Source organism: Enterococcus sp. XAF26B05_ASV22, assembly GCF_056727285.1.
In genome coordinates this window covers 1556658-1614328 of record NZ_CM161538.1, presented here as the reverse complement: position 1 = coordinate 1614328, position 57671 = coordinate 1556658, and the positions used below count along the sequence as shown (strand labels likewise).

Genomic DNA, 57671 nt, shown 5'->3' with positions numbered 1-57671 from the left:
TCTTTCGGGTAAGAAGAAATGCTGGACACAAAAAATCGGTTGTTGCGACCGTTCATTTATTAATACGTATCATTTATCGGATGTTTTCCGATCAGTCAAGCTATAATGAACTTGGAGGAAGTTATTTACAAAATAGAAAGAACACTCTAACAAATAACTGTTAAAGCGTTCTAGACCAATTTTAGCTAACTACGGTTTCAGTAGGAGGTAGCTTTTTTTTGTTTTTTTACAGTATTAGTTTTCGTATAAAAAGTAAACATCACTTTTGTTTCACACCCTAAATTCTATTATACGCTTCTGTCACAGCCTGCTTTTATTTTTCTATCTCAATAAAAAAGACTTTTAAATAGTTGCCTTCTTCAAAATGTTTATTTGTTTTAAAATCACTCGGTAGTTGGTAGGTTTCTTTGAATTGATAGCGAACTCGTTTTTCTTCTAAAGATTGAACTATCATTTTTTTGTATTTTTCTAAAGAAATATTAGCCGCGTTTGTCGAAGCCACTAACAATCCTTCTTTTTTTAGAATATCAACAGAATCCTTTACTAAATCGCCATAGTGTTTTGCAACTGAAAAAACTTTTTTCTTGTTTCTAGCAAAACTTGGTGGATCAAGAATAATGACGTCATAGTATAATTGTTTTCGTGCCGCGTATTTGAAATAGTCAAAGACATCCATCACCACGATTTTTTGATTTTCTACAGCCAAGTGATTCACTTCAAATTGCTCTTTTGTCTTCGGTAAGCTGCGTTTGGCTAAATCAACACTCGTTGTCGTGGTTGAGCCGCCCATCGCACTGGCAACCGAAAATGCGCCAGTATAACTGAACATGTTCAGTACTGTTTTTCCTGCAACTATCCCTTCAATCAAGCGACCACGAACTTCTTTTTGATCCAAAAATATCCCAGTCATAAGTCCATCATTCAAATAAGTAGCATATGTGACGCCATTTTCGTAAACTAAAAGCGGTTCAGGAGCATCTGAGCCGAATAATTTTTGTGATTCTGGTAACGAATGAGATGAAAAGCGAATTTTTTCATACGCCCCTTTGATTTCTGGCCAACTTTTTCTAAATGCTTGAATGATTTCTTCCTTCTTTTGATACAACGTTTCATTATACCAAGAAAATACAGCGAAATCATCGTTACGATCAATAATCAAGCCACCAAGGCCATCCCCTTCTCCGTTAAATAAGCGGTAAGCAGTAGTTGATTCATTATTTTCATAGGCTACTCTGTGATTTTTAGCTTTTACAAATAAACTTTCTAGAAAAGATGAATCCATACATCCCTGCCAGTTTACTAGCCAGCCGATGCCTTTATTTTGCTCGCCGAGATAGCCAGTTGCAATGAATTGCCCTTTGCTATCAACGAAATCTATCCACTCGGCTGAAAACGACTTAGGAACATCAAGTAAATCCTCTTTTTGAATCAGCGGATATCTGCCTTTAAACTTTTTTTCTGATTTTTTTGTTACCATTATATTCATTTATTGTTACATCCTTTATCCTAATTTAATTTTTATGCGCAACAATTCAGTTGTTTACATCTTCATCCTTGGCTAGTATATCAAAAAATGATTCCTCTGTCGTTAGGTATACATGAATTGTTAAACTTTTTGATTCTGTTAAGAAAAGTAAAATTTTATTAACTTTCCTTCGTTCTATCCTGATTTAAATTGACATAGAATAACAGAGAGAGTAGAATTGTAGGAGTATATGAAAAGCTTTTGAAAAGATTTCAGTAGCTTTCTTTTAGATTTGACTTTGGAAAGGATACGTTTACTTTGAATATTATAAAAAAAATACATATGCCTAAATTTTTAAACACTCGATTAGGTCTTTTCGGATTTGTTGCAGTGTTGATTTGGCTAAAAAACATTTTTGCTTATACAGTTGATTTTCATTTGAGAATCGAAAATGCGTTTGAATATTTCATTCTCTTCATTAATCCAATTGCTTCTACATTTTTCTTATTGTCAATTGCATTATTTGTTCGAAGAAAGAAAGCTTCTTATAGTACGATGATGATCATTTATTTCTTAATATCTTTACTGTTATTTTCTAATGTTGTCTATTACAGAGAATTTACTGATTTTATCACTGTCAATACTATGCTTGGTGCTGGAAAAGTTGCGAGCGGTCTTGGCGAAAGTGCTCTGCGTTTATTTAGACCTTATGATGTGCTTTATTGGCTTGATTTTATTATCGTCGGTATTTTGTTGCTTACTAAAAAAATCAAGATGGACGAACGTCCAGTTAGAGCTCGCGTTGCCGTTTCAATTAGTATGTTGTCTGCTTTATTCTTTGTAGCAAACTTAACTTTAGCTGAAACTGCTCGCCCTCAACTATTAGGACGTCAATTTTCCCGTGACTATATTGTTAAATTTTTAGGATTAAATGCCTTTACTGTTTATGATGGTGTAACAACTTACCAAACAAACCAAGTACGCGCAGAAGCTAGTGAAAATGATATGGATGCTGTTTCCGATTACGTTAAAGATCATTACGCAGCGCCGAATCCAGATACTTTTGGTATAGCCAAAGGTAAAAATGTCATTTATATTCATTTAGAAAGTTTCCAACAATTTTTGATTGATTACAAGTTAAAAGATGAAAAAGGTGTTGAACATGTTGTTACTCCTTTTATCAACAGCTTATATCATAGTAATAGCACCTATAGTTTTGATAACTTCTTCCATCAAGTTGGACAAGGAAAAACAAGTGATGCTGAGACAATGTTCGAAAATTCATTATTTGGCTTAGATCAAGGTTCTTTATTCACACAAGTTGGTGGTAAAAATACCTTTGAAGCAGCTCCTGCTATTTTAGGTCAGGAAGCGGGTTATACAAGTGCTGTTTTCCATGGGAATGCTGGTAACTTCTGGAATCGTAATGAAACATACAAACACTTAGGTTACAATTATTTCTTTGATGCTAATTACTATGATGTTAATGAAGATAACTCGTTTCAATATGGCTTGCATGACAAACCGTTTTTCCAACAATCTGCACAATACTTGGAACATTTACAACAACCATTTTATTCTAAATTTATTGCTGTTTCTAACCACTATCCTTATTCTCAATTTACAAATGACGAAGCTGGATTCCCGATTGCTACAACTTCTGATGAAACAATCAACGGTTATTTCGCTACAGCAAACTATCTTGATAAAGCAGTTGAAGAATTCTTTAACTATTTAAAAGCTTCTGGTTTGTACGAAAACTCTGTGATCGTTCTTTATGGTGATCATTATGGCGTTTCAACTTCTAGAAATCAAAACTTAGCAGAATTGCTTGGAAAGACAAAATCAACATGGAACGATTTTGATAATTCAACTATGCAACGCGTTCCTTATATGATTCACATACCAGGTCAATCAAATGGTGGAATCAATCATACGTATGGTGGTCAAATCGATGCGCTACCTACCCTATTACACTTAATGGGTATTGATACTAAAAACTATATTCAAATGGGACAAGACTTGTTCTCTAAAGAAAATGCCCAACTAGTGGCTTTTAGAAATGGGAATTATGTGTCTCCAAAATATACGATGCTTGGCTCTAGTATCTATGAAACAGCCACTGGTCGTTTAATCGAAGAACCAACGGAACATGAAAAACAAGAAGCACATGCCTTAAAAGACAAAGCGAATTTACAACTTGAAATGTCTGATCAAACAACAAATGGGGACTTGCTTCGCTTCTATACAAATAGTGGATTAACACCAGTAAATCCAGATGATTATAATTACAAAGATCAATTAAAACAATTAGAAAAAATCGAAGAGGATAAAGGGGAAAAATCAACAAGTATTTATAGTAAAAATAATAATACTTCTACCATTGATAAATACCACACTGAATCTTACCAAGATTATCTAAAATCTGGAAAATAATCACAAAAGCTTGAGTAAATTACTCAAGCTTTTTTATATCTTATTCATAATTTATTCATATTCTTCTTTTATACTTAGTTTAGTGAGGTGAAACTATTTGAAAAATATTCGTTACGCTTTCGCTAGCGTTTCTTACCATAAAAAACTTTCTTTTGGTATTGGTGCTTGCTCTGTTTTATTTCTATTTGTATTAACGAGTATTTTAAACCTTCGGGATATCGAAAAAAACTTTTATAATCAAGTGAGTCAACTAATCAACAATAACGACTATCATTTGAATTATCAAAAAATTATGCAGCAATACTCTTCTTTGTATATAATTCTCTTGTTTCTTTGGATCATACTGATCACAACATTACTAATCGTTTCGTTAAAATTAAAAAAACAGGATATGATAAAATGGCGTATTATGGGCTTCTCAAATCGTTTTGTCATCAAACAATCGATACTTGAAAGTCTTATTCCGATATCAGCAGGCATATTGACCACAGCGGTGTTCCTTATTGTCTGTCAGCATACATATGAATATATTTTGGTTTACGTTAGACCCCTACTTGCAAATGTTATGGGAATCAAAAGAGTGCCCTTTTTCTCTTCGCAAGTTCTAGTTGAAAGTACCCCTAATTCAGTGATGAATACTTCAGGAGATACTCATTTTTTATCAATGAGTATAGGTAGTTTGCCAATTGCAACAATTTTCAATGCTTTTTTTAAAAATTGTTTCCTCCTTTTATCCATTACAACTGGTATTACAGTAATTTCAACTTCTTTTCTTTTCAGGAAATCGCAAAAAGCATATAGGATGTGAGTGAATGAATTTTACTTTAGCACAAAATTGGACCGAAGACAGCTTTAAAGAATTGTTCCAACAACAACATATGACGGTTGTATTAGAAGATCAGAGTAGCATTCAGGCTGATTTTTACTTTCTTATCGATAAGACATTTAGTATGAAGCAGTCGATGGCTGTTGGATTTATTCTATCTGAAAATACCTTTTTGCCTTATCTCTCAATCATGGACAACCTTTTTGTTGGTTCTTCAATAAAAGAAAGAAATAAGAAGAAAACGCTGAATGAATGGTTTGATTATGTTGGTCTGACTGAAAGTATTTTAAATAAATCAGAAGAACAGTTGACCACATTTGAACAAATCAAGCTTCAGTTAGTTCAGTTACTACTAATAGAAAAAGACATCATTATTATTGATGATATCTTCCAAGATTTATCTATAGGTCAAAGACAAGAACTATTACCATTACTACAAAAAATCGCAAAAGAAAAACAAAAAGCGATTCTTGTTTTGACGAATGATATTCAAATAGCTGAAAGTCCTTATATGGATAAAGTTATTAAGACAGCTTAAAAAAACCAGTTAAACATTTTCTGTTTAACTGGTTTTTCTTTATGTTACATCTTCTATTTCAACGTCAGGAAATGAAATAGTAAAACTAGTCCCCTTCCCTTCTTGGCTTTCAACGTGGATTTTACCTTTGTGTAAACGAACTAATTGCTCAACAATCGATAAACCTAGTCCAGATTCACCATATTTTGTGTTTTTTCTAGAAGGATCTACTTTGTAGTAGCGGTCCCAAATATTTTGAACTTGCTCTTCTGTCATACCGATCCCTGTATCTGAAATTGTTATGATTGTCTCTAAATATCCTTTTTGCAGGTGAACACGAATCTCACCATCCTGAGTAAATTGAATCGCATTTTGAATAATATTCACCATTATCTGAACAAAACGATCATAATCCGCATAAACATCAATTGCGTCATCAGCCTCTAAAATAAGCTTATCATTAGCCGTTTCAGCTTTTCCCTCTAATTGAGTGAGAATATCTTTTAATGTTTCAGTTGCATTGAATTTTTTAACGACAATACTAATTTGATTGGTTCTAATTTTTTCATAGTCTAAGTTTTCATTTACAAGCCGAATTAAGCGAGAGGTTTCATTTTGCATCAATTTAATGGCTTTTTCTCTTTGACCTTCTGGAATCGCGTTGTATTGCAACCCTTCTAACAAGCCATTGATTGTAGTTAAAGGGGTTCTCATCTCGTGAGAAGCATCTGCCATGAATTGGCGACGACGATCTTCTTGACGATCGATTTCTTCCCTAGACTCTTTCAGTGACTCAGCCATTTTATTGAAGTCTTCCGCTAAATCATCAAATTCATCTTTATCGTGTGTAACCAGTTTAACATCAAAATTACCACTTGTGATTTCCTTCGTGGCCTTTCTCATACGATTGATTCGCTTCACTTGAAAACTAGCAAAGAAATAACTTAAAATCAAACCGACAATGCTGGAGATGATAAAACCTTTGAAGAGATTCGCTGTGATCGCATCCATACTATCAGAAACGTTCTTGGCTGGTTGCGTAATAACTAATGCCCCTATGATGACATTTTCATTTGACTGGACGTTGGTCTGACTGACCGGCATCATCACATAAGAAGAGATATGATTATTTCCATAAATATCTTTGTTGATGGTTGCATATTCTTGCTGTCCTTCCATGAGTGCTGCCCAATTTTCTTTAATGACGGAATCGTCTATTTTTTTTTCAGTGTTCAAAGGGTACTGCACTTTCATATCCCTGTCATAAAAAACAAACTGAACATCTTGATTACTTAAAAAACCTTCAAATAAACTAAACGATGTATTCCAAATATCTTGATCTGTCATTCCAGGAAGTCTGTTGATTGAATCTTTTGCTTTCCAAGCGGATATTGCATAGCCTCTAAGTTGTTCATAATTATTATCTTGCAACGTTTTTTTTGTTAATTGCGTAAAAGAGGTCCCTACAATTAGGATAATTAAAATAATCACACCCCAGAACGCTAATAGCTGTTGGTATAAATATTTCATTTAAGCGACTCCAGAATCGTCAAATTTATACCCAACACCCCAAACAGTTTGAATCACTTGCGGCCCAACTTTTTCAATTTTTTGACGCAATTTTTTGATGTGTGCGTCTACCGTTCGTTCATCGCCAAAATATTGATAATCCCAAACCATTTCAAGTAACTGTTCCCGTGAAAATACTTGTCTTGGTTTTTTCGCTAAGGTATACAGTAAATCGAATTCCTTTGGCGTTAAACCATCAATCAATTTTTCATCCAGGTATGCTTCTCTGGTCTTTGTGTTCATTTTAAAGTGATCTGTCTCAACATCAAACTGGTCATTTGAACGAACAGTCCCATCTGTTGCATGTTCGCCAATCTCGGAGCGCCGGTGCAGCGCTTTGATACGTGCAATCAATGTCAATGGACTGAATGGTTTTGTCACATAGTCGTCAGCGCCCATTTCTAGCCCGATTACTTGATCGCTTTCTGAATCTCTAGCAGTCAGCATTATAATTGGAACGGTATTTGAAATTTTCCGTACTTCACGGCAAACTGCCATGCCATCCATCGTTGGCAAATTCAAATCTAGTGTGATCATGTCCCATTTTTCAGGATTTTCTAAAAAAGTATCCAATCCATCCTTGCCATCATATTTAAAGGTCGCTTCCCACCCTTCATTTAGGAAAAACATTTGCATCATTTCTGAAACTGATTCATTATCTTCTATCATTAAAACATTCATTATTTAATCGCCTCTTCCCTTTAAGATTAACGTCATTTATATTATACTCTAAAAATCATCAAGCTCCAATAACTTCTATCTTTCTTCAAAAAAGCTTTGTCTTTTGTTCAATCTTTGATACTATTAAGTGTGAAAGGACGTTGAAAATTCATGAAAAATATCCAAGCAGTTGCATTTTTCGATTTAGATGGAACATTATTAAACGACAAATCACAAATTACGCCAGAAATACGATCAGCTATCAGTTCGTTAAAAGCTAATAATGTCTTGCCTCTTATCGCAACCGGAAGAACGATTGTAGAGATTGAACACATTATGCATGACAGCGGTATTGATTCCGCAATCGTTATGAATGGTCAATTTATTCAAGTTGAAGGAAAAAAAGTCTATTCAGATGAGTTTACCTACGAAGAATGCCTAAAAATGTATGAACATGTCAAAAGTTTAGGTCATGAAATCTCCTTTTATAATGATCAGCACATTTGGTGTTCAGGTCACAGCGAGATTTTAACTAATGCATATGCTTTTATCCATTCAGAAGCGCCCATCATTGACCGATCGAGCTTAAAAGATAAAACCGTTAATATGATGCTTGTTTTATCTGAAGATGGTGATGAACACTATTTGAAGCATTTTCCAGAAATGACTTTTTATCGTAACGGCCCTTATTCAATCGACACTGTCAGAAAAGGTGTTTCTAAAGGATCTGGGGTTAACAATCTCTTTAAAACATTAAATTTACCCACCGTTCCCACGTTTGCTTTTGGTGATGGTATCAACGACTTAGCTTTGTTTGAAGCTTGCGACAATAAAATTGCGATGGGGAATGCTCGTAAAGAGTTAAAAGAACGTTCTAGTTTTATCACTAAGAAAAATACTGACGGCGGAATAGTTCATGCCTTGAAACACTTTGATTTGATTTAGTATTTTAATTTTTATAGTAAAAATAAAAAATCCCGCTTCCTATTTGGAAGTTGGGATTTCTTTTTTATGTCTTTTTTGATGAACACAGATAACGGTTCCTGTCACTTGAATCAGTAAGAGAAAAAGTAATAATGCACTTAATCCTATATGTCCCTGATCGAATGTCCTTTTTAGCAATACAAGTAAAATCAGACTGCTTACTGAATAAAGTGACCATTGTTTATCCATAATATCTAGACCCCTTTGGTTTGTTATCTATAAGGATAGGACTTTTGATTCGAAAAAGCAAGGAACTTTTAGGTATCTGTGAATTTTCATACAATTTTTTAGTGTTTCTTTATAATTCTAAGGAAACTCTAAACATTATGACTTCGTTTTTCCGTTGATAACGTATTCTATCCATTTCACACAACACAAAAAAATGATACACTTACCTTACTGTAAATTTACTGCAAGGAGGTTTTGTTCATGTGTGAAAAAAATCAAACCAATATACAACTTATTTTAGATACCTGTTTAATGGCAGGTAAAATCATGACTGAAAGTGGTTCTGAAGTCTATCGTGTTGAAGATACGATGAATCGCATCGCAGAAAATGCTGGTCAAAAAGAAAGTGTAAGTTATGTTACGGCAACCGGACTTTTTATGGGGTTTCGATCTAGCAATTATACTCAATTAGAAAATGTTACTGAACGAAGTATCAACCTAGAAAATGTCGCAATTGTTAACAACCTATCACGAAAATTCGCGGATAAAGAAATATCTTTAGAAGAATTAAATCGAAAGCTTAGAAACATTAATCATGAAGCACCAACTTATTCTGTGCTGTTACAAATTTTTGCAGCAGGACTTGTCAGTTGTACCTTGATGTACATTTTTGGTGGAAATTGGCATGATTTTTTAGCTACTTTCTTCATAGGAATGATTGGATTTAGTGTTGCATATTTCACTAAGAATTGGCTAAATATCAAATTTTTAGATGATTTTTTAGCAGCCTTTATTATTGGTTTATTCGCTTATTTAGCAGTAAAATTCCACTTGGCAGAAAATATCGATAATATTATTATCGGCGCCGTGATGCCGCTTGTTCCAGGTGTTGCCATCACCAATTCCTTTAGAGACATCTTGGCTGGTCACTTATTAAGTGGAACAGCACGTGCAACCGAAGCAATATTTGTCGCTGGTTCCATCGGGATTGGTATCGCCATTGTATTTAAATTATTCATGTAAGGAGATCTGAAAATGGAAGTCGTTATTCATTGTTTGTTTAGCTATTTAAGTACAGTTACGTTTGGGATCGTTACAAATGTTCCTAGAAAAGTTTTAAATACCTGTGGTATTACGGGCGCTGTCGGTTGGATGATTTACTGGTCTACTAAAAATCTAGATGCGGGTGTGATTTTTGCGAATTTTCTTGGTGCGATCGGAATTGGTCTGTTGAGTATTTATTTTTCACGTAGAAAAAAAATGCCTATGACGATTTTTAACATCCCTAGCCTCGTACCTTTAGTTCCAGGCGGACCTGCTTATCAAGCCGTAAGAAGTATTGTTTTAGGTGATTATGTCAGCGGTGTTCATTTTATCATCAAGGTAATCATGACGGCAGGAGCAATTGCCGCTGGATTTATGGTAACGGGTATTATCGAACGTCTGTTAAAAAATAGTTTAGATAAAAAAAGATCATTTAAGTAATAAAAAATTACTTAGATGATCTTTTTTGTTTAATCAATTGTTATTTCTTCCGCTTCTTCTTCGAAAAATAATAGTAAATCTTGCAATGTTAGTTTTTCTTTTTCTTCTTTATTTAAGTCTTTGATGATTTGTCCTTTTTGCAGAACAATTAATCTATCACCGTAATGTAGCGCATCTTCCATACGGTGCGTGATCATCAAGCAAGTTAATTCACCTTCTTTGATTCGCTGATCTGTAAGTTGCATCAATTGCTTAGATGTCTTAGGATCAAGCGCTGCAGTATGCTCATCTAAAAGAAGCAACTCAGGCTTTGTCAATGTAGCCATCAACAGACTTAATGCTTGCCTTTGTCCACCTGAGAGATTACCCGTTGGCGTATCCAAATGATTTTCTAACCCATTTCCGACTTCACGACAGATTTTTGTGAAAAACGTTCGTTCATCATTCAACTTGCGTAATCTTAAGCCGCGTTTCTTTCCTCGATGAAGTGCTAAAAGTAAATTTTCAGCAACAGTCATTCTTGGTGCTGTGCCCATTTTGGGATCTTGGAAAACACGTGATAAGTATTTTGCTCGTTTTTCTTCGGAATACGCTGTAATATTTTGATCATGGACAAACAACTCCCCTTCACTCAGTGTCACTGTACCGGCAATACTATTAAATAAGGTACTTTTACCGGCTCCGTTACCACCTAAAACCGTGACGAATTCGCCTTGAGAAATTTTCAAATTCACATGATTTAAAATCATTTTGGTTTCATTTAATCCGTTATCAATCCGCTTAGTGGCATTTTTAAGTTCTAAAACTGTACTCATTTTTCACCCTCCTTTTGTGGTAAAAAGTGTAAATTTAATGCTTTTTTCAATTGCGGAATCATTAAGCATGCAGCTAAGATCACAGCTGAGAAGATTTTTAAGTATGTTGTATCAAAACCGAGTTTAATGACTAATAATATAAGTAATTGATAAATAATACTTCCAACAACAATCGCTACTAAGCGTTCTGCAAAAGTCAATTCTCCAAACAACACTTCACCGATGATGATCGATGCCAAACCAATAACGATTACACCTGTTCCTTTGTTGACATCGGCATATCCGTCATTTTGAGCGATTAGTGCGCCTGATAGAGCGATCACACCATTCGATAATGTCAATCCTAATATTTTCATAGAATCTGTTTTAATTCCGATCGAGCGTGCCATATGCTCATTATCACCGGTTGCAATATACGCTTGTCCTAAATTTGTATTAAAGAAAAAGAGTAATAAACTAATGATGATTGCTAGAAATATAACGCCTAAAAATATGATATCATAATAGTTTGGTAAATTTAATTGTAAAAAGAAATCTTGAATTTTTGGTTTATTCAACAACGATAAATTTGGAGTTTGCATCACATAAAGAATAACCGAATTCAAACCGGACATCACCAAAATTCCTGCTAATATTACTGGAATTTTTCCTTTCGTAAAGAGTAATCCAGTCACAAGACCTGCACACATACCTGCCAAAACACCTAATAACGTTGCAAAAATAGGATGGATTCCTGATGTGATAGCTGTAACACAAATTGCCCCTCCCAGTGGAAACGAACCTTCTGTTGTCATATCTGGAAAATTTAAAATACGATAGGTCATAAAAATTCCTAACCCTAATATTGCCCATAACATTCCTTGTCCAATTGCTGAAACTATCATTTGATCCTCTCCCTGTGTTTAATCTATGATTTTTGCTTTTGATGTGACATTTTCAGGGATTGATATTCCCAGTTTGTCTGCTTGTTTTTGATTGATGATAATATCTCCTGTTTTAAAGGTATAAATCGGTGTTGTTGCAGGCTTAGCTTTTCCTGATAAAATATCTGCTGTCATCTTACCTGTTTGGACACCAAGATCAAATTGATTGATTCCAACTGTAGCAAGTCCGCCTTGTTCAACCATTGTATCAACAGAAGGAATAATCGGTGTCTTTGTTTTATCAGCTTCACTGACGACAGTTTGCATGGCATTGGCTATTGTATTATCTGTAGGAATATAGATGAAATCAACTTCGCTCGTCATCACTTGAACGGTTTGCGCGATTTCGTTACTGGATGGAACCGCGAACGTTTTTACCGTCATTCCAATTTTTTCAGCGATTCTTTTTGCCTCTTCCACTTGGTATTTGGAATTTTCTTCAGATGAAGCATATAAGATGCCGACTTTTTTCCTTTTTGGTAAGATTTGCGTTACTAACTCAAACTGAGCGGTGACAGGTGATTTATCACTTACACCCGTAATGTTCCCACCTGGTTTTTGATTATCTTTGACTAGTCCAGCACTAACAGGATCCGTAATGGCTCCAAGTATGATTGGTATTTCTGAAGATGTATTAGCAAGTGCTTGGGCTGCTGGTGTTGCGATTCCGATCAAGACATCGGATTTTTTTTCTTGTACTAATTGCTGACTCATTGTTGCTAGCTTACTTTGGTCTGCTTGACCATTTTGAAAAGCAAGCGTCATGTTTTTACCATCTTCATATCCTTTTTCTTTTAAACCAGCCTGAATCCCTTTATAAATCTGATCCAACGCAGGGTGGCTAACAAACTGCAAAACTCCGACTGTCGGTATATTTTGCTTTACCGTTTCTTGCTTCTCGATAAAAAATGACCCTATCAAAAATACAACAATAATTGCTACAACGACTGATAAACGATTTATTCTCATCTTTTTCCTCTCTCTCTAAACACATAAATAAGTCAAAACAAAAAACAACGACAAATCCTAAAAAGGAGCGGTCGTTGTTATATAAACAAAAACCACATAGAAAACTCATCTATGCGGTCAAAAAATCATCTTGAATAAGCCGACATAGATACAAAATTTAGAACTTGTCATCTAAAGTTGTATCTACGAGAGTATCATACATACAACTATCTACGCCAGTTTTGCCATGAATTATTCGATTGCTTCATTGGTTTTGATAGTCTTTTCATGTAATCACTCCTATAGTTTCTGTTGCAATCAGTGTACACTAAAAAGAATTTATTCGTCAAGTCTAAAACCGTTTTTAACAGTAATTATTTCAAATTGTGTTTATCCTTTTTGAGATTTTTTAATCGTTTTCGGTAGCTCCAACTGTCTTTATTTTCTTTAAAAGGAAAAAAATCTAAACGTGTAAACATCTTTTGCGATGCCTTATTCCAATTGAATATCTCACTGACAGTCATAAAATCTCGACCCATTTTTTTTGATTTATAGATAAAGTACTTTGTGACCATCCGTCCAATATGTTGATCACGAAATGCTTTGTCGATCACGATGGCATAGTCATCTTCAGCGAGCCAGACATCCCCTATTATTTGAGTTTTTTTATCTTTTTTATATTCAATGTAATAAAGTAACCCATGATCATTTTGCCACTCATACATTTGTTGGATTTGTTCTTTTGTGTACGTAATTCTTACTCCTACGATGTTCCGCATACTTTCTGGATCCTGATACCATTTTAAAGACTCCTCACGAAGCGTATCAAAAGGAATCAACCGAATAGTTTCAGACAATCGAACTTTTTTTGGTGTCGTACGATTGAAAGAGGACTCAGGCTTAGACCGAGTCCTCTTTTTAGCTAAATCTGTCGCCAAAGTCCGCCATTTAAAACTTGTCACGTCGTTCACTTCTTACATACACACGCTGTAATCTAGGTTTTATCACAAAAAGTCCCAATAAACTGAATAGAATAAATTCTCTCATATCAAGCCCTTCTTTCTGAAATTGATTTTATTGTGCTACTGAATCAGCTTCCACAGATTGATCTAACATTTGCTCAGATTCACTAGTCGCTGGTTCACTTGTAGTGCTTGTTGTTGAATTTGATGTAGCAGATGGCTCTACTATACTAGACAATGACAACTGATTCAAAGATGGGATAAGCATCTTTTTTGTGTCAAAATTTTCATCAATAGAAATTCTATTTTTTTCTTTTCCGTTTTCAAAGAAAACAATCGCTACTTCATTTTTTTTGATTTTGTATTTTTGCTCGATTTTCTCTACATCATAAACCATCGGATAAAGGTAAATACTACGGTTAAAATCTTTCATTAGTTCTGAGTCTTTTAATACATTCATCACGTTACCATAAGTACGGCCACTTGGCACTGAAAATAAAACGGTCATTGCTGTTTTTTTACTAATTTCTTTATCTGCTGTTTTGGGATCTAAATAATTTGCCTTTTTTGATAAATTCTCTTGGTTTACTAAAGATTTAATTTCAGAAGCACGAATATTCGCCTGTACTTTAGGTACTACCATGAACAAGCTTATTATAACTAGAACTATTACAACTAAAATAATTGCCGTCAGTTTCTTCTGTCTATTAATGAATTCTATAATATTATCTTTAACATTGATAAAATCTTTCTTCATTTTGTCTCTCCTCTACTACGTATAATCCCATTATACTAGTACTTCTTTCCTTTGCCTAGTATAACAAATAATGCTCCAGCTATTTTTAATAAAAAATAGATTTTTTTCATTTCAATCTATATAAATGTTAAAAAAGAACAATAATAGCAAATGGTTTCACTCATTGACAAACTAGTATTCCTAACCTATACTTTCACTAAAGATCGATAAATTAAAATACGATGAAAAAAATATCGTGCTATTTTAGTAAAATGATGAGAGAATCTCAGCTGATGAAAAGATAGAAGGTGAAAAAAAGACGGATAACCTATAAAACACGAACAAGCTCGTTCAATTATCCGTTATTTTTACTGAGTGTACTTGATTTATTATGTATATTTTTACAAATCTAACTAAAAAATGGAGGACTATTTATGCCAAACAACAAGCAAAGAATCCCTTTCCGTTATGATATTGTCGGTAGTTTTTTACGCCCTGACTATTTGAAAAAAGCACGTGCGGCTTTCCTTGACGGGACTATTACAAAAAATGAATTAACAACCATCGAAGATCAAGCAATCATTGATTTAATTGAGAAACAAAAAAATGCTGGACTTTATGCTGTAACGGATGGTGAATTTCGCCGACGTTGGTGGCATTTAGATTTTATTGCAAGCTTAAATGGTATTACTGTCTATGATTTCCAAACAACTGCTTTTGGCATTACGACAGACGCTCAAGGAACATATGTAAGTGGCCCACTATCTTTTTCAAAAGATCATCCGTTTCTTGATCATTTTCGTTTCACTCAAAAATATGCGTCGCCTCTTTTGGCTAAACAGACCATTCCTGGACCCAATATGATATTTTTAGACTCACTGATTTTATCCAAACAATACAAAGAGAATCCTATTTATAGTTCTTTAGAAACGTTCAAAGAAGATTTAATTAAAACCTATCAAGACGCAATCCAAGCTTTTTATGATGCTGGTTGTCGTTACTTACAAATAGATGATACAAGCTGGGGTGGATTATTTGATGATCGCTTTCGTGAATTGATTTCGAATAACGGTCTGGATGCTGATCAACTATTGAATGCTTTTCAAGACGTAACTGAAAAATGTTTAGTAAACAAGCCAGCTGATCTTGCTGTTACCTTTCATTTTTGTAAAGGTAATTTCCAATCCCATTGGCTTTATAACGGCTCTTATGAAACAATCGCCAAAAATTTATTTTCTATTGAAGCATTTGACGGCTTCTTTTTAGAATATGACGATGAACGTTCAGGTGGTTTTGAACCATTGAAGGAATTAAAAGATCAAAAAATCGTTCTAGGACTAATCACCACTAAAAAGGGCGAACTTGAAGACGTCTCAAGCGTTGAAAAGCGTATCAAAGAAGCGAGCAAATTTGTGCCGTTAAATCAAATTTGTCTCTCTCCTCAATGCGGTTTCGCATCGACACACGAAGGAAATCACCTAACTGAAGAAGAGCAATGGGCTAAAGTTCGACTAGTCGTTGATATAGCTAAAGGTGTTTGGCAAGACGCTTAACTAAAGGAGGATAGAACAGAAGCTTATTTTTCAAAGGGGTTGCTCCTGCTCCCACTGTTTATTCGCATTTAGGGTGTGAAATAAAAGTGATTTTTACTTTTGTCTCGCACCCTTTTAAACAGTAAAAATCTGTTTAGTTTTCTTTACAAATTTCATTATTTTTTTTACTTTATCGATTTACTGAATGTGCCATATAGGTAATCCTATGATGCAAGCCACGAATCGCAACGGATATTTCATAAATCAACCTTAGGCAAGCCCTTAAACTATTCCGACTGCTTATGATAATAAAATAACTGTGCTTACTTGGCATAGACTTCCTCAACTTCGTTTAAACCAACTGGCTCATCTACACTAACTATATTAAAAAAGAAAGCGTATTTATTTACTAAAGCGATTCATTCATTTCATATTATCAGGATTTTATTCCTCACTTCCTTTATAAATAAAAAGAACTCCGTTATAATGGTATTATTATGTATATAGAATTGAGGGATGTTTATGTCATTTGATGGCGTATTTACTCATGCAATGGTCTCCGAATTATCAGAGACTTTAGCCACCGGCCGAATTTCAAAAATTCATCAGCCATACGAAAATGAAATTATTTTAGTGATCCGGACTAAGGGAAAAAATCATAAATTACTATTATCAGCTCATCCAAGTTATGCTCGAGTCCAGCTAACCGAAATCGCTTATGCCAATCCAGATACACCGCCAAACTTTGTTATGATGTTGCGGAAGTTTCTTGAGGGTGCTATTTTAGAACAGATTCACCAAGTCGAAAATGATCGTGTGATCCACTTTACCTTCACTAAAAGAGATGAACTCGGAGATCTCCAAAATATTGTTCTGATTGTTGAATTAATGGGCAGACACAGCACGATTGTTTTGGTCAACAAAGAAAACGGCAAAATTTTAGATGCTATCAAACATATTGGTAGTTCACAAAATAGCTATCGCTCGTTGTTACCAGGGGTTGAATACATCGATCCACCGAAACAAACCCAACAAAACCCATTCGAATCAAGTAAAGAAAAAGTCTTTGAAATTCTTTCAAAAGCAAGTGAACTTAATGGAAGCTATTTACAAAGTCAATTTCAAGGGTTGGGCAAAGATACTGCTGACGAGATTGCCTTTCGTTTAAATGAACGTCCTAATGAAAAAATGCTTGTGTGGCAGTCATTTTGGTCTTCTCTTGAACATGAACTCGCACCCACGTTAACAATCACAGAGAAAAAAGAATTTTTTACCCCTCTTCCATTTTCATCACTTGAAGGTAAGCAAGAAAATTTTGTGAACCTCAGTGAATTACTCGATACTTTTTATGGTGGAAAAGCAGAAAAAGACCGCGTTAAGCAACAAGGTGGCGAACTGATCCATAAAATTGAAAATGAACTGAAGCGAAATCAAAGTAAACTGGTAAAACTCCAACAAACCTTAGCCGATACTGAACATGCAGAAAATTATCGTCGAGATGGTGAACTTTTAACAACTTTTATGGCTCAAGTTCCAAAAGGTGCTCCATTCGTTGAATTACCAAACTATTACGAAGAAGATAAGTTGTTGAAAATAAACCTGAACCCAGCACTTACACCAAATCAAAATGCTCAAAAGTACTTTCAAAAATATCAAAAACTGAAAAATGCTGTTAAAGTGGTGCATGGCCAAATTGAACAGACTAATCAAGAAATCCGCTATTTAGAATCCGTCCTATCACAATTGGAAATAGCAGGCCCAATGGATATTCAAATGATTCGTGAAGAATTAATCGAACAAGGCTATGTTAAAAACCGCGGTGCAAAAAAACAGAAACAACCAAAGAAAAGCAAACCAGAAGAGTTCTACTCATCTGACGGTAGCCTGATTCTTGTAGGGCGTAACAACCTGCAAAATGATCAATTGACGCTTAGAACAGCTAAAAAGACAGATATTTGGTTGCATGCAAAAGATATTCCTGGCTCTCATGTGATCATCAAAGAGAGCGATCCATCTAATGAAACATTAGTAGAAGCAGCAAATCTTGCCGCTTATTATTCTAAATATCGTTTATCTGCACAAGTTCCCGTAGACTATGTACAAGTAAAACATGTCCATAAACCTAATGGAGCTAAACCTGGATATGTCATTTATGAAAATCAAAAAACGATATATGTTACTCCAGATGAACAATTACTTGAAACATTAAAAACGAACACACCTCATTAAGAGGGATGTTCGTTTTTTTTAATCGCGAGCAACCATCGCTCGTTTTACTAAATTATTAGAAACCTCAGAAATAATATCGTTCGCTGTTACACCTTGCAATAACGGTTTTTTTAGCGTCATATAAAAAATATACTTTGGATCTTCCGTTGGAGTAATCGTCACAACCGAATGTAGATATTCTTGTTTTTGATAAATACCATTTTCAAAGAATTCTGCTGTTCCCGTTTTAGCGGAGACATTGATTCCGTCCATAGCATATTCTTTCCCCATACCATATTTAGGATCTATCGTAACATCTTTCATATACTCCAAGACTTTTCCAGCTGTTTCGCTTGAAATCGGTGTTCCAACTACTTCTGGTTGAATGATGGTTTCTTTTCCATTCGAAGAAACAACTTTACTGATCATATTAGGTTTTAGCATTTCCCCTCCGTTAGCAATGGCTGTGTAAGCCTGAAGCATCTGTAAATGAGTCACTGAAATTCCTTGTCCATATGATGTCATTGCTCTGTCGACTGTTGTTTTATTCTGGATTTCTCCAGTGGCCTCACCCGTCAACCCGAAATTTGTACTTTGACCAAAACCAAATTTTTTTAGATATTCTTGCCATAAATCAGGCATCCGCTCTTGAAGTGTCACCATTCCGACATTACTTGACCAAGCTAGACCTTGTCTAAATGTCATATTGCCCTCTCCAACGCCATTATTCCAATCATTGATTTGTGTATCGTCGATTTTGATATTTCCTGAAAGGAACTGCTCATTTTCACTGAATTTATTTTCTTCGATTGCACTTGCTACCATCATACTTTTCATCGTTGAGCCTGGTTCATAGACATCCTCTACAAGAATATTGCTCCAACGGGCTGTATTCGGATCTTCTAACCCTTTTCTTGTGTCTAATTCAAAAGAGGGTCTTTGTGAGGTCGCTAATATATTACCAGTTTTTGCTTCCATCAAAGTAGCTGTGATATGCTCAGGTTGGTATTTTTGTACTGCATCATTTAATAGTTCCTCTAGGTAAAATTGTAAGTTGCTATCCAATGTCGTATAAATATCACTTCCGTCAACGCGTTTTTTCTCTTTCGCACTTCCCGGTTTTACATCACCGAATGCAGAATTTTTTTCATAACTACGAGAACCATTTTGACCAGATAATTTGTCATTATAAGCCTCTTCGATTCCCATCACACCTTGTTCGTTGCCTTTATCATCTTGATTGGTATAGCCAATAAAATAAGAAGCGAAGTTCCCAACTTGATAGGCACGTTTTTTCTCTTCACGGAAATAAATACCTGAAATCTTTTTCTTCTTTAATTCTTCTTCAATCGTTCTTTTTGTTTCAAAATTCAAATTTTTGCCATTTGTCCCAAATTCGACCGTTGTAACCTGTTTTCCCTCTTTATTTACACTTGGTTTTAATTGTTTTAATGTTAGTTCTTTCTCGATTTTTACATATTTTTCAAAAATTTCAGCAATTGTTGGCCAATCTTTTTCTTGGACATACAATTTGTTTCCTTCTAAATCAGTATAGTTTTCATCTAAAATAGCATATAACGAAAATGCACTCGAATCTTCGACTAAGACATTGCCATCTTTATCCAAAATCGATCCTCGTCTTGCTTCTAATGTCTCATGAACTTCATACAACTCTTTCGTTTTTTCAGAAAGAGAAATTCCTGCAACTTTCCCTGTAATCAGAATATAGGAAAGTCTAATTGTAAAGAGTAAAAAGATCAACATCGTCAAAAATAAAATTATCACACCAACACGTTTTCTATTTTTAATTGTTGAAAGATTATGATTCTTTATTATACCTTTTATTTTTTTCATTCTAGCTTATCTCCAAATTGAGTTTTTGTGTTCATCTCTACATAAAATTCCCTATTTATAGGGAATCTTACAGAGGAGAGTATACATTCATTTTACCTCTTTTATTTACCGATTTTCTGCTTCTATTTTGCTTCTTAAACAAAAATTAGAGTATTGAAAAAATACGGCCCTTTTCCTTAGTTGGGCTTTTTTTATCTGTTCTATTCTTCTCTCTTGAAATTCTAAAAAGCTACTAAGTTGATAAATGAGTCGAAGTCACATCTAACACGTCTGTTAAGAAAGAATCGATCAACATACCGTTAAAAAAGAACATAGCCCAAATCTCTTTGAGTTATGTTCCTGCTTCACTTATTTTTTTCTTGCTACGTGTACTTTCAATTGCTTACCTTTAATCGTTCTTTCTTTCATTGCTTGAATAACCAGTGGGCCTTTTCCATTTAAAATATCAACGTATGTCACATTTTCTTGGATAGTGATGATTCCGATATCTCCAGATGTGATTCCTTCGATTTTTGAAATAGTACCTACAAAATCAAGTGCTCGTAATTTCTTTTTCTTACCGCCATTAAAATAAACTTTTGTAATTTCTTCATTCACACGTTTGGCTTTTTGGTGCTTTGGCTTTTGCTTAGTTGTTATTTTCTTCTCAAATGCTGCTTTATTTCTTGCTACTTGTTTAGCATTCGGTAGCGTGATTCGTGTCATTGTTAATTCACCAAAAGACTCGATTTCTTTTTTTAAGGAATCTTCTTTTGATGTGACAAATGTCAATGCATACCCTTCTCTACCTGCACGACCAGTTCTTCCTACACGGTGAACATAACTTTCTTTTTCAAATGGAACATCTAGATTAATAACATGCGTAATATTCTCAATATCGATACCACGGGCCGCTACATCTGTTGCTACAAGGTAACGAAACTTGCCTTTTCTAAAAGCATCCATTACGTCAAAGCGATCTTCTTGCATCATACCACCATGTAATTTTCCAACAGGATATCCTGTTTTGACTAAGAAATCGTATGTGTCATTGACTTTTTCTTGAGTATTAGCAAAAATGATACATGTATCTGGATTTTCAACGATCGTTACTGCCTCTAAAGCAGCAAATTTATGTTCTTCTGTTACATCTAAAAAGGCATGTTGAATCTTTGGTGTTGTTTTTTCTGATGCTTCGATTTTTACAACAACTGGTTCACGTAAATACGTGCTACTCAGTTTTTCAATTGTTTTTGGCATCGTCGCAGAGAAAAGCAGCGTATTTTTAGCTTCTGGTAATGCCGCTATAATCTCTTTTACTTGTTCAATAAATCCCATGTTCAACATTTCATCTGCTTCGTCGATTACTAAACAATTGATTTTTTCAAGAGGAAGCGTTCCTTTTAGAATATGATCTAACACTCGTCCAGGCGTTCCAACGACGATATGGCTTTTTTGTTTTAATTCTGATTTTTGTTTTACGTAAGACGCTTTCCCGTAAACAGCTGTTGCTTTTATTCTTTTATAACGACCGATATTGATTATATCTTCTTGCACTTGTTGGGCTAACTCTCTTGTTGGTTCTAAAACAAGGACCTGTGGTTTATTTTCTATCCAGTCGACTGTTTCACAAAGCGGTATAGCAAAACTAGCTGTTTTTCCACTACCGGTCTGTGATTGAACTAGCAAATCTTTCCCTTCCAAAACAGCTGGAATTACTGCCTGTTGGACGAGTGTTGGTGTTTCGTACCCTAAATCTGAAATGGCTTCTAGGATTATGTCACTTATTGGATAGGTACTAAAGTTTATTTTGTTCATTGTTACCCCATTCTTCTATTTTATCGATCAAAACATTTTACACACTGTAAAGACTTATTCTGCGTGAGCTGATTTGTAATCATAGTTGTCTAAACTCTTTTTAGACTCAGTTCCCTATTATCCATGAAAAGTCATTGAACTGCAAGAGGCTACATCATTCTCGTTTTTTTACCTCACGTTAGTCTTTATTTATTAAAACATTATTTTTCTTAAAAAAACAAATTTTATAGTATACTAATGAAGAACAATGATTGAAAGAGAAGAAGGTATTTTCATGAAAATTATTAAGAAATATGGTTTTTTTATTATGATTACGGTTATTATCAGCGAATTGACATTTCCTTTTGTTTTTGCAAATTTTTATCCAGATTATGATCCAATTACAATGTTAATCAGTGATTTTGGTGAAGACGGTAGCCCAATAAAAACTGTTTTTAAAATTTGGCAACTGATTGATGGCGGATTATTTCTTTTGACCATCCCTAGTTTTTATGAACGATTCAAACATACATCAAAACCACTTGCTAAATGGCTTAGTATTATGATGGCTGGTTTTGCAATTGGTGATTGTGTTATTACTGGAATTTTTGATCGCTCAACAAATACAACTAAAATAAATGTCGAATCAATCATTCACGACTACTTATCAGGATTAGGTTTTGTAGCACTTCTTATTGCTGTATATATTTTGACCAAGCTTTATAATTTAGAAAAAGAACAACTAGTTGTTCAATTATTTCTCATTATTTTTCTCTTATCTATTTGCTTTATGCTTTTATTCGCTGCACCTAAAATTCCTATAATTAATCAAGTCCGTATCCCTTATCGAGGTCTTTGGCAACGATTAAATTTATTATTTCTCTATTTGCCCTTCTTTCTTGTATCTTTAAAAAGTATACATTGGAAAAATAAAAAAGATCAATCACGATGATAGCTTAAGGCTACAACGTGATTGATTTCAATTTTGATTCCTTGTTATATTACTTAATCTATATTTCACGTGCAATCTACAAATAGGGTTTGGTAATTACATCGCTAGAAATCGATAATTCTTTAGGTGTTCCACTAAAAATTAATTGGCCTCCCTTGGCACCGCCCTCTGGACCAATTTCAATGAGCCAATCCGCTTGTTTGATGATACTCAAATGATGTTCTAAAAGAATCAAGCTCCTGCCTTCATCAACCATTTGATTAAATAGCCTCAGTAAGTAATTGATATCGTGTAAATGTAACCCATCCGTTGGCTCATCTAATAAATAAATCGTTCCCTTTTTATGCAGTTGGTTCGCTAACTTCAAACGTTGCAACTCTCCACCAGAAAGTGTGGTCAAAGACTGATTCAGCCTTAAATAACCTAATCCGACTTCTATTAATGTTAACAATTCTTTTTTAAAAGACAGACTTGAAAAAAAGTCGCAACTCTCAGTGACTGTCATTTCTAAAACATCGACAATTGTTTTACCTTCGTATCTGTATTTCAGAACTTCTGGATCATAACGTGTTCCCTGACAAACTTCACAAGTGGTTACGATATCTTCCATAAAAGCCATATCAGAAATGATCACCCCTTTGCCGCGACATCTTGGACAAGCGCCTTTTGAATTATAGCTGAATAATGCAGCACTCACCCCATTTTCTTTGGCAAACAGTTCACGAATTTTCCCAAAGATATCTAAATATGTTAACGGAGTAGAGCGTAAGTTGATTCCGATACTTTTTTGCGAAATCGCCACAATTTCTTGATTTTTTTCAATAGCAGTCTGACGGATGAGCTCACCTAATGAAGATTTGCCTGAACCTGCGACACCGCAAATAACCGTCAAGACACCTAGTGGTACTCCTGCTGAAAAGTCTTTTAAATTATGGAGAGTGCTATTTTTTATCTCTAAAACGTTTTTGGGTTTGCGAGTCTTTTCTTTAATTTGTATTGTTGTCTGTAATGCTTCACTTGTGATTGTTCCTGCTTGAATAAATTTAGAATACTCTCCTGCAAATTGAAGTTCTCCTCCGCCTTCTCCGGCCCTTGGTCCCATATCAAGAATATAATCTGCTGATCGGATTAATTGAGGGTTATGTTCTACTAAAATAACTGTATTGCCCTTATTCTTTAAAGAAAGCAATGCTTTATTCATTCGATCAATATCTTTCGGGTGAAGCCCTGCGCTCGGTTCATCTAAAATATACATCATATCATTCAATGCGCTATTAATGTATTTAGAAATTCTTATACGTTGCGCTTCTCCACCTGAAAGACTGCCTGTCGATCTGCTTAAAGTTAAATAACTCAACCCAATTTCATTTAATGCCTTTAACCGTTTTTGAATTTCAGGTTTGACATCTACTGCTAAGGGTTCATCGATTTTCTCAATAAAAGAAGTCAATTCATCCAGTGAAAACATCACCACATCAGCTATATTTTTCCCAAAATTTTACAACTTCTCACCCGTTCATTTACTCGAGTACCATGACAAGACGGACACGGTTCAATTGTAACGAAGCGATCTAATTGTTTTTGGTGTCTTTTTCCTTCATCTGACTGGAGAATACTTCGTTTCATTCTTGGAATCAATCCTTCAAAAAGTGCCGAATGAGGCCATTTTTCTGGCGGATTTCCCAATTTTTGTTGTGGTGCATACAAAAATAATTCTAGTTCTTCTTTCGAATAGTCTTTTATTTTTTTATCTAAATCAAATAGACCACTGTCCGCATATCGTTTCCAACGCCAAAAGCCAGCATGGAAAGTTGGAAAATCAATCGGTCCTTCGTTTAGTGATTTAGTAAAGTCGACTAATTTATGGATATCAATAGTCGTTACAGTCCCAATACCATCACATTCTGGACACTTTCCGTCAGGATGATTGAAAGAAAACGTATCAGAATAGCCGATAAATGGTTTTCCTACTCTTGAAAAAAGCAAACGTAAAAAAGTATAAATATCGGTATAAGTTCCGACCGTTGATCTGGAATTTGAAGATAACTTCTTTTGCTCAATTACAATCGCAACGGGTAAATTTTCAATATTACCGACAACTGGTCTAACATATTTTGGTAAATATTTTTGTAGAAAACTTGGAAAAGTATCATTCAATTCTCTGCGAGATTCTGCAGCTAAAGTGTCAAAAATCAAAGAAGACTTTCCAGAACCAGAGATGCCTGTTACGACTGTCAGTTGATGTTTTGGGATTTTCGTCGTGACATGTTTTAAATTGTTTTGTGTTGCGTTTTTTATTTTGATCCATTCTCTTTCCATTTGATTCCTCCTATCAGCGTGATGCTATGAAGATACATACTTACACTATTCCATTTGCTACTTAAAAATTCTTGTATCTAACTATTTATTATAGAACGATGGAAAGTGTATTACGAGTAAACGTGATCCATCTTTTTTATTCGTTTTGAAATCAAGAGAAAACTTGTAAAAATTCAGTTTTAACTCAAGAAGAGTGTTGAAGTAATCGGGCTAATGTAAATAGTTTTTACGTTTTTCAATTCTAAAAGCACATCATCGAAAAGATTTATTCGAGAAGGGGGAGCAAAAGTGATTCAGCCAAAAAGACTTTTACAACATCGTTTTTTTGTCGACTTATACGTTTGCTACATAGAATTGATTTTCAATTATGAATTACAAAAAAAGTGCTGGAAATAATTCCAACACTTCACAGATAAGCTCTAGCCCCCAATCCCATTTTGCTTATATAAATCTGAATTCATTGAAATTTGATCAGAATTGGCAATGTAACTGAGACTACTCACTTGTAAGCTATTTAATTTAATCTTGATACTACGTAATTTGACTTCAAAATACTCAATATATAGATTTTTCTGCCAAACTATCTCAATCGGAAATCCTTCCCCTCATCTTTTCTTTTGACTAAGAAGTTGTTCAACAAAAATCCCTATTCATTCCTTTTTAAATTTAGAAAATAGAAATTCAAGATAATGAAAAATAAAATTGAGTTCAATGTTAGTCCTGAAGAATGAATTTCCTTATATCTTTCACCGCAACATTTTTATTCTCTCCTAAAAACAACTGGTGCCTTCCCTTTTCATATATTCTCACTGAGACTTTCATTTTTATTGCTTTAGCAATGTAATAGGCACTTTTGTAGTAAGTTGTTTCATCCTGTCGATTTTGTAGAATGAGCATTTTTTTATTTGCTGTTGATTGACTCTCGTTTTTTAATTTTTTCTTTGTCTTTTGAAGCAACAATAAAAATTGATAACAGGAACGAATGGACGTTGTTTTGGCAGAACGAAAATAATAAGTCAGTTTCTCTTGTTTTTTTAAAAGTATCCCTTCCGCGATGTCTTGCATGATGACATTAACATTATAAAGATAGATAGGTGTACTACATAAAATGAGTTGATCCACTGATTCTCTCTCTGATGCTTGGATTGTCAATAAGCCTCCCATTGAAAAGCCTATGCATGTAATATGAGTATATAGTTGCTCTAGTTCATCTAGTTTACGTTTCACATCCATTATCCATTGGTCAGATGTCGCTTTTGAAAAATGTTGTTTATCTCCATCATGTCCAGTTAATTGAATCCAAAATGATGGAAGATTATTTTGCTTTAAGTATTCATGTAGATAGAGAATTTCATGTTCATTGCCTCCAAATCCATGAATGATCAATATCGCTCGTTTTTTCATCATAGCCAACCTTCTTGTATTTTTACTTGAAATCGTTATATACTGTTTATTCTACCTTGAATAGGCACACGCATTGTTTATATGTTCTCTAAATTTAATGAAAATTTAGCATTCAATTCTTTCTATCGACAAAAAAATAAAGTAAAACGATGGTTGATTCATCTATCTTACTTTATTTATTATTTTTATGCTTGCTTTGTTGGTAATATCGTCATTTCAGTAATTCCGACTGAATCGGGTTGAGAGATTGCAAATAAAATTGTTTGTGCGACAGCATCTGGTGTAATAGCAATTTGATAAAATTGTTCCATTCCACTTTTTACTTCTGGTGTTGAAATAGTATCTAGTAATTCAGTTGCAATCGCCCCTGTATAAAGAGTAGTTGTGCGAATGTTGGTACCTTCCATGGCAGATTCCATACGAAAACCATCCATAATCGCACGGACTGCATGTTTCGTTCCAGTATAAACACTATTACCAGGGAACACTTTCAATCCGTCAATTGAGCTTGTTGTAATCACATGCCCTGATTTTTGTGCAGCGAATTCTGGTAAAACTGCTGCGAGTGAATTAAGCACTCCTTTAATGTTGATATCGACCATGTCATTCCACTCTTCTATCTTTAATTCACTCATATTGGACGCCGGCATAATTCCTGCGTTTGCAAAAAGGACATCAACTTTACCAAAATGATCTTTTGCAACTTGTATTAGTTTTTCTACATCTTTCACATTACGCACATCCGTAACAGCATATGCACTATTTCCACCGAATTTTTTGACAAGCTCTTTCAGGCGATCTTCTCTTCTAGCACCTAAAACGACTTTTGCGCCGTTCTTAATCAATAGTTTTGCTGTGGCTTCTCCTATTCCAGATGAAGCACCTGTAATAATGACCACTTTATCTTTTACATTGTTCTTCATAATTTTGGCTCCCTTTACTTTTATTATTTGTCTACCCAATATCTTAACCATAATGTATCCTCTTCAATGATCTCAACTGACTTCAATTTAAACCCAACTGGTGCTAGTTCTGGTAAAGTCTCTACTCGCCCAAAAATAGTATTAGTATCCGTTCGCTCATCAGCTACTGGTGTCATCACAATGCTTACTTCATCAATCAATCCTTCTTGTAAAAATGACCAATTGATATAACCGCCACCTGAAACCATTAATGTTTTGATACCAAATAAAGCCAATAGTTTTTCTGAAGCAAGTGTACAATCAATTTGTTTGCTTCCAGCAAAAACATACGAAATTTGATGCTCTCTAAGGTACGCAATATACTCATCACTAGCCTTATCTGTTACTATTTCGATAATGTGGGCTTCCGTACGATTTTCATATTAAATTGTATTAGTTGTCCAACCAACTTTACCTGAAGGCTCTGCTGAAACAATATACATTTCTGCATTTTCTTGTGCAACATAATCGGTTCTAGGGTAAGGTGTTGTAATTTTTTTAACACAGGTTTGTGAAAATCAGTAAAATTCTTCTCCATTGTAACTCTATCGCATAACCATGCCTGACTTTGATAAGCATTATTGGTTATTTCATAAGCCATGCTACCAGAAGTAGCATACTTTGAACTCATATAACCACCGCTGATTTTTCCATTTATTGACGTCAGCATATGGCAAATGATCTTTGGTCTTTGCATTCTATTATTTCTCCCATTTATTGTGACATTTCACTTTTTTTCCATTGGTAATCAGAGTACAAAACGTTACTAACATCATGATTATACCTTCTGCAATAAAAATGCTCGTATTTTCTTTGGAAGGAAGCATGTTTTTTAATAAAGAAATCGTTACAGGTGCAAAAGCCGCTCCAATATTGAAACCTATCAACAATAAAGATGTGCTCTTTTGCGAATTTCCTTGTCTATTTTGAGTTACTTCGTTAAATAAATATGGAATGAACGTACGGAAGGAAAAACCGCATAAAATGACAGCAATTGAAATTGAGGTTAAATCATGAGATAAGGCTATCATAAACATCGAGATCCCTAAAATAAAAAATGCAATCGGTACTGTCCATTTTTTTGTTATGGTCACGATTGACCCAAATAACGCTCCAGCAGTCATGGCTCCTAAACCAACCAAAGCCATCAAATTACTACCATCCGTAGCATCTCCTAAACCTTTTTCAAGTAATAAAGAGGTGATTTTCACTGTTACTGACATGTAAATAGTTACAACTAAAATCAGCAAAGCAATATAACCATACGTTGATGGCATGATTTTCTGATCCTCTGACTCATTTTGATGGTCCGCTTCTATTGAAACATCTGGAACAAAACATGTAAACAGTACAAAAATCGGTAGCGCTAGCAGATACGCAAAAAATGAACTACGCCAATTCATTATCAGTAGTTGACCAACTGTAAACGTGATGATCATTCCGCCAATCCCTTCAAATGAACTTTGAAAACCAATAACAGATGACAGTTCTTTCCCATTATACAATTTTCCTGCTATAGAAAAGAGTAGAGGATTGAGTAATCCGATTCCAATGCCAAATAATATTCTACTAAAAAATAGAAACCAAAAAGACTGTAAAAAAACTGGCATAATTCCTGCACCTAGTACAGTTCCGATTCCTAATTGAACTGTAAATTTGTATCCAAACCGTCTAGCAAAGCTATGACTAAATGGTACTGTTAAGATAATAAACAGAGAAGGAATTGTCGTAATCAATTCAATCAGGATTGGGCTTATAGTTGGATAAGTTGCCATAATTGCTGGAATATTCGCAGCAATTGCTCCGCCTGATACTACAAGTAATGACACAGATAGTAGCGAAATTTTCGTTATTTTATTCACTGCGTCGTCTCCTTTTTAAACTACGCAAAAGACAGTTATTATTTTTTATTCACCAAATATTTCTTTTGCTAAAGTAAAAGCCGACCACGCTTTCGGCCAACCTGTATAAAAAGCTAAATGCGTGATTATTTCCACCATTTCTTCTTTCGATACACCATTTTGTTTTGCAATTTTCATATGTGCTTCTAATTGTGGTACGCCTTGAGTTAATAAGCTTGAACAGGTAATCAAGCTACGGTCACGTGCTGAAAGTTGTTCCTCTCTAGACCAAACTGCACCAAATAATACATCATCGTTTAATTCTGCAAATTTTGGTGCAAACGAACCTAATTGATCTCTGCCAGCTGTTTGTTTTTTCATTAGGTAGGACTCCCATCTTTGATTTATTTTTATAATTGATTGTATTGTTCATCTGAAACAGGTTCTAACCATTCTGGTGTTCCAGCTGTAATGGCTAAATGTTCAAACCAACTATCTTTTGCCGCACCATGCCAATGTTTCACCCCATCATGGGTAACGATAACATCTCCAGAAGTTAAAAATTGCGCTGGTTTCCCCTCTTCTTGATACCAACCTTCGCCACCCGTTACTAATAATAGTTGAAATCCATTATGATGAATGTGCCAATTATTGCGGCAACCAGGTTCGAATGTAACATTTCCCACACCTACACTGATGTTAGGATCTGCAATTAAGTTTTTTAAATAGCTTTGACCGATAAAGTATTGTGCATATGCGTCATTTCTTTCACCTACAGGAAAAATAACACCGTTTTTTACTTCTTCAAATTTTGCCATTTTCTATTCCTCCACTCCATTTTTTTGCTCTTGATTCAGCCAATTTTTGATTGCAATATTTGATTTTTCAACTCTTGAACCACGAATAGGTAAACCAATATGAATCCTAGAATTCGGACATAATTTCTGTAGATCACTGATACTATTCCCCATTCCACTGCCTTCGTGTGTACAAAAAGGATAAATATTTTTTCCAGAAAAATCGTGTTCCTCTAAAAAAGTTGCCATAACCATTGGTAAGGTCCCCCACCAATTTGGATAACCTAAATAAATTGCTCGATAGTGCTCTAAATTTATGTCTATTGGCTGATATATTGGTCGCTCGTTCGTTTCTTTTTCCTGTTCTGCTTGCATAACTACACGTTGATACTCTTTTGGGTACATTATTTTAGGGATAATTTCAACTGCTTCAGCATTGAGTTCCTCAGCAATTTTTAGTGCTACAAGTTTTGTATTTCCTATATACAAATTCTTTTTCTTTCCATCAACCAAATTTTCAAAAGCTCGAGAAAAATAAATGATTGCGGTCATGTAATCACCTTCTTTTATCCTTTACTTATACAAAGAAACAGGCTGCATCATCTACTTACAAGTAAATGATACAACCTGATACATTATGCGTCTAATGCCTAACTCACTCAACAACTATGCCTTAAAAGCATCATTAAATCGTTGAATAAATTCTTTTACTGCTGGCGTTTGGATCCGATTTTTCTTCCAAACAAGAACACAATTTGTTTTAACCTCGGGAACTAATGGGACAAATGTTAGTTCCTCATGCTGGCCGTTAGTCGTTGCCCCTTCAATTGTTAAGGCAGAGCCCACACGATTTTCAACTAGAGAAAAAACGTTGAAAATCAAATTAAATGTGCCGACCACATTTAACGTATTTAAGGATTTTCCAAGCCAACTTTCAAGCATCGACTGAACTTCTGATCGATTTGAACTTAATAATGGAACCCCTTTTAAATCATCAGGATGAATCGTTGTTTTTCGCGCAAGAAATGAATCATTAGACACCAATAATCCCCATTTTTCTTCTCTTGGCAAAATAATTTTTTCGAAGTTTGGTGTAGCAATTGGCTCTAATAAAATGGCTAAGTCCAAAATTCCTTTTTCCAATTTATCGCTAATATCATCACTCGTACCAGATACAATATTAAACGTTATTTGAGGATAGTCACTTACCAATTCCTCCAACATCATCGCCATCGTATCTGAATTATCTGCTTCAACACAACCTATTGAAAAATGTCCACTTAAAAAGCTCTTACTTTGCGCTTCAAATTCACGTTCGGTTTGCTCGGCTAAAGTTAGAATCTCTGCTGCACGCTCTTTTAAAAAATACCCTTCTTCAGTTAAAGTCAATTGCTTTTTTTCACGAATAAATAGTGGCGCACCTAATTTATCCTCAAATTCTTTGATTTGTCGACTTAAAGTCGGTTGTGTAATATGCAGTACTTTTGCTGCTTTTGAAAAATTTCTTTCTTCTGCAACTGTCCAAAAATATCGTAGTTCTCTTAATTCCATTTTCGGTTCTCCTTTTGAGCTTACACGCCTATTTTACATCAAACTAACGATGGTCGCCCATACGGTCCGACCATTGATTCTTTTGATAGAATACCATTCATTATGCAAGTTGATCCACATTTTACCTAGCCAAAAAAAAGTTAATATATAAGCGAAAAAATTTCCTTCAAATCTAGAAAACCATTTAAAGTTACAGGATTCGGCTTTCTTAATTCTAAAACTAGAATTGTCATGACGATTGCCAATACAGCATCGATAAAAGTCGTTAAGCGTTCTTTACTCAATCTTCTTTTCCTTTCACAAGTGGTCTTTAAAATGATAGGTATTCATCGAGAATTTTTTTCTTTTCTATAAAGTTTCCATATCAATTACGAAGCGATATTTAACATCACTATTTAATACACGTTCATACGCAACGGAAACTTGATCCACCGTAATCATTTCAATTCTAGGTAACACATTTTTTTCGGCAGCAAAGTTGATCATTTCTTGTGTCATAGGAATTCCACCAACATTGGAAGCTGTGATAGTTGCTTGATTGCCGAATAGACTTCCCACATGGAAAGTTTGTGCTTCTGTAGCCAATCCGACATAAACCATCGCTCCATTAACTGTTAATAAACTTAAAAATAAGTCAACATCTAAACTCACTGCGACTGTATTTAAAATAAAATCAAACTGGCCTTTTAATTGCTTAAATGTTTCTGGATCACTAGTTAAATAATACGCGTCCGCTCCAAATTGTTGTGCTTCATTTTTTTTACTTTCGGAATGCCCTAAAACAGTTACCTCAGCACCTAATGCGTGTGCAAATTGCACAGCAATATGACCTAAACCGCCCATTCCGATGATTGCTACTTTCTTACCAGGTCCAACATTCCAACGTTTCATTGGCGCATACGTCGTGATTCCAGCACATAAAAGTGGACTCGCTTCAGCTAAATCAAGACTCTCAGGTACATGAATCACAAAGCGATCTTTCACAACAATACTTTGACTATAACCACCATAGGTCAAGTTTCCATCATAATCTTTTGAGTTAAAAACAACAACCACACCTTGGCTACAAAATTGCTCTTCTCCTCTTAGACAATATTCACATGCTCCACACGAATCGACAAAACAACCAACCCCGACACGATCACCCACTTTAAATCCAGTCACTTGATCACCAATTGCGGAAACAATCCCAGTTATTTCATGACCTGGAACCATTGGGTATACGCCGGAACCAAAATCATTGTCGACTTGATGAATATCTGAATGACAAATGCCACAATATTTAATATCGATTGCCACATCATCTGGTTTTAATGCTCTTCTTTCAATCACCGCTCGTTCAAAAGAGCCATAATTGCTATCTGTTGCTTGTAATACTTTTGTTTGGCATTTTTCACACATAAGAAAACTCCTTCTATTCTTCTTATTTATTTTGCTAGTATCCGTCTTTGAAGCTCGTCTTTTGCTACTTCTAATCGGTTGATTTGATCTTGCAATTCATTTCTTTGTTCAGTCAGTAGATCTTTTCTAGCTTGAGCTGATTTTTCTGGCTGATTAGATAATGTTACATATTCAATCAATCCTTCAATAGAAAGATCAACCTCTCTCATTTGTTTGATGAAACGAATCCAATCAGCATCAGCTTCAGTAAACACTCGTAATCCATCATGATTTCTCTTTACCTGTGGAATCAAACCAATTCGCTCAAAATAACGAATGGTATTGATTGACGTATTGGTTTGTTGGCTTACTTCTTTACTATTCATATGCTGAACGTCCTTAATAAAAAGAGGGTTTTGCCCAATCAGTATTAGGCTCGCTTACACCTAAACTGGTCTTCGCGTATTTAACTGGCTCATGAATAATCGTCATAATCAGTCTAGCCACAGCTTCTCTTGTAACTTGAGCACCAATAAATGGTTCGCCTTTTTGAGTCAATTCATAGTCTTCATTGCCTTTTTGATTGTATAACCAAGTTAATCTTAAAATAACATAATCTAATGAAGACTGCTCTAGCGCTTCTGCTGCTGCTAAATAGTTATAGGTAGCTGAACCAACCATATTAGCATTCCAGCGTCCAAAAAACCCCGCAACTTCATTGTAAATACCTAAAACGTTCGCTCCTATTAAATAATTTCCCCCTGAATCTTCCATTGCTTTCACAATTGATTGGGTTGCAGCTGGTGAACTCATATCATTTAAATACGCAATATCCACTCCAATTAAGGCTCGTTTCAATTTGTCTTGATCATTAAAATCACCTTCAATAATGACTTCTCTCGTTGGATCTTTCACAGAAATCCGACTTGAAAGATTGCGACCATATAAAACAAGATCATGATCTGTTTCTGTTAAAATCAATTCTGTAACCATTTTTGAAATTTGACCTGCTGCACCTAAAATTAGTATTTTTATCTTAAATCCCTCTTTCTAAATCACTCTCTTTTTTATTTATGACCAACAATGACATGAGGAACATAAGGTTCTTCTAGATAGTGCACTTCTTCTTCCGTCAAAATTAAATCCAATGCAGGAATCGCATTCGTCAAATGACTTTCTTTTGTTGCGCCAATAATCGGTGCGACAACTGGCCCTTTTTGAAGCAACCAAGCAAGTGCCACTTGGACACGTTCCACTCCACGTTTTTCCGCAATTTCAGCAACTCTTTCAACGATGATACGATCTTGATCTGCTGTTGTATCATATTTTGACCTCGCTGTTTTATCTGTTTCAAAACGTTTGGTTTGCGCGCTCCAATCACGGGTTAAGCGACCTGAGGCCAATGGACTATAAGGTGTCACCGCAATTTTTTGATCTTCACACAACGGTAGCATTTCTCTTTCTTCTTCACGATATAACAAATTCAAATGATCTTGCATGGAAACGAATTTTGTCCAACCATTTTTTTCAGCTACTGCTTGGGCTTTAGCAAACTGCCACGCAAACATCGCAGAAGCACCAATATAACGGGCTTTTCCAGATTTCACGACATCATGTAAAGCTTCCATCGTCTCTTCAATTGGGGTGTTGTAATCCCAACGATGAATAATGTATAAATCAACATAATCCATCCCTAAACGTTCTAAACTCGCATCAATTTGATGGAAAATTTCTTTTCTTGAAAGTCCACCACTGTTTGGAACGTCTTTTTTCATGGTAGTAAATAATTTTGTCGCCACCACGATTTCATCACGATTCGCATATTCATTCAGTGCCTTACCAAGAATTCGTTCACTTGCACCATATGAATAAACATTGGCAGTATCAAAGAAATTAATCCCTAAATCTAACGCTTTTTTGATAACTTTTTTACTTTCTTCCTCTTCTAAAACCCACTCGTGAAAGCCACTATTCGGATCACCAAAGCCCATTGCCCCTAAACAAATTCTTGAAACTTCCATTCCTGTATTGCCAAATTTTACATATTCCATTGTATTTCCTCCTCTATTTTATTTTTCGTTTTCTTCGGGTAATATTTCATTGATACAATTTAATGCGGTTAATGTTCTTGGATAGCCGATAAATGGTAGTAGAACGGTAATCGTTTCGATCAATAGTGGCTTTTCATTGCCAACACGCTGATTGTTGCGAATATGCCCTTTTAGTTGTGCATCCGCTCCACCCATTGAAGCCAGCATTGTGAAAATCAGTAATTCACGTTCTTTCGATGTTAGCCCATTTCTTGTAAAATAATCACCAAAACAATTATCAGCTAAAAATGTAGCAAAATGTTTTTGATTTTCCGGCATCGTTGTGAGCATCTGATCCACAGCCTCTCCAGCAACTTCCCGTACAACTTCCAAGCCTTTTTCATAACGATTTTCATTGGTGGTTGTTCCTTGTTTTTCCAAAGGAAGTGAAATGCCTCTTTCGGTCAGCACTTCATTGGTCGCGTGTAAGAAATCGAACACCTTCCCTAAACCGGCATATGGCACTGCTTGATAGACAATTTCTTTTATCTCAACTGCTGAAACACCCACATTTAAAGCTGCATTCATCATTGCTTTGTACTCATTAACACATTGCATTACGATTAAAGAGGCCAACGTTACTTTCATACGTAACCTTACATCTAGGTTTGAGTACTGAAACACTTCATCGAACGTAAAATTGTCAAAAATTTCAATAAATTCTGGATCTGTTTTAGCTAATGCTGACTCATGGTTTGGAAATAATTCATCATGATTCTTCTGTGCAGTTTGACTGATTAACATAGCATTCCTCCTCGATTTAAAAGCAGTATGATAAATGAGCACTTTTTCTTACTAACAACAACAGTTTAGCTCTTGAAGTTCACTCCAAGTCAAGGGATTTGCTAAAATAAACAAAAAAACTTCTAAATTCAAACTTCCTCTAACAAAATTAGAAGAAAGACTCGATTTAGAAGCCATTCATTTTCTATTATTTATTCATATTAAAATCTCTTAAGGCATTTTCAGCTGGAATCATATGCTCATCATAGTTGGCTAATTTAAACTCTAACCGTTCAATAGCTGTATTTAATTCCGAGGCTTTTTCTTTCAATTCCCCAATTTGATCTGCAATAATTTCTTTACGAGCAGGCACTGTTTCATTTCCCACTTGAAATAAGGTTAAATATTCCACTAATGATTCAATAGATAAGCCCGCATTTCTCATTTGTCTACTAAAAACAATCCAACGCAAATCTTCTTCATCAAAATTGCGAATCCCATTATCATTACGTTTCACAGGTGGAATCAACCCAATTCGCTCATAATATCTGATGGTATCTGCAGAAACTCCACTTAATTCACTTACTTTCTTTATGTTCATGCCCTATTCCTCCTCTACCCATTCCTTAACTCGTCTACTTCTTTTTCATTATAAAACAAATTTAGACTCTTTTACAAACTTTCTTATTGACTTAGAGTGCACTTAAAGAGATAAACTAGCCTCAGAATGAACAATTGGAGGAATGCAATATGAAAAAACAAACTTGGCTAATTACTGGTGTCAGTAGTGGATTTGGCATAGAATTAACAAAGCAATTATTGGCGAATGGACAAACTGTTATCGGGACGGTACGCAAGGATACAACTGTGCAAGAATTAATGGCACAATATCCAGAAACCTTTGATCGAGAATTTTTAGATGTAACCGATGCAACTGGTATCAAAACCTTGGTAGATAAAGTTTATGAAAAATATGGCGCAATCGATGTGCTGGTAAATAATGCTGGCTACGGATTATTTGGAGCGGCGGAAGAATTAACCGATCAAGATGTAGCTAAAATTATCGCAACCAATTTAACAGGCTCTATTCAAATGATACGTGCTGTGACTCCATTTATGCGTGAACAACAAGCTGGACGCATCATTCAACTTTCTTCATATGGTGGACAAGTCGCTTTTGCTGGAAATTCTATGTATCATGCGACTAAATGGGGAATTGAAGGTTTTTGTGAGTCTGTTGCTCAAGAATTGGCACCATTTAATATTGGCGTAACGATTGTTGAACCTGGTGGTGCTCGTACAGAATTCCGCTATGGCAGTACACAAGTTGCTGAGTTGATGCCTGAATATGACAATAATCCAGCGCATGCCTTTCTAGCTATGTTAGACCCAGCAAATGGATTGGCCGCTGGTGATCCAGAAAGAATGGCAACAAGAATTCTTGAAAAGTGCGGCGATTGAACCTGCTCCATTACGGATGGTTCTAGGATCACAAGCCTTGGATAGTACAATTCAAACCTTGGAAAAACGAGTGGCAGATTTTAAAAAGCAAACTGAATTGGCCGCTTCGACTGATTTTTAATTACTCGGATGCATTGAATGATAGAATAAGAAAAGTCAGAAATGTCATTTTCAGAACGTTTCTGACTTACTTTTAGTACATTTCTATTAATACATGCTTACCTCTTGCCGAACAATCACCCAGGCTCCTGCTTTTTTTTCAAAAATCATTTTCATTTCTAAATTCCATGTGTTTCGTGAACTATAAATCCGCGCATCTACTTTATTTTGTCCAATAAAGCTTGCATGATTTCCCTCAATTTGTATCTCTTTGATTGCCTCTTCTTCTGATAAAAAATAACGCATTTGTTCACTCTCAATTTGCTCTAACCATTCTTGCTTTGTTTGGTCATATCCGGTCATATGAATCAAATGCATGTCATCAGATAAAATCTTTTTTAATATTGGTAAATCCTTCTCAACCATTGCTTGATTTTCTTGACGATATATTCTAATGATTTGTTGCTTATCATCCATAGACTTTCTGACATCCTTCCTTCGCTATTATGAAAAAAACAAAAATTCGTGGAAGCCGCAATGTTAAAAATGAGTCTCGTCAATCGTCATTTCAGCTAATGCTTGATTAATTTGAAGACGCTCTTCATTTGTTATTAGGATATTCATCGCACCAAGATTTTCTTTTAATCGATGTACTTTCGTAGTACCTGGAATAGGAACAATAAAGTCGCGTTGCGCCAATTCCCAAGCTAAAACAATTTGTGCTGATGTGGCTCTTTTACTTGCCGCAATATCAGTTAAAAGATCTAAGACTACCTGATTTTTTTCCATTACCTCAGGTTTAAAACGTCCCATAAAGCTACGGAAATCGCCTTCCTCATACTTGGTTTCTTTAGCATACTTACCACTCAAAAAACCATTTCCTAAAGGGCTATAAGCTACAAAGTCAATCCCTAATTCTTCACAAATTTTAAACATCTCTGCTTCAGGTTCTCGCCAAATCATTGAATACTGGTTTTCTATCGCTGTGATTGGACTCACTGCATGGGCTTTTCTTACATGATTTTCTGGTGCATTAGACAAGCCCCAGTGTAGAATTTTTCCTTCTTTGATTAATTGATTCATTGTTTCTGCTACATCTTCTGGAGCGACGTTTGGATCAATTCGATGCTGATAATACAAATCGATATAATCTGTCTGCAAACGGCGCAGTGACCCTTCTACCTGCAGACGAATTGATTCTGGTCGGCTATCTAAAATATTTTCTAAACTATTCCCAATCCTTTGTTGCCCGGTAATCCCAAATTTGGTTGCGATGACCACTTGATTGCGAATTTCCTTGGTTGCTTGCCCTAACACTTTTTCATTCTCTTCACCATAAACAACTGCTGTATCAAAAAAATTCCCGCCTAGTTCAACCGATTCTTGAATCAAACGAATCATCTCAGCTCGATCTGCTGGTTTGCCATAAGCATGATCCATCCCCATCAAACCTAGACCAATCGCTGACACTTCAAGATTTTTACCTAAAATTCTTTTTTTCATCAGATAGCCTCCTTAAATAGAAAAAAGTGTTTCGATTATCTTGCTAATCCTGTTAAAAATTTCACTGTTTCAGGATCATAATGAGAGAAGAATAAGCTTTCTTTTTGGTTTAATTTTAAGATTTCGTTCATATCGTCCTCTGTTAATGCAAAGTCAAATACATCAACGTTTTGTTCCATACGGTTTTTATTGACCGTTTTGGGAATAACGACCACTCCTCGTTGAATTAAATAGCGTAATGCCACTTGTGCAGCTGATTTATTGTACTTTTCACCTACTGCTTTTAATGTTGGATTATGAAAGAAATCATTTTTTCCTTCTGCAAAAGGACCCCAAGATTCAATTTGAGTATTGTATTCCTTCATGATTGCTTGTGGTTCAATTTGTTGGTTGAATACATGTGTTTCCACTTGATTGACCATTGGTGTGATTTCACTGAATTCTGCAAGATCAATAAAACGATCCGGATAAAAATTACTTACACCGATTGCACGCAATTTCCCTGCTTTATAATATTCTTCCATTGCTCGATATGTGCCATAATAATCATTAAATGGTTGATGAATCAGGAAAAGATCAATATAATCGGTTTGTAATAGCTTCAAAGATTCTTCAATAGAAGCTTTCGCTTTTTCATACCCAGCATTTGTGATCCAAACCTTTGTTGTGATAAAAAATTCTTCACGAGGCAAGCCACTTTTTTTAACTGCTTGCCCCACAGCCGCTTCGTTTCCATAAGCTTGGGCTGTATCAATCAAGCGATATCCTATTTGAATCGCTTCACTGACAACTCGTTCGCATTCTGCTAAGTCTGGTACTTGATAAACACCAAATCCTAAAATCGGCATTTCAACACCATTTGATAAAGTAACTGTTTCCATAATTGTATTCCTCCTAGTAAAAATAACCTTGTGATACGCTATTCTCTTTTCTACATTTTTAAATTACCACTTAGAGTTCACTTCAAGTCAAGCATATTATGCTTTAAAAATAATAATGATCATGGTTATAAATCTGTTGTAAGGTACAAAAAAGCTGCAACACATCCACTATAGGAATGATGTTACAGCTTGAATTTATAAAAGTATAATACTTTATTAGTATCCTTAAGATGCCTAAAAAGCATCTTTACTATTTTTGTACGTTAATTTTCTTTATATGCTCTAACCGTATTTGAAATAGAAGCGATACTATACAGAAGTGAATCATCATACTCACTATCCGCATCTGTATCCAAAGTATCTTCAAACATCTTTTCATACTCAACAATGGATAATCCTTTTCGTTCCGCTAACTGCTTTTGATGAAGATCAGTGAATAAATACTTTTGGTATCCTTCAACTAAATTACCGCTAAAGAATTCTGCAACAGTGCCTGAACCATAACTGAATAAGCCGATTTGTTCTCCTGCATTCAATTGAGCGTTCTCTAATAACGAAATCAATCCAAGATACAACGAACCAGTGTAAAGATTACCTACTTGTCTACTATAGACAATACTTGCTTCATATTTTGTTAAAATTCGTTCTTGCTCTTCTGACGACTCATTTTCTAAAGCTGCCAACAACGCTTTTTTTCCCATTTTCGTGTACGGGATATGGAAAGCTAACGCTGCAAAATCAGCAGTTGTTTTCTTATGTCGAAGCTGATATTCTCCCCAAATCTTTTGAAATGCTTGGATATACGTTTCATTAGATAATTGCCCATCTACCATTGGATAATCATGTCCAACTGGACGCCAAAAATCATAGATATCTTGCGTTAGCGCCACACTATCATCGTTTACTACGATTATTTTTGGGTCAGCTGAAACGAGCATAGCCACTGCTCCAGCTCCTTGTGTTGGCTCACCGCCAGAAGCTAATCCGTATTTTGCGATATCAGAAGCAACAACCAACACTTTGCTTTCTGGATGCGTTTTAATATGTGCGAGTGCATATTGTAATGCCGCTGTTCCTGCGTAGCAAGCCTCTTTTACCTCAAAAGCACGAGCAAATGGTTGGATCCCTAACAATCGATGTAAGACCACTGCAGAAGCTTTTGACTCATCAATACCAGATTCAGTCCCGACAATCACCATATCGATTTTCTTTTTATCTTCATCGGATAAAATATTCTTTGCGGCATTTGCAGCAAAGGTCACGATATCTTGAGTTTTTTTATTAACAGCCATTTTATCCTGCCCAATTCCGATATGGAATTTATTCGGGTCCACCTCTCTTGCTAGTGCCAAATCGGTCATATCCACATAAAATGGTGGGACAAAAAAACTAATTTTATCTATGCCAACGTTCATTTTATATCTCCTCTATTATTATTCTCTTTCATTACCTACTATAATTTATCATATTTTCAGGTAAGATTGGTAGAAATAAGAATAATTTAAAATTTGTTAAAGAATTTCAGAAGTTTTTTTAATCTGATTTATAGAGTATTATTTTTTCACAAAGCATGGTATATTTCATATTGGAGGTGACGTCGTGGAAATCGTAATTATCGACGCCTTGAGAACACCTATAGGTAAGTATCGAGGGCAATTAAAATCATTATCAGCAGTGGAGCTGGGAACAGCTGTTACAAAAGAGTTAATAAAAAGAAATGCACCAATAGCTGAACATATAAACCAAGTAGTTTTTGGTAACGTATTACAAGCAGGAAATGGACAAAATCCTGCAAGACAAATTGCACTCAATAGCGGATTAGGCTTTGACGTACCCGCTTTCACCGTTAATGAAGTGTGTGGATCAGGTCTAAAGGCAATCAGCTTAGCCAAACAAGCGATTCAATTAGGTCACGCTGAAGTTGTTATAGCTGGTGGAACCGAGAGTATGACAACTGCTCCTGCCATCATATACAAAGAAGAGGATACTTATTCAAAACCCGTTCCAACTATGATGGTAGACGGTTTAACCGATGCATTTAGCGGAAAAGCGATGGGATTGACAGCGGAAAATGTTGCTGAACAGTTTTCTATCACTCGTAAGATGCAAGATACCTTCGCAACTCGATCACAAATGAAAGCGGCTAAAGCTCAGAAAGAAGGAAAGTTTGTGAATGAAATCGTTCCTCTTTCTATCGATGACACTATTTTTGAATACGATGAAGGTGTCCGAAAAGAGACTACTGTCGAAAAATTAAGTACATTAAAAACAGTTTTTAAAGAAGATGGCTCTGTCACAGCAGGTAACGCATCAACCATCAACGATGCAGCTTCAGCCATGATATTAGCGTCAAAATCGTTCGCTGAAGAACATCAAATCCCTTACCTAGCTATTGTTAGAGATGTTACAGAAGTTGGGATCGATCCAAGCATAATGGGCATATCCCCTATTAAAGCCATCCAAACCTTATTGAAACGCAATGATTTAACGATTGAAGACATTGATTTATTTGAAATCAACGAAGCTTTCGCCGCCTCTTCCATTGTTGTTCAAAATGAATTGGACATTCCCGAAGAAAAACTCAATATATGGGGCGGTGGTATTAGTTTAGGCCATCCGATTGGTGCTTCTGGGACTCGAATCGTAACCACTTTAACATACCAATTAGAAGATAAGGATGCTAAGTACGGTGTTGCTTCTCTCTGTGTTGGTGGTGGTCTTGGACTTGCTATACTAATAGAACGCCCACAAAAAAGAGAAACTGATAAAAAGTTTTATCAACTATCAAAAGAAGAACGCTTATTGTTTTTACAAGACACGGGTCATCTTTCTTCAGATAGCAGACAAGAATTGGAAAACGTATCTTTAGATGCAGATACTGCAAATCACTTGATTGAAAATCAAATCAGTGAAATGGCTTTGCCAATGGGAATTGTTCCAGAAATTTTAGTGAATAATAAAACCTATCAAGTTCCGATGGCAACAGAGGAACCTTCGGTTATTGCTGCATGCAGCAATGGTGCTAAAATGATTCGAAATTCTGGAAGTATTCAAAGCGAATTAACCGAAAGCCTTTTGCGCGGGCAAATCGTTTTTATGAATGTTACAGAGCCTGCGTTGTTAGAAGAAAACATCAACCAGCTTTCAGATGAGATTTTCAAACAAGCTGAAAAAAGTTATCCCTCTATCGTAAAACGAGGCGGGGGTTTAAAAAGAATTCAAATTCGTCATTTCCCAGAAGACACTAACTTTGTATCGGTAGATTTACTCGTTGATACGAAAGACGCTATGGGCGCTAATATCCTGAATTCCATTTTAGAAGGGGTCGCAGATTTATTCCGTCAACGGTTAGAAAATGAACAATTATTTAGTATTTTAAGCAATTATGCAACGGAATCTATTGTCACAGCGACGTGTGACATTTCATTTGCTAGTTTAAGTAAGACAGGTGATTTAGAAGTTGGCAGATTCGTTGCAGAAAGAATTGTGGCAGCTTCTCGATTTGCCCAATTAGATCCCTATCGTGCTGCCACACACAATAAAGGCATTATGAATGGTATCGAAGCTGTAGTTTTAGCAACTGGTAATGATACTCGCGCAGTAGCCGCCGCAGCACATGCTTATGCCTCTACAAATGGCTATCACGGATTAAGTCGATGGAAATTGACTGAGCATGGCTTAAAAGGCGAAATAGAATTCCCCTTAGCGATTGGAACTGTTGGTGGTGCTATTAGTGTTTTACCAAAAGCCCAAGCTGCTTTAGAAATTTTAAATGTCGCAGATGCAAAAGAATTGACTGAAGTTATCGCAGCTGTTGGGTTAGCACAAAACTTGGCTGCCTTACGCGCTTTAGTCTCAGAAGGCATCCAACAAGGTCATATGTCTTTACAAGCTCGTTCTTTGGCTATGTCCGTTGGCGCAAAAGGTCCAGAAGTAGACATCATCGCAGAAAAGCTAAAAGCTGGCTTGATGAATCAAGAGAAAGCTTTGACGTTATTATTAGAATTGAGACAATAATAGAGCAAACAAAAATAAACCGAAACAAGGAACTGATCTTCTTAAGCTCCTTGTTTCGGTTTTTATAGTTGCCTTGTCATCATCAAAACATCTAAAAATACTAGCTTACTGTTAAACAATATGCCTTCTTACCTTCTATTCTCTCTCCCATTAGAATTTACTTTGTCGAAACCCCTAATTTTTGCTAATTTTTATTTTAAGCTGTTACAATTAGTTTTGAGGTGAGAAGTGTGATTTTATCAATAATTTTCTTTACTTTAGGTATCTTATCATTCATTAAGTACAAAACAACAAGGGAGAAATTATATCTATATATTGCTTTATCTTACATTATTTTTTCACTCGTCATAGGGTTTATCGTTCATCGTTTTTTTGTTTAGCTACCTTATAACGGATGATAAATGCAAAGAATAGATGAATGTGTCTAATATAATATAAAAAAAATAAAAAGACAAAACAATAAAGCTCCTGATAAACAAGGGATTCATTGGTAATTACTAACACGTTTTCAACAACGATTTTCTTTAATACGGGCTGCTTTACCATATAATACACGTAAGTTTTAAAGTGTATTTGCATCATATGTCAATAATAAAAAAAGGGGAAGTATTGTCATCGTACTTCTCGTTTATATCCTCTACTCTGGATTATTGAATAAGCTTCCTCTGCTACGAAAAATAGCTTTTGGTGGAACCGATCCTCTATTTTGCACTTTAGCTGGAGTTAAGATAGCTCATTTCGTTTCAACCTTAAGATATGTATGCCAAACTACATAGCTACTACTAGTTTTATCTGCAATGTCATGCTAGATGTTAGAACTTTGTAAAACTTGTGAGATTCCTATATCAACTAATCCGTACCTTAAGTGGCCCCAAACTTTTTTTATCTCAGGCCTCTGAAGTACTTTTTCTTTATCTACAAACCATCCCATCAAAAAAGATTATTTAAACGAAAAAAACACCTAAAACATACTATCATATTAATTAAATTTTTCAAAAAGATAATTCTCACGAGCATTGTATATGAAAAATTCTTCCTTATGATTTATACTTAAAAATATTAAAGAAGGAGGAATACTTATGAAAGCTTTAGACTCAGTTGCATTAGCATTAGTTATCGTTGGGGGATTGAATTGGTTATTGGTCGGACTCTTTGAATTTGATTTAGTAGCTGCAATCTTTGGTGGACCAACTACTATCCTTGCTAAAATTGTGTATGTATTAGTAGGTCTATCTGCAATTTATTGTTTAAAATTATTTCCACTGATTGCTAATAAAGATAAAGTAGATGCAATGTAAATAATCGTTACTCTGCAGCAGCTACCGAAAAAGGTGGTTGCTTTTTCTTTTTCAGAAAATAAAAAATCTCATCTCAAAAAATACGAGGATACTTTAGGATTTGTTCATCTCGTAGGTAGTTTGAAGAGTATTACGGAGTTGTATGCGTTCTACGTCTTGTTTGTTTTAATCTCGTCAAACTGCTCTTTTACTTGTTCTGCCTCTTCTAATATTTCTTCTGTTATAGCTTCTTTAAACTTTTGTTGTAAAATATCTTATTCTACTAGAATTGTCCAATTAAGTGCAACACATGTAAAATAATAAAAATGTTTATATTTTTAAGACCATTTCAATAAAAATAGCCGCACTTTTGAATGAAATTTTCAAAGAGTGCGACTATTTTTAGTTATCTAGTTTTCTACCTGCCATCCATTTGATCATTTTTGGATCTGCATGTGAGAAGAATTGGCTTTCTCCTTCGTTCAGGGTTGCAATTTTTTGCTTATCATCATCAGATAGGGAGAAATCAAAAACATTTAAATTTTCAGTCATTCGTTCAGGTTTTATTGATTTAGCTAGAACAACAATTCCTTGTTCTAGCAACCAGCGAATAATTACTTGTGCTACTGTCTTATTATATTTATTTCCAATATTTATAAGAAGTTCATTTTTGAATATATTGTTTTTTCCTTCAGCAAAAGGAGCCCATGCTTCTGGAAGAATACCTTCTTCCTTTAGTGCTTGAATATTTTCAGTCTGTTGATTGAATGGGTTGATTTCTATTTGATTTATCTGTGGAGTAATCTTGTTGAACTCAGATAGATCAACAGCTCGATCAACAGCAAAATTAGATATACCTATCGCTTTGACTTTCCCGCTAGCCTGTAATTCTTCCATTGCATGCCAAGCGCCGTATACATCGTTATAAGGTTGGTGTAATAACAGTAAGTCTATATATTCCATCCCCAGACGATCTAAAGATTCTTGAAAGGATTTCATAACACCGTCATACGATACATTTTCGACCCAAATTTTAGTAGTTACAAACAGCTTATCACGTGAAATTCCTGACTTAACAATACCACGACCAACAGCTTCTTCATTCATATAAGATTGCGCCGTATCGATATGACGATAACCAGCTTGAATAGCCATATACACTGCTTCTTCTGCTTCTTTTGGATCTGTTATCTGATACGTACCAAAGCCCAATACAGGAATAGCCACGCCATTGTTTAGTTTAATTGTTTGCATCATCTATTTCCTCCGTTTCATTTTTATTGTCCTTATTTATATGCTTCATTGTCCAAAGTTCCTCTATATCATCATCTGATATATTTCCAGCTCTAAACTTTGCAATATGTTCATCATAAGTTGTGATTTTATATTGAAGAAGCTTACGAACTTGTATAAGTTCTTCAATTTTCTCATCTAACTCTTTTAATTGATCTTTTAGAATATCCTTTTGAGCGAGTCGCTCATCGCCTTCCAATTGAGACAGCGTGGCAAACTCAATCAATGATTCAATGGATAACCCAGCATTTCTTAAACTCTTAGCAAGAAAAACCCAATTCAAGTCTCGCTTTGTAAATATGCGATAACCATTTTTGTCCCTCTTAACTGGCGGAATCACTCCTACACGTTCATAATAACGAATTGTCTCAACTGTTAAATCGAACATATCCGCCACTTGTTTTATATTCATTCTAATAGACCCCTTTACTTTAGCATGGAGAAATCATGATTACTGATTTCTTTTAGATAAAATGTATCCTTTTCAAAATTGAACTTCAAAATACAACAATTTCCGATTCGCTCTTTTTGATCTATGTTGCTTGTGTGTTGCCATTTCCGCATAAATTGACGACAAGAAGCTCCATGAGAGACTCCTAAAACAATTTCTCCAGAAGTCTGTTTCATAATCGTAAGTAAACTAGAAGAAACCCTGTCTCGAAAGTCTTGTTCACTTTCTCCACCATATGAAACAAAGAAGTCTCCATATGGAAGTGGTGGGTTTAGATATTCATGCTCAGCTTCTAAATCACCAAAATTCCACTCTTTAAGCCCTTTTATACGGTTATATGAGGTATCAGTAACTAATTCCAAGGTATCACATGTCCGCTCAGAGGTAGAGGAATACGCGTCATCAAAAACGATATTATTCTCTTTAAAATAGTTTCTTGCAATGAGTGCTTGTTTCTTTCCTATGGGTGTAAGAGGAGAGTCACACCAACCTTGGATTTTTTTCTGGCGATTGAACAGCGTTTCACCGTGTCTCATCAAATATAATGTTTTCACTATGCCACCAACTACTTTCTTAAATATATCTTTCATGTACACTTATCATAAACCCTGAAGTTTACTTTATAGCAAGAGAAAAATTTATCTAACTAGTATTATTGAATTAAACATAATGATTTATCATGAAATATCTCATAAGGCGTTCTCCAGTTCAAACATTTTCTAGGACGATTGTTTAATTTATGAATGACGGATTCAATATACTCTTCTGAAACTGGAGTCATATCTGTCCGTTTCGGTAAATACTCCCGTATTAATCCATTCGTATTCTCATTAGTCCCACGTTGCCACGGAGACCAAGGATCTGCAAAGTAACAATCAATACCGCATAATTTACTATAGTATTTGTATTTTGCAAATTCTGGCCCTCTATCTGGCGTAATAGTTTTGCGTTGCTTTTTGTTTAGCGGAGAAAGCAATTTTATAATCATATCCCTTACACAAATTGAATCATTTTTAGGAATTCTGCCAGCTAGTAAAAATCTAGATTTCCGATCAACGAGTGTGACGAGACACGATTTTCCTCGGTGTCCCAAGACAGTATCAGCTTCCCAGTGACCAAGTTCTTCTCTACTTTCAGCTTTTGTTGGTCGCTCATGAATCGTTTTCACATCCGTAAACCGTCCACGACGATCACCGATTCTTTTAGTCACTGATTTTCTTCCTTTCCGTCTCAACATTTTTCGTGCTCCAGGACTTCCTACAGGAAATCCATCATCAAATAGACCATCGTAAATAGAGCGATAAATAGTAGGGTAACTGACAATCGATTCATTGCTCTCTAAGTTAATTCTATTCGCTATCTGTTCTGGAGACCATTGCTCTTCAAAAAGGAGTTTTCGAATGGTTTCTTTATAAGGTGATTGATCCAAGATTCTCTTTCGCCCGCATTTCTGCTTGTTCTTATGATACGATTTTTGCGCTTGAGAAGGTGAATATGTTTTAAACTTAGTAGTATTCCTTTTAAGCTCTCTCATAACAGTGGAAGGGCTTCTTTTGATCAAACGTCCAATTCTACGAATAGTAAAACCAAAACCATGATAGAGAAAGATCATTTCCCGCTCACGTATCGTAAGGTGTGTATATGATGTCATAGCTAAATACCTCCTAGTCGATATAATTCGTCAACACCATTATAACAGGATTTCTCACCTTCAATTTCTGGTGTTGCACTTAAATTATACATCCTAGTAGACAAAGAGAACAAAAGTTCGTATAATATTCTCAAGGTGATGATAATGAGATATGTAAAAACTGTACATCTTAACGAGCATATACGACCAGCTCAATATTGTTACTCGTTTCATCTTATTCCCTTTAGGAAGTTACCCTCTAAGCGAATAAACATAGAAGGAACTGTTTACAATTTTTGGTCTTTTCCTCCTGTAAAGAAACGAGATTACCTTGCAGCATTTCTGTTAGAAAAAATTGATCACTTCATAGTCTTTGAATACATCTATCCGAATCAGTATTCGCTACTATCTACTAGCAAAGTCTACAAGTTAACTGACTTTAAAATGGAAACTAGAAAAATTGATTATCCATTCGATGATTGGTTACTAAAAAAAGAGGGGAAAAAACATGAACATAATTGACAAGTGTGAAGCAGGATTATTATCTTACGAAGAGTTTCAGTACTATTCAAAGTGTAGTGGACAAAAGGGAATAAACGAGGTCGAATTGGATAAGTTTATATTTTACTTATATGTAAGGAAGGTACACTTTATTAAAAAGAATAGTTATGTAGGTGTAATTGATAAAATTAGAGTAATAAAAATGTTTCCAGATACCAAAATTCGTTTTACACTTCGCTCTTTCGAGAATATCAACTGTATAGTTAGAAAAAAAGAGTTAGCAAATTTAATTTTATTTTTAGATGAAGGCAAATATGAAGTATCTGTTCATGGTTATTACAACAGTAGAAATCATCTGGTTATAGAGAAATTCTTCGTTCGCAATCCTGATAGTTTTATTCGTGAATTTGTCTTAAAATCATTAAAATCAATTGCATAAAATAATTTTCTCCCCTCCTTGCGTATATTATCGTAAGGTTAATTTTTATATGAATCAGTTAGGTTTGGCAGGATTTTCCCGAACACAATAAAAGACCCTCGGAAACGCTAGGGTCTTTTCACTTAAATTTTAGTTATCGAGTTCTTCTCTCACTTTATTCGGAACTTCATTTTCCGAAATTTGAGTTGGACTATTTACTCTTTCTTTGCTTATTTCTGCTTTAATGTATGCCCCTGATTCAAATGGTTTTGGGTTTTTCCCGAACAACTCAAAATCCATCTCTTGTTTGTCTCCGTTTTCTTTCACGAATGTGACATTGTACTTATAAGAGTAGGTATCTTTTACCTTTTTACCATCAATATCCAGAGTGTCTGAAATTTCAGGAACATCAGTTGGGACCTTCGCATACGCTACCGTAGTATTATATGTTTGGTTGTAGTAATCAAAAGCAAAGTAACCAATAGCGCATAATGCAATAAGACCAATCAATCCAAGTATTTTATTCATAATGATTCACCTCATATAATTTAATTTAGTATAGTTTAACACTACGGAAACAATTTTAACCATGTATTCTTCTAACAATTTTGTAACTTTATTCTATAAATAGCTTCACTATAGGTGTATCAAATTATAAATTCTTTTCACAAAAAAAACGCCTTGTTAGAGACGGCATACTGAATCACTCTTGCAAAGTGGACAGGCATATAATACCTACTAATAGTACAACTTAATAGCAGTTTTTCATCAAATATAAAATGCCGCCCGATCGCATGGACGGCATTTTACAAGGAGTATTCATAATACCACTTTATTAGAATATGATTAGTATATACTAATAAGTTTGGCTGTGCAAAGCATATACTCACTTACTATAACGTACCTTGCAGAACTCGAACCTGCGACCGGACGGTTATGATGAGCCGTCTGCTCTGACCAACTGAGCTAAGAGTACGAAAACCGCCCAACAAATGGGCGGCTGATGATTGTAAGAAAACATAGATGGGTGTTCTTGGTTAGTATATATGGTTTTCAGTGTGAGATTACTGAAAAATGTGCAAATATGTTATTACCAGCTTCACCAGTGATAAAACCAAAAACTTTGTCTGAGTTAAACCTTTTTACTGTCCCTTTATTCATATACGTTTACTCCTAATATGAATATGATACGTTTTTTTGTAATTTATAGCATTTGGCAAAAGGAGTTTTACAGTGTGAATATATTACTCAAATTAGATTGTTTTTTTATGTAACACGAGTACAACGGTAAAATAAAAAAGAGCTCATAGCCCCTTGCCCCTTTTTTGCCCCCTTTTGCTTTTGGAAAAAGATATTTTAAAATTCAAACAACACTTAAGAAAACGAGTAAAAAAATAAAACCCCTTGATAAACAAGGGGTTCACTGTTAATTAATAACAAGTTTTTAACGACGAATTTCTTTACTTCGTGCTAAAAGTACGACATCTATTGATATCATTGAATTTTTTATTAAATTGACTACCACTCTGACTACAGCCGTTAAAAAGTAAGTGATGATTCCAAGCTTTTTACTCTGGAATTATCCAAAACCTGTAGTCAGCTTTCCAAAATTTGAAAAGCTTCTAGTGGTTTTAATCTTTCTTCTGATGTTAAATGTCGATAAATTTCAGAGGTTGTTTTATCTGTATGACCTAAGCGAGCTTTCAATACTTCCCAATCACAATGTCCAGCGACCAGACTTGCCATTGTATGCCGAGCCAAGTGCGTGTGGAAGGGTTTCTTTATACCACATTGCTCAACACATCGTTTAATATGATGATTGACATACTCTCGTCTAAATGGAACGCCTCGCTTGTGTGGCTCTAGATAAACAAATAAATACTTTTCTTCCACTTTAAATTTAAACTGCTTCCGAACATCATCTAGCATTTCCATTAAAGCTTTTAACTTTTCCATCACTAATGGCGTTACAACCACTCGTCGTGCTGAACTTACACTTTTAGTCGTATCGATTTTAAAATTAATTTGCTTACCTTTTACAGTTGTTTGCTTGTAAAAAAGAAGCTCATTATTGTTAAAATCAATATCTTCTGGTTGTAAGGCTAAAGCTTCACTTACACGACAGCCTGTATAAAACAAAACATGATACAAAGTTGAAAGTGGTAGGTCTTCATGAACAATACTGTAATTAAGCAATGATCTTAGCTCATCAAATGTCAAATACTTTTGATCCAATCTCCCTAATGAATCTTTTAATTGCTGAACCGTTTGTTGATACTTTGGACGTCTAACGGATTCCAATGGATTGTCGCTTAATACATTATTCTTTAGACAATAATTGAAGATCATATTTAAGGTTTGGCGAAAACTTTCTAATGAATTTTTAGAATAACCTTTTGATAGGCCATCTATGCCCTTCTCTTTCAAAGTGAAGAATAATTCTTCTAAAAAATCTGAATTAAGACTGATCATTTTCTTATCGCCAATCCATCTAGAAAGAGTTTTTACAGATTCATGTCTTTTCTCATACGTACTTTCTTTTTGTTCCTTCAATGATTGATAATAAACAAACCATTTTTCAGCTACCTCTCGAAATAATTCATTACTACCAGTCAGTTTCTTATATGTCTGGTGTTTTTTCTCCATTTCAAGATAAGCCAATTGTGCTTCGCGTTTTGTTTTAAAGCCTCTACGTGTTGTTCTGAATGCTTGAAAATACCAAGTGATTTCTCCTGCTTGATTCACATGCTGCTTATATCTATCAACTATCTCCAAACTTAATCCCTCTCTTTCAAGAAGGAGGATGAACATGTGTTAATAGATTGCTTTCGAGTACCTCCATTATAAAGCATATTCACCCAAAAATACATATTTTCATGACATTCTTAAATTGTGCATTCGATCTCTGTACTCTTCATAATCATGATTACTGAACCAATTTAGCACTTCATCTTTGGCGTAATGACCTCTAATGCCGTACCAACAGTTTGGGAACTCGGCTAGTCTGATTAATCGATTTAATGTGCTGTCGCTAATTTGAAATTCTCTCTTTAGGTCTTCATTTGTTAAAACAAGTGGTAAGGAATGTTGTATTTTAGAAAGTTCATCTAGAACTTGGTCTAATTTTTTATCGATCGTTGGATTTAGCGTTTTACTTTGTTTTGGAGTTTCAGGAAAACAAATATTTTCTTGCATCTTCTCCCTCCTATTCTTTCCTTGTTCAATCTATCAGTTGTTTGAGTCACCAAACCGCATAGGACTTTCACCTCTCTCCAGTTTACGGCGAGCTTTACAGAAGTATCATTATATACTTTGCATATCGTGGCTTGAAGGGACTAGTTTCAATTTGATTAAGAATGTGGTCGCTTTGCAGCAATGACAAATTGCTGGTCATGGCGGTTCTTAATACAGTGCTCCATGCAAAGGGAATGTTGCTGATAGATTTTATTGAGTTGTCAAGGTACAAGTTTTATTCTTATACCTATTACCAACAAAAATAATGAGGAAAAGGACACAACTTAATAAAATCCTATTCACAAACTTTATGTATGATATAATTAATACACAAAAACTGTGAGGTGTTTATTTTGTGGTCAAATGAAAAAATAGAAAAACAACGAGAATATTTTAAAGAACAAAGAACTACTAAAATGGGAAAGTTTACAGAATTTACAGTTCGAACTTACTATTGTATATACAAGTCCTGCGCATTAAACAACAAGCAATATTGTTTAGGGTCTGATGCTAGTAGTTACAAAATTAATAAAATAATTTATGAAGGTTTTTATGGAGGAGTTCCTGATCATGACAATAAAAATGTAATTGACGACTGCAAGAAAAAACTAAAAGAAATGGGCTACATTAAATTCAAAAAAGAGAATAATGTATGGCTAATCTATGTAATAAAAAACCTTGATTTTTTATTACCTGGAGAACATGAGTTTTATATAGAAAAATTTGGAATTGAGCATGAAATTCAATTTTTTTAGGAGATGAGTTACAATAGTTGACGTGCGTGAGACATTAATTAATGAAGTCAAATCAGTAGGACTGCATAACTTTCTAGTTACTCATGGTGTTTCTTTGAAACAATTAGAAAAATCAAAAAATGAAATAATCCAAACTAAAGATATGTATTTCGAATATTTTGATAATTTGAATGAAGTACTCGAAAACAAAAAAATTAACACAAATGATATTAAAGGAGTAACAAGAGTTTTTCACCATTCCTGGTTCCAAGCCGTAAACTATGGACTGATTGGAGTCCCACCTGGAATAGAGCTAAATGTGGTAACTCTTCGTTTTGCAAGCCTATTATCTTTATTTTATGATGGAAATCTAGATTATGTTTTTAAAATGTATTCAGAAGAATTGCTCTGTGGATGTAAATTCTATGAATTTGAAAAAAATGGAGTTAAAGAATATTTTCTTGCTGGCGATGGCAATCATAGAACTATGACTGCAAAATTAATTGGTGTAGAGACAATAACAGTTGGAAAAATTTATCGTTACTCCTTTAACAAAGGTAAGCATGACTTATATAAACAAAATCTTTCGTGTAGAAAAAAATTTGATGAATTCATAAAAAATAGCTCTTTTTCTACAAAAGATTTTTATGGTGAAAATTGGATTTATAGAAATGAAGAAATGATTGTAAAAGGACCCTTTAACTGGAATTACAGATATTCAAATGCCCTCGAAGAAATTCAAAATTATCATGAAACAATTGAATATTTGACGCTACTTGAGAGTCATATTAAAAAATATTATAAAATATTCAAATTTTCTCCAAAATGGGTTCTAAAAATAATTCTTTTCATTAATGAATCAAATTCAAAAGAAAATATTTCTTCAAAAGCAAAAGCTATATCTGCTAATGAAGCTCTCTTAAGTTTTGGGAATAAACAAACTTAATTTGCATTATTATTTGTGTTGATAATCGTCAAAAATAACCATCTAATTTCCACTTTGGCAAGTAATTAGATGGTTAAACCACAAATTAATTATAAACACTATATCTTAAACCATTTTGTATAAGACACATGACACTTATTTACTATCATTATTATAGCATTTTTTGTTTATCATGCTTCAAAATATTTTTAACATGAATTATGTTATTTCATAAAGTAAACTCATCTTTATTTTTATTTAAATTCAAACCACTTATTAGCTAGAAACATGATTGAATTAAATCAATACTTATATCAGTGTAGAATTTTGTTGTTTTTAAATACGTTGAGTGTTTGATAAAACTTTGGTAATCGCTAATGAAACTTAAAACTAAAATTATTCATATTTGAAAAAACTGATAAATACTGATTAAATTTGTTCGATATGGTTAAAAACATTCACTAGAATATCAAAAATATTTTTTAAACATGGCTAATCCCAGATACCATACAGAATCAAAATGTAGTAAAATCAACTATTCTCATAAAAATAAGTAAAAGGAAATTTCTTTATATTAGAGTAAATTTTAAATTCTCATAGCCAAGATTTGTAACCAATCAACATACCTTGCTCATCAGAATATATTCATTTTTAATACAATAATTCTATTATTTTATACTCAGCTTCTCCACTTATTTTTTTATAGTTTTCATTATTTTTAATATTTTCAAATAATCGATATTCCCAATATTTTCTTGCCAAAGTGATTGGAGAGTTATTTTTATCATTCATATGTAATTCTTTTAAATTGAATGATCCACAATCGTTCATGAGCCTGTTTCTACCAACATTCTCTAAAGATTTCATTATTCCTTTATAACTAGTAGACTGACTATACGTTGCATTTAAGTCTCCATGTCTCACATAATATCTAATCTCTCCATTTGAACTCTCTACCGCTCCTGTTGGCTCTTTTAATATTTCTATTACCTCAACAAGCCTTTCCTTCAACATAATAAGTTTAGGATTTATAAAACTTATTTCATAGTGTCCTGAACTGTAACCCAATCGTCCTCTTCCTATGATCTCTAAAACATCACCTTCTGTTAGCTGATAATCTACATATCCTTTAAACATTGGTAGCAGCGAGGGATTTTTATGCAGATATTCTGATTGGTGTTCAATGACATCACCAAAAAATTCAACATAGTTTTCTTCATTATGCCATTTTATGTTTTTAACTATAATTTTGAATTTAGCTTTCCAGTTATCTTTTTTAGCTTTTTTATACCATTTAGTTTTAGAATCCATTGTTTTTCCTCAAAAATATCTTTCCATTTCTTTATTTTATTACGCAACGGATTACTAATAATTTACATCATTAGTATCCTGAATAAAAGTTGGTTTTTGCATCTCAACTAAAAAATCTGATAAAATTTTTACTTTTTCAGACTCATTAAGTAATGATTCTGATAAAACAATTTGTAATGAGTAACTTCCTGACGGATTATATTGTTCTAGTATTTCAATAGACTCCACATCAAACTTAACATACTCTTTTCCTCTAAGACGTCTATAATATACTATCTCCTTTGTGACAGGTAACTTTAGTTGCTTTCTTAAATCTTTGGAAATCATGCTGACCGCTCCTAACATTTTTTTAATTACTATTTTTCCATTCATCAATAGATGGAACCCTATTCTCTATCAACATCTTAATTGCAAGATAAATTAAATTTGATGAATAACTTCCATTGACATAAAGATTTGAACTATGTGAAATTTGTGTTTCAATACTTTCACCAGTATACTCTTTTTCAACTCGACCAGACTCTTTTAAAATATCTAAATATCCCCTTAAATCTTTACTTGTTGCAAACAAGCACTCAACAAGCCCATCCTTTACTACTAATCCATAAGGCATGAGGTAGAAGTATTCAGCTGTTTGAATCGTTATTTCTAAAAAATCATCTATTTTTTGGAGTTCTAGTTTATCTATATTCATAATAATGCTATTTCTTGTACTAATTTTCTCAAAAGTAACTTGACTCCAATCTGGAATAATTGAGTCAAACCAATTTTTTTCCTTAATAACATTCACAAAAAACAGTTTTGTTTGTATATCTGATTCTAATTGATTTGGATAATCATAGCTCTTAACTTCCCAACCTTCCTTCTCGTACTTAATAATCATTTTATCAACGAGTACAATAATAAACTTAATTTCATGATACTTATAGTTACCAATAGTCCCAGTTGTTCTCGCATTGTCTGCATCTCTTATTGATTTATATAATAACGCATAGACTTGTGATGGGGAATATAATTTAAGCCACCCATCAAAGGCATTACAAAGTACCTTTTCTTTTTCTTCATCATCCAATTCTCTAGAAAATCCCAGCTTGTTCATTTCAAATCTAAATATCTTAAGTAATTCCTGAATAACGTAACTCTTCCACAAATAAATATATTCCTTAGAATTTACTAACTCAATATCATCTAAATACTTTAACTTTTCAAAAAGTTCTATTCTGCTATAACGCTCGCTTACTATATTTAATGAAAAGAGTGTTTCATCTACTCTATAAGAAAAACTTGTATCAGTAATTTTTGAAAAGACTTCTATTGGAGTTTGTTCAGAGACTTTCAGTATATCCTTATCTATTAAATCCCTAAGGGTTTCCAGTGTAAAGCCATTTACTGATTCCGTATATGTTTTATATTGTGGCACTAAACAATTAAACTCCAAATTGCTAATTTGAAATAGCGCTGTAATATTCACTCTGTCAAAAATATTTACATCTTGAAGTTCAACTTCACTATCCAAATAGATATCATGGATAATAGATGAAACTTTCTTTTTATCATTTTCTTTTTTTGACTGACAATTAATACAACTACACTCCTTATTATCTTTATCATATTCAATATGACCACACTTCTCACATTGAATATCAGGGGAAAAATATTTTAAACTAGATTTACTCGGCAATTGTGCAATTAGATAACGATTATCGTAAGGGCATTTTCTTGTTGTATAGAAAAATGGCAAATACACAGAAAATTTGGAAGCCTTATCAATTTCAAGTTCAAACTTATCAATTATTTTTGTCACTGACAACTTTCCCGTATAGTAAAATTCAAGTATCTCTTTAAGAACTTTTGTTTCTAATCCACTCAAGGGATGTTTTTTTTCTTGAATTTGTACTAATTCAAAATTCTTTATCTCCTCATATTCCAATATATTTCCCTTCTTTCAAGTCATTTTCATATGTTAATACAATATAGCATCCACTAAAATAATTATTCTTCCATATTGGGATAATCTAATCACATTTTATCTTCATCACCATTATACATTATA

The 57671-nt window shown here is 34.5% G+C and carries 57 protein-coding genes, 1 tRNA gene and 3 pseudogenes (1 of these 61 only partly in view); 17 read left to right on the top strand and 44 right to left on the bottom strand.

Translation table 11 applies throughout. The annotated features are described in order from the left end of the window. Window positions 1-164, top strand: partial view of an IS110 family RNA-guided transposase gene (locus AC1PU0_RS08035; protein WP_206850122.1) — the end only. Its footprint begins 1021 nt before the window's first position; only the last 164 of its 1185 coding nucleotides appear in the window; its start codon lies off the left edge, out of view; it ends in the stop codon at window positions 162-164. Window positions 165-313: 149 nt separating this feature from the next. Here the strand turns inward: AC1PU0_RS08035 and AC1PU0_RS08030 are convergent, their stop codons facing one another. Next, complete coding sequence (locus tag AC1PU0_RS08030; protein WP_479998799.1) at window positions 314-1486, bottom strand: class I SAM-dependent rRNA methyltransferase; 1173 nt, start codon at window positions 1484-1486, stop codon at window positions 314-316. A gap of 306 nt (window positions 1487-1792) precedes the next feature. On the opposite strand from AC1PU0_RS08030, the gene AC1PU0_RS08025 reads away from it, so the two are divergent. The 3 genes from AC1PU0_RS08025 (at window position 1793) to AC1PU0_RS08015 (ending at window position 5265) form a co-directional block, all read left to right on the top strand. Continuing rightward, complete coding sequence (locus AC1PU0_RS08025) at window positions 1793-3901, top strand: LTA synthase family protein (protein ID WP_340689587.1); 2109 nt, start codon at window positions 1793-1795, stop codon at window positions 3899-3901. A 97-nt stretch (window positions 3902-3998) separates the two neighbouring features. Further along, complete coding sequence (locus tag AC1PU0_RS08020) at window positions 3999-4709, top strand: hypothetical protein (RefSeq protein ID WP_206850125.1); 711 nt, start codon at window positions 3999-4001, stop codon at window positions 4707-4709. Between the two features lie 4 nt (window positions 4710-4713). Next, a complete protein-coding gene (locus AC1PU0_RS08015) occupies window positions 4714-5265 on the top strand; it encodes a P-loop NTPase family protein (protein ID WP_206850127.1) in 552 nt (183 codons plus the stop codon). 39 nt (window positions 5266-5304) lie between these two features. Here AC1PU0_RS08015 and AC1PU0_RS08010 read toward each other — a convergent pair whose 3' ends face one another. Both AC1PU0_RS08010 and AC1PU0_RS08005 read right to left on the bottom strand, forming a co-directional pair. Continuing rightward, on the bottom strand, window positions 5305-6774 hold the full coding sequence (locus tag AC1PU0_RS08010) for a sensor histidine kinase (RefSeq protein ID WP_069654821.1): 1470 nt from the start codon (window positions 6772-6774) through the stop codon (window positions 5305-5307). Next, window positions 6775-7494 carry a response regulator transcription factor gene (locus AC1PU0_RS08005; protein WP_069654820.1) on the bottom strand — a complete coding sequence of 240 codons (720 nt, stop codon included), beginning with the start codon at window positions 7492-7494 and terminating at the stop codon, window positions 6775-6777. It lies immediately after the preceding gene. A 150-nt stretch (window positions 7495-7644) separates the two neighbouring features. Here AC1PU0_RS08005 and AC1PU0_RS08000 point away from each other — a divergent pair, with 150 nt between their 5' ends. Beyond that, window positions 7645-8418, top strand: a complete 774-nt coding sequence (locus tag AC1PU0_RS08000; RefSeq protein WP_111247106.1) for a Cof-type HAD-IIB family hydrolase — start codon at window positions 7645-7647, stop codon at window positions 8416-8418. A gap of 39 nt (window positions 8419-8457) precedes the next feature. Here AC1PU0_RS08000 and AC1PU0_RS07995 read toward each other — a convergent pair whose 3' ends face one another. Then, window positions 8458-8646: a hypothetical protein gene (locus AC1PU0_RS07995; protein WP_069654818.1), complete on the bottom strand. Its 189-nt coding sequence runs from the start codon at window positions 8644-8646 to the stop codon at window positions 8458-8460. A gap of 240 nt (window positions 8647-8886) precedes the next feature. On the opposite strand from AC1PU0_RS07995, the gene AC1PU0_RS07990 reads away from it, so the two are divergent. Both AC1PU0_RS07990 and AC1PU0_RS07985 read left to right on the top strand, forming a co-directional pair. Further along, on the top strand, window positions 8887-9648 hold the full coding sequence (locus tag AC1PU0_RS07990) for a threonine/serine exporter family protein (RefSeq protein WP_069654817.1): 762 nt from the start codon (window positions 8887-8889) through the stop codon (window positions 9646-9648). Window positions 9649-9660: 12 nt separating this feature from the next. Continuing rightward, a complete protein-coding gene (locus AC1PU0_RS07985) occupies window positions 9661-10110 on the top strand; it encodes a threonine/serine exporter family protein (RefSeq protein ID WP_111247107.1) in 450 nt (149 codons plus the stop codon). Between the two features lie 29 nt (window positions 10111-10139). On the opposite strand, the gene AC1PU0_RS07980 is transcribed toward AC1PU0_RS07985, so the two are convergent. From AC1PU0_RS07980 to AC1PU0_RS07960, 5 genes are all read right to left on the bottom strand, one after another. Next, on the bottom strand, window positions 10140-10925 hold the full coding sequence (locus AC1PU0_RS07980) for an ABC transporter ATP-binding protein (RefSeq protein WP_069654815.1): 786 nt from the start codon (window positions 10923-10925) through the stop codon (window positions 10140-10142). After that, window positions 10922-11809, bottom strand: coding sequence for an ABC transporter permease (locus AC1PU0_RS07975; protein ID WP_206850130.1), 888 nt, complete (start codon window positions 11807-11809; stop codon window positions 10922-10924). Before AC1PU0_RS07975 ends, AC1PU0_RS07980 begins: the two co-directional genes overlap by 4 nt. An 18-nt stretch (window positions 11810-11827) precedes the next feature. Beyond that, entirely contained in the window at window positions 11828-12817 is a 990-nt protein-coding gene (trpX, locus tag AC1PU0_RS07970; protein ID WP_206850131.1) for a tryptophan ABC transporter substrate-binding protein, read from the bottom strand. A 353-nt stretch (window positions 12818-13170) separates the two neighbouring features. After that, on the bottom strand, window positions 13171-13758 hold the full coding sequence (locus tag AC1PU0_RS07965) for a GNAT family N-acetyltransferase (RefSeq protein WP_206850133.1): 588 nt from the start codon (window positions 13756-13758) through the stop codon (window positions 13171-13173). 112 nt (window positions 13759-13870) lie between these two features. After that, window positions 13871-14515: a hypothetical protein gene (locus tag AC1PU0_RS07960; RefSeq protein WP_206850134.1), complete on the bottom strand. Its 645-nt coding sequence runs from the start codon at window positions 14513-14515 to the stop codon at window positions 13871-13873. Between the two features lie 413 nt (window positions 14516-14928). On the opposite strand from AC1PU0_RS07960, the gene AC1PU0_RS07955 reads away from it, so the two are divergent. Next, complete coding sequence (locus AC1PU0_RS07955) at window positions 14929-16047, top strand: 5-methyltetrahydropteroyltriglutamate--homocysteine S-methyltransferase (protein ID WP_206850136.1); 1119 nt, start codon at window positions 14929-14931, stop codon at window positions 16045-16047. 501 nt (window positions 16048-16548) lie between these two features. After that, window positions 16549-18255 carry a fibronectin-binding protein EfbA gene (gene efbA / locus AC1PU0_RS07950; protein WP_206850138.1) on the top strand — a complete coding sequence of 569 codons (1707 nt, stop codon included), beginning with the start codon at window positions 16549-16551 and terminating at the stop codon, window positions 18253-18255. A gap of 18 nt (window positions 18256-18273) precedes the next feature. On the opposite strand, the gene AC1PU0_RS07945 is transcribed toward efbA, so the two are convergent. Then, window positions 18274-20088 carry a penicillin-binding transpeptidase domain-containing protein gene (locus AC1PU0_RS07945; protein ID WP_206850140.1) on the bottom strand — a complete coding sequence of 605 codons (1815 nt, stop codon included), beginning with the start codon at window positions 20086-20088 and terminating at the stop codon, window positions 18274-18276. Window positions 20089-20436: 348 nt separating this feature from the next. Then, a complete protein-coding gene (locus AC1PU0_RS07940; protein ID WP_206850143.1) occupies window positions 20437-21885 on the bottom strand; it encodes a DEAD/DEAH box helicase in 1449 nt (482 codons plus the stop codon). A 274-nt stretch (window positions 21886-22159) separates the two neighbouring features. Between AC1PU0_RS07940 and AC1PU0_RS07935 the strand changes: the two genes are divergently transcribed. Continuing rightward, the gene (locus AC1PU0_RS07935) at window positions 22160-22816 is read left to right on the top strand and encodes a DUF998 domain-containing protein (protein WP_111247116.1); all 657 of its coding nucleotides are present in this window, start codon (window positions 22160-22162) and stop codon (window positions 22814-22816) included. Window positions 22817-22892: 76 nt separating this feature from the next. Here the strand turns inward: AC1PU0_RS07935 and AC1PU0_RS07930 are convergent. From AC1PU0_RS07930 to AC1PU0_RS07850, 17 genes and pseudogenes are all read right to left on the bottom strand, one after another. Beyond that, a pseudogene (locus tag AC1PU0_RS07930) lies at window positions 22893-25135 on the bottom strand (ATP-binding cassette domain-containing protein). A gap of 714 nt (window positions 25136-25849) precedes the next feature. Then, window positions 25850-26542 (bottom strand): alpha/beta hydrolase, encoded by a 693-nt coding sequence (locus AC1PU0_RS07925; protein WP_242596614.1) that lies wholly within the window; start codon window positions 26540-26542, stop codon window positions 25850-25852. A 182-nt stretch (window positions 26543-26724) separates the two neighbouring features. Then, complete coding sequence (locus AC1PU0_RS07920) at window positions 26725-27462, bottom strand: SDR family oxidoreductase (RefSeq protein ID WP_206850144.1); 738 nt, start codon at window positions 27460-27462, stop codon at window positions 26725-26727. 23 nt (window positions 27463-27485) lie between these two features. After that, a complete protein-coding gene (locus AC1PU0_RS07915; RefSeq protein ID WP_479998807.1) occupies window positions 27486-27821 on the bottom strand; it encodes a dihydrofolate reductase family protein in 336 nt (111 codons plus the stop codon). A 26-nt stretch (window positions 27822-27847) separates the two neighbouring features. Beyond that, window positions 27848-28198, bottom strand: coding sequence for a hypothetical protein (locus AC1PU0_RS07910; protein ID WP_242596615.1), 351 nt, complete (start codon window positions 28196-28198; stop codon window positions 27848-27850). Window positions 28199-28202: 4 nt separating this feature from the next. Beyond that, on the bottom strand, window positions 28203-29363 hold the full coding sequence (locus tag AC1PU0_RS07905) for an MFS transporter (protein ID WP_206850145.1): 1161 nt from the start codon (window positions 29361-29363) through the stop codon (window positions 28203-28205). Window positions 29364-29408: 45 nt separating this feature from the next. Further along, the gene (locus AC1PU0_RS07900; RefSeq protein WP_111247118.1) at window positions 29409-29723 is read right to left on the bottom strand and encodes a carboxymuconolactone decarboxylase family protein; all 315 of its coding nucleotides are present in this window, start codon (window positions 29721-29723) and stop codon (window positions 29409-29411) included. Between the two features lie 29 nt (window positions 29724-29752). Further along, on the bottom strand, window positions 29753-30160 hold the full coding sequence (locus AC1PU0_RS07895) for a cupin domain-containing protein (protein WP_111247119.1): 408 nt from the start codon (window positions 30158-30160) through the stop codon (window positions 29753-29755). 3 nt (window positions 30161-30163) lie between these two features. Then, window positions 30164-30691: a flavodoxin gene (locus tag AC1PU0_RS07890; RefSeq protein WP_206850146.1), complete on the bottom strand. Its 528-nt coding sequence runs from the start codon at window positions 30689-30691 to the stop codon at window positions 30164-30166. Between the two features lie 114 nt (window positions 30692-30805). Continuing rightward, window positions 30806-31690, bottom strand: a complete 885-nt coding sequence (locus AC1PU0_RS07885; RefSeq protein ID WP_206850147.1) for a LysR family transcriptional regulator — start codon at window positions 31688-31690, stop codon at window positions 30806-30808. Window positions 31691-31723: 33 nt separating this feature from the next. Then, window positions 31724-31923, bottom strand: a pseudogene (locus AC1PU0_RS07880) (TMEM175 family protein). Between the two features lie 115 nt (window positions 31924-32038). Further along, entirely contained in the window at window positions 32039-33091 is a 1053-nt protein-coding gene (locus tag AC1PU0_RS07875; protein WP_206850148.1) for an NAD(P)-dependent alcohol dehydrogenase, read from the bottom strand. 26 nt (window positions 33092-33117) lie between these two features. Further along, window positions 33118-33456, bottom strand: coding sequence for a MerR family transcriptional regulator (locus AC1PU0_RS07870; RefSeq protein ID WP_111247123.1), 339 nt, complete (start codon window positions 33454-33456; stop codon window positions 33118-33120). Between the two features lie 13 nt (window positions 33457-33469). Beyond that, on the bottom strand, window positions 33470-34093 hold the full coding sequence (locus tag AC1PU0_RS07865) for an NAD(P)H-binding protein (RefSeq protein ID WP_479998806.1): 624 nt from the start codon (window positions 34091-34093) through the stop codon (window positions 33470-33472). A gap of 44 nt (window positions 34094-34137) precedes the next feature. Then, a complete protein-coding gene (locus AC1PU0_RS07860; protein ID WP_206850150.1) occupies window positions 34138-35121 on the bottom strand; it encodes an aldo/keto reductase in 984 nt (327 codons plus the stop codon). Between the two features lie 18 nt (window positions 35122-35139). Beyond that, window positions 35140-35904, bottom strand: coding sequence for a carboxymuconolactone decarboxylase family protein (locus AC1PU0_RS07855; protein ID WP_206850151.1), 765 nt, complete (start codon window positions 35902-35904; stop codon window positions 35140-35142). 187 nt (window positions 35905-36091) lie between these two features. Continuing rightward, a complete protein-coding gene (locus tag AC1PU0_RS07850) occupies window positions 36092-36484 on the bottom strand; it encodes a MerR family transcriptional regulator (RefSeq protein WP_069654783.1) in 393 nt (130 codons plus the stop codon). Window positions 36485-36633: 149 nt separating this feature from the next. Here AC1PU0_RS07850 and AC1PU0_RS07845 point away from each other — a divergent pair, with 149 nt between their 5' ends. Together AC1PU0_RS07845 and AC1PU0_RS07840 are read left to right on the top strand one after the other, a co-directional pair. After that, window positions 36634-37344: an SDR family oxidoreductase gene (locus AC1PU0_RS07845; RefSeq protein WP_242596617.1), complete on the top strand. Its 711-nt coding sequence runs from the start codon at window positions 36634-36636 to the stop codon at window positions 37342-37344. Continuing rightward, a complete protein-coding gene (locus AC1PU0_RS07840; RefSeq protein WP_242596618.1) occupies window positions 37295-37465 on the top strand; it encodes a hypothetical protein in 171 nt (56 codons plus the stop codon). Before AC1PU0_RS07845 ends, AC1PU0_RS07840 begins: the two co-directional genes overlap by 50 nt. Window positions 37466-37551: 86 nt before the next feature. Here AC1PU0_RS07840 and AC1PU0_RS07835 read toward each other — a convergent pair whose 3' ends face one another. The 4 genes from AC1PU0_RS07835 to AC1PU0_RS07820 form a co-directional block, all read right to left on the bottom strand. Further along, window positions 37552-37920 carry a nuclear transport factor 2 family protein gene (locus AC1PU0_RS07835; RefSeq protein WP_206850154.1) on the bottom strand — a complete coding sequence of 123 codons (369 nt, stop codon included), beginning with the start codon at window positions 37918-37920 and terminating at the stop codon, window positions 37552-37554. Window positions 37921-37983: 63 nt separating this feature from the next. Next, the gene (locus AC1PU0_RS07830) at window positions 37984-38946 is read right to left on the bottom strand and encodes an aldo/keto reductase (protein WP_206850155.1); all 963 of its coding nucleotides are present in this window, start codon (window positions 38944-38946) and stop codon (window positions 37984-37986) included. Between the two features lie 35 nt (window positions 38947-38981). Next, window positions 38982-39827, bottom strand: coding sequence for an aldo/keto reductase (locus AC1PU0_RS07825; RefSeq protein ID WP_206850156.1), 846 nt, complete (start codon window positions 39825-39827; stop codon window positions 38982-38984). Between the two features lie 263 nt (window positions 39828-40090). Then, window positions 40091-41242: a hydroxymethylglutaryl-CoA synthase gene (locus tag AC1PU0_RS07820; protein ID WP_206850157.1), complete on the bottom strand. Its 1152-nt coding sequence runs from the start codon at window positions 41240-41242 to the stop codon at window positions 40091-40093. 184 nt (window positions 41243-41426) lie between these two features. Here AC1PU0_RS07820 and AC1PU0_RS07815 point away from each other — a divergent pair, with 184 nt between their 5' ends. Further along, window positions 41427-43844, top strand: coding sequence for a hydroxymethylglutaryl-CoA reductase, degradative (locus AC1PU0_RS07815; RefSeq protein WP_206850158.1), 2418 nt, complete (start codon window positions 41427-41429; stop codon window positions 43842-43844). Between the two features lie 1079 nt (window positions 43845-44923). Then, a complete protein-coding gene (locus AC1PU0_RS07810) occupies window positions 44924-45142 on the top strand; it encodes a DUF378 domain-containing protein (protein WP_206850159.1) in 219 nt (72 codons plus the stop codon). Between the two features lie 381 nt (window positions 45143-45523). On the opposite strand, the gene AC1PU0_RS07805 is transcribed toward AC1PU0_RS07810, so the two are convergent. From AC1PU0_RS07805 to AC1PU0_RS07790, 4 genes are all read right to left on the bottom strand, one after another. After that, complete coding sequence (locus tag AC1PU0_RS07805) at window positions 45524-46375, bottom strand: aldo/keto reductase (protein ID WP_069653809.1); 852 nt, start codon at window positions 46373-46375, stop codon at window positions 45524-45526. Further along, window positions 46362-46826 (bottom strand): MerR family transcriptional regulator, encoded by a 465-nt coding sequence (locus tag AC1PU0_RS07800; RefSeq protein ID WP_069653800.1) that lies wholly within the window; start codon window positions 46824-46826, stop codon window positions 46362-46364. The genes AC1PU0_RS07805 and AC1PU0_RS07800 overlap by 14 nt, the downstream gene beginning before the upstream one ends. 14 nt (window positions 46827-46840) lie before the next feature. After that, window positions 46841-47422, bottom strand: a complete 582-nt coding sequence (locus AC1PU0_RS07795; protein WP_206850766.1) for a histidine phosphatase family protein — start codon at window positions 47420-47422, stop codon at window positions 46841-46843. 95 nt (window positions 47423-47517) lie between these two features. Further along, a complete protein-coding gene (locus AC1PU0_RS07790; protein WP_206850765.1) occupies window positions 47518-48516 on the bottom strand; it encodes an IS30 family transposase in 999 nt (332 codons plus the stop codon). Window positions 48517-49003: 487 nt separating this feature from the next. On the opposite strand from AC1PU0_RS07790, the gene AC1PU0_RS07785 reads away from it, so the two are divergent. Then, window positions 49004-49435: a hypothetical protein gene (locus tag AC1PU0_RS07785; protein ID WP_242596602.1), complete on the top strand. Its 432-nt coding sequence runs from the start codon at window positions 49004-49006 to the stop codon at window positions 49433-49435. A gap of 129 nt (window positions 49436-49564) precedes the next feature. Here AC1PU0_RS07785 and AC1PU0_RS07780 read toward each other — a convergent pair whose 3' ends face one another. The 5 genes and pseudogenes from AC1PU0_RS07780 to AC1PU0_RS07760 form a co-directional block, all read right to left on the bottom strand. Beyond that, window positions 49565-49942 carry a YxeA family protein gene (locus tag AC1PU0_RS07780; RefSeq protein WP_069654773.1) on the bottom strand — a complete coding sequence of 126 codons (378 nt, stop codon included), beginning with the start codon at window positions 49940-49942 and terminating at the stop codon, window positions 49565-49567. Between the two features lie 371 nt (window positions 49943-50313). Then, window positions 50314-50390: transfer RNA gene (locus AC1PU0_RS07775), tRNA-OTHER, on the bottom strand. A gap of 86 nt (window positions 50391-50476) precedes the next feature. Next, window positions 50477-50575, bottom strand: a pseudogene (locus AC1PU0_RS07770) (cold-shock protein); the annotation flags it as partial. A 435-nt stretch (window positions 50576-51010) separates the two neighbouring features. Beyond that, window positions 51011-52189, bottom strand: coding sequence for a tyrosine-type recombinase/integrase (locus AC1PU0_RS07765; protein WP_206849882.1), 1179 nt, complete (start codon window positions 52187-52189; stop codon window positions 51011-51013). Between the two features lie 99 nt (window positions 52190-52288). Then, the gene (locus tag AC1PU0_RS07760) at window positions 52289-52609 is read right to left on the bottom strand and encodes a DNA-binding protein (RefSeq protein ID WP_206849881.1); all 321 of its coding nucleotides are present in this window, start codon (window positions 52607-52609) and stop codon (window positions 52289-52291) included. Window positions 52610-53001: 392 nt separating this feature from the next. On the opposite strand from AC1PU0_RS07760, the gene AC1PU0_RS07755 reads away from it, so the two are divergent. Together AC1PU0_RS07755 and AC1PU0_RS07750 are read left to right on the top strand one after the other, a co-directional pair. Continuing rightward, entirely contained in the window at window positions 53002-53403 is a 402-nt protein-coding gene (locus tag AC1PU0_RS07755) for a hypothetical protein (RefSeq protein ID WP_206849880.1), read from the top strand. Between the two features lie 22 nt (window positions 53404-53425). After that, on the top strand, window positions 53426-54328 hold the full coding sequence (locus AC1PU0_RS07750; RefSeq protein ID WP_206849879.1) for a hypothetical protein: 903 nt from the start codon (window positions 53426-53428) through the stop codon (window positions 54326-54328). Window positions 54329-54958: 630 nt separating this feature from the next. Here the strand turns inward: AC1PU0_RS07750 and AC1PU0_RS07745 are convergent. The 3 genes from AC1PU0_RS07745 to AC1PU0_RS07735 are packed head-to-tail and all read right to left on the bottom strand — an operon-like array spanning window position 54959 to window position 57548. Further along, window positions 54959-55618, bottom strand: coding sequence for a hypothetical protein (locus tag AC1PU0_RS07745; RefSeq protein ID WP_206849878.1), 660 nt, complete (start codon window positions 55616-55618; stop codon window positions 54959-54961). A 54-nt stretch (window positions 55619-55672) separates the two neighbouring features. Further along, window positions 55673-55945 carry a hypothetical protein gene (locus tag AC1PU0_RS07740; RefSeq protein ID WP_206849876.1) on the bottom strand — a complete coding sequence of 91 codons (273 nt, stop codon included), beginning with the start codon at window positions 55943-55945 and terminating at the stop codon, window positions 55673-55675. 22 nt (window positions 55946-55967) lie between these two features. Further along, window positions 55968-57548, bottom strand: a complete 1581-nt coding sequence (locus tag AC1PU0_RS07735) for a hypothetical protein (RefSeq protein WP_206849874.1) — start codon at window positions 57546-57548, stop codon at window positions 55968-55970. Window positions 57549-57671 lie beyond the last annotated feature (123 nt).

Coding starts and splice junctions, on each gene's coding strand:
- AC1PU0_RS08030 (WP_479998799.1), bottom strand. CDS start 1,486: ATGAATATAATGGTAACAAAAAAATCAGAAAAAAAGTTTAAAGGCAGA.
- AC1PU0_RS08015 (WP_206850127.1), top strand. CDS start 4,714: ATGAATTTTACTTTAGCACAAAATTGGACCGAAGACAGCTTTAAAGAA.
- AC1PU0_RS08010 (WP_069654821.1), bottom strand. CDS start 6,774: ATGAAATATTTATACCAACAGCTATTAGCGTTCTGGGGTGTGATTATT.
- AC1PU0_RS08005 (WP_069654820.1), bottom strand. CDS start 7,494: ATGAATGTTTTAATGATAGAAGATAATGAATCAGTTTCAGAAATGATG.
- AC1PU0_RS08000 (WP_111247106.1), top strand. CDS start 7,645: ATGAAAAATATCCAAGCAGTTGCATTTTTCGATTTAGATGGAACATTA.
- AC1PU0_RS07995 (WP_069654818.1), bottom strand. CDS start 8,646: ATGGATAAACAATGGTCACTTTATTCAGTAAGCAGTCTGATTTTACTT.
- AC1PU0_RS07990 (WP_069654817.1), top strand. CDS start 8,887: ATGTGTGAAAAAAATCAAACCAATATACAACTTATTTTAGATACCTGT.
- AC1PU0_RS07985 (WP_111247107.1), top strand. CDS start 9,661: ATGGAAGTCGTTATTCATTGTTTGTTTAGCTATTTAAGTACAGTTACG.
- AC1PU0_RS07980 (WP_069654815.1), bottom strand. CDS start 10,925: ATGAGTACAGTTTTAGAACTTAAAAATGCCACTAAGCGGATTGATAAC.
- AC1PU0_RS07975 (WP_206850130.1), bottom strand. CDS start 11,809: ATGATAGTTTCAGCAATTGGACAAGGAATGTTATGGGCAATATTAGGG.
- trpX (WP_206850131.1), bottom strand. CDS start 12,817: ATGAGAATAAATCGTTTATCAGTCGTTGTAGCAATTATTGTTGTATTT.
- AC1PU0_RS07960 (WP_206850134.1), bottom strand. CDS start 14,515: ATGAAGAAAGATTTTATCAATGTTAAAGATAATATTATAGAATTCATT.
- AC1PU0_RS07955 (WP_206850136.1), top strand. CDS start 14,929: ATGCCAAACAACAAGCAAAGAATCCCTTTCCGTTATGATATTGTCGGT.
- efbA (WP_206850138.1), top strand. CDS start 16,549: ATGTCATTTGATGGCGTATTTACTCATGCAATGGTCTCCGAATTATCA.
- AC1PU0_RS07945 (WP_206850140.1), bottom strand. CDS start 20,088: ATGAAAAAAATAAAAGGTATAATAAAGAATCATAATCTTTCAACAATT.
- AC1PU0_RS07940 (WP_206850143.1), bottom strand. CDS start 21,885: ATGAACAAAATAAACTTTAGTACCTATCCAATAAGTGACATAATCCTA.
- AC1PU0_RS07935 (WP_111247116.1), top strand. CDS start 22,160: ATGAAAATTATTAAGAAATATGGTTTTTTTATTATGATTACGGTTATT.
- AC1PU0_RS07925 (WP_242596614.1), bottom strand. CDS start 26,542: ATGATGAAAAAACGAGCGATATTGATCATTCATGGATTTGGAGGCAAT.
- AC1PU0_RS07920 (WP_206850144.1), bottom strand. CDS start 27,462: ATGAAGAACAATGTAAAAGATAAAGTGGTCATTATTACAGGTGCTTCA.
- AC1PU0_RS07910 (WP_242596615.1), bottom strand. CDS start 28,198: ATGCAAAGACCAAAGATCATTTGCCATATGCTGACGTCAATAAATGGA.
- AC1PU0_RS07900 (WP_111247118.1), bottom strand. CDS start 29,723: ATGAAAAAACAAACAGCTGGCAGAGATCAATTAGGTTCGTTTGCACCA.
- AC1PU0_RS07895 (WP_111247119.1), bottom strand. CDS start 30,160: ATGGCAAAATTTGAAGAAGTAAAAAACGGTGTTATTTTTCCTGTAGGT.
- AC1PU0_RS07890 (WP_206850146.1), bottom strand. CDS start 30,691: ATGACCGCAATCATTTATTTTTCTCGAGCTTTTGAAAATTTGGTTGAT.
- AC1PU0_RS07885 (WP_206850147.1), bottom strand. CDS start 31,690: ATGGAATTAAGAGAACTACGATATTTTTGGACAGTTGCAGAAGAAAGA.
- AC1PU0_RS07875 (WP_206850148.1), bottom strand. CDS start 33,091: ATGTGTGAAAAATGCCAAACAAAAGTATTACAAGCAACAGATAGCAAT.
- AC1PU0_RS07870 (WP_111247123.1), bottom strand. CDS start 33,456: ATGAATAGTAAAGAAGTAAGCCAACAAACCAATACGTCAATCAATACC.
- AC1PU0_RS07860 (WP_206850150.1), bottom strand. CDS start 35,121: ATGGAATATGTAAAATTTGGCAATACAGGAATGGAAGTTTCAAGAATT.
- AC1PU0_RS07855 (WP_206850151.1), bottom strand. CDS start 35,904: ATGTTAATCAGTCAAACTGCACAGAAGAATCATGATGAATTATTTCCA.
- AC1PU0_RS07850 (WP_069654783.1), bottom strand. CDS start 36,484: ATGAACATAAAGAAAGTAAGTGAATTAAGTGGAGTTTCTGCAGATACC.
- AC1PU0_RS07845 (WP_242596617.1), top strand. CDS start 36,634: ATGAAAAAACAAACTTGGCTAATTACTGGTGTCAGTAGTGGATTTGGC.
- AC1PU0_RS07835 (WP_206850154.1), bottom strand. CDS start 37,920: ATGGATGATAAGCAACAAATCATTAGAATATATCGTCAAGAAAATCAA.
- AC1PU0_RS07830 (WP_206850155.1), bottom strand. CDS start 38,946: ATGAAAAAAAGAATTTTAGGTAAAAATCTTGAAGTGTCAGCGATTGGT.
- AC1PU0_RS07825 (WP_206850156.1), bottom strand. CDS start 39,827: ATGGAAACAGTTACTTTATCAAATGGTGTTGAAATGCCGATTTTAGGA.
- AC1PU0_RS07820 (WP_206850157.1), bottom strand. CDS start 41,242: ATGAACGTTGGCATAGATAAAATTAGTTTTTTTGTCCCACCATTTTAT.
- AC1PU0_RS07810 (WP_206850159.1), top strand. CDS start 44,924: ATGAAAGCTTTAGACTCAGTTGCATTAGCATTAGTTATCGTTGGGGGA.
- AC1PU0_RS07805 (WP_069653809.1), bottom strand. CDS start 46,375: ATGCAAACAATTAAACTAAACAATGGCGTGGCTATTCCTGTATTGGGC.
- AC1PU0_RS07800 (WP_069653800.1), bottom strand. CDS start 46,826: ATGAATATAAAACAAGTGGCGGATATGTTCGATTTAACAGTTGAGACA.
- AC1PU0_RS07790 (WP_206850765.1), bottom strand. CDS start 48,516: ATGACATCATATACACACCTTACGATACGTGAGCGGGAAATGATCTTT.
- AC1PU0_RS07785 (WP_242596602.1), top strand. CDS start 49,004: ATGAACATAATTGACAAGTGTGAAGCAGGATTATTATCTTACGAAGAG.
- AC1PU0_RS07780 (WP_069654773.1), bottom strand. CDS start 49,942: ATGAATAAAATACTTGGATTGATTGGTCTTATTGCATTATGCGCTATT.
- AC1PU0_RS07760 (WP_206849881.1), bottom strand. CDS start 52,609: ATGCAAGAAAATATTTGTTTTCCTGAAACTCCAAAACAAAGTAAAACG.
- AC1PU0_RS07745 (WP_206849878.1), bottom strand. CDS start 55,618: ATGGATTCTAAAACTAAATGGTATAAAAAAGCTAAAAAAGATAACTGG.
- AC1PU0_RS07740 (WP_206849876.1), bottom strand. CDS start 55,945: ATGATTTCCAAAGATTTAAGAAAGCAACTAAAGTTACCTGTCACAAAG.